Source organism: Cecembia rubra (assembly GCF_003014575.1).
Classification (GTDB): domain Bacteria; phylum Bacteroidota; class Bacteroidia; order Cytophagales; family Cyclobacteriaceae; genus Cecembia_A; species Cecembia_A rubra.
On record NZ_PYGF01000006.1, the window covers coordinates 172,262 to 222,951 of the forward strand.

40 protein-coding genes (1 of these 40 cut by a window edge) are annotated in these 50,690 nt (G+C 40.5%); 20 read left to right on the plus strand and 20 right to left on the minus strand.

Features of this window, described 5'->3' with window-relative positions:
* Positions 1 to 837, minus strand: the 5' portion of a protein-coding gene (locus CLV48_RS12290; RefSeq protein WP_106567582.1) for a sensor histidine kinase. It extends 924 nt beyond the left edge of the window; the window shows 837 of its 1,761 coding nt (coding positions 1-837); the start codon lies at positions 835 to 837; the stop codon falls past the left edge of the window.
* Between the two features lie 112 nt (positions 838 to 949).
* Between CLV48_RS12290 and CLV48_RS12295 the strand changes: the two genes are divergently transcribed.
* The 5 genes from CLV48_RS12295 (at position 950) to CLV48_RS12315 (ending at position 10,141) form a co-directional block, all read left to right on the plus strand.
* Positions 950 to 2,251, plus strand: coding sequence for a short-chain fatty acid transporter (locus CLV48_RS12295; protein ID WP_106567583.1), 1,302 nt, complete (start codon positions 950 to 952; stop codon positions 2,249 to 2,251).
* Positions 2,252 to 2,377: 126 nt separating this feature from the next.
* Positions 2,378 to 4,639 (plus strand): aconitate hydratase, encoded by a 2,262-nt coding sequence (locus CLV48_RS12300; RefSeq protein ID WP_106567584.1) that lies wholly within the window; start codon positions 2,378 to 2,380, stop codon positions 4,637 to 4,639.
* A 132-nt stretch (positions 4,640 to 4,771) separates the two neighbouring features.
* Positions 4,772 to 5,539, plus strand: coding sequence for a hypothetical protein (locus tag CLV48_RS12305; protein WP_106567585.1), 768 nt, complete (start codon positions 4,772 to 4,774; stop codon positions 5,537 to 5,539).
* 157 nt (positions 5,540 to 5,696) lie between these two features.
* The gene (locus CLV48_RS12310; RefSeq protein WP_106567586.1) at positions 5,697 to 6,914 is read left to right on the plus strand and encodes a porin; all 1,218 of its coding nucleotides are present in this window, start codon (positions 5,697 to 5,699) and stop codon (positions 6,912 to 6,914) included.
* Between the two features lie 146 nt (positions 6,915 to 7,060).
* The gene (locus CLV48_RS12315) at positions 7,061 to 10,141 is read left to right on the plus strand and encodes a PAS domain-containing hybrid sensor histidine kinase/response regulator (RefSeq protein ID WP_106567587.1); all 3,081 of its coding nucleotides are present in this window, start codon (positions 7,061 to 7,063) and stop codon (positions 10,139 to 10,141) included.
* Here CLV48_RS12315 and CLV48_RS12320 read toward each other — a convergent pair.
* Positions 10,129 to 11,058, minus strand: coding sequence for a tetratricopeptide repeat protein (locus CLV48_RS12320; protein ID WP_106567670.1), 930 nt, complete (start codon positions 11,056 to 11,058; stop codon positions 10,129 to 10,131). The two genes, CLV48_RS12315 and CLV48_RS12320, sit on opposite strands and share 13 nt — an antisense overlap.
* Positions 11,048 to 12,139: an AI-2E family transporter gene (locus CLV48_RS12325; protein WP_106567588.1), complete on the minus strand. Its 1,092-nt coding sequence runs from the start codon at positions 12,137 to 12,139 to the stop codon at positions 11,048 to 11,050. The genes CLV48_RS12320 and CLV48_RS12325 overlap by 11 nt, the downstream gene beginning before the upstream one ends.
* A gap of 144 nt (positions 12,140 to 12,283) precedes the next feature.
* On the opposite strand from CLV48_RS12325, the gene CLV48_RS12330 reads away from it, so the two are divergent.
* Together CLV48_RS12330 and CLV48_RS12335 are read left to right on the plus strand one after the other, a co-directional pair.
* The gene (locus tag CLV48_RS12330) at positions 12,284 to 13,276 is read left to right on the plus strand and encodes a cation diffusion facilitator family transporter (RefSeq protein ID WP_106567589.1); all 993 of its coding nucleotides are present in this window, start codon (positions 12,284 to 12,286) and stop codon (positions 13,274 to 13,276) included.
* A 414-nt stretch (positions 13,277 to 13,690) separates the two neighbouring features.
* Complete coding sequence (locus CLV48_RS12335) at positions 13,691 to 15,139, plus strand: amidohydrolase (protein ID WP_106567590.1); 1,449 nt, start codon at positions 13,691 to 13,693, stop codon at positions 15,137 to 15,139.
* A 109-nt stretch (positions 15,140 to 15,248) separates the two neighbouring features.
* Here CLV48_RS12335 and CLV48_RS12340 read toward each other — a convergent pair whose 3' ends face one another.
* The 3 genes from CLV48_RS12340 to CLV48_RS12350 all read right to left on the minus strand — a co-directional run bounded on the left by CLV48_RS12340 (position 15,249) and on the right by CLV48_RS12350 (position 20,018).
* Positions 15,249 to 17,279 (minus strand): M3 family metallopeptidase, encoded by a 2,031-nt coding sequence (locus CLV48_RS12340; protein WP_106567591.1) that lies wholly within the window; start codon positions 17,277 to 17,279, stop codon positions 15,249 to 15,251.
* 148 nt (positions 17,280 to 17,427) lie between these two features.
* The gene (locus tag CLV48_RS12345) at positions 17,428 to 19,302 is read right to left on the minus strand and encodes a CocE/NonD family hydrolase (protein WP_106567592.1); all 1,875 of its coding nucleotides are present in this window, start codon (positions 19,300 to 19,302) and stop codon (positions 17,428 to 17,430) included.
* A 68-nt stretch (positions 19,303 to 19,370) separates the two neighbouring features.
* The gene (locus CLV48_RS12350) at positions 19,371 to 20,018 is read right to left on the minus strand and encodes a sulfate ABC transporter permease (RefSeq protein ID WP_106567593.1); all 648 of its coding nucleotides are present in this window, start codon (positions 20,016 to 20,018) and stop codon (positions 19,371 to 19,373) included.
* 77 nt (positions 20,019 to 20,095) lie between these two features.
* On the opposite strand from CLV48_RS12350, the gene CLV48_RS12355 reads away from it, so the two are divergent.
* The 5 genes from CLV48_RS12355 (at position 20,096) to CLV48_RS12375 (ending at position 25,430) form a co-directional block, all read left to right on the plus strand.
* Positions 20,096 to 21,334 (plus strand): tetratricopeptide repeat protein, encoded by a 1,239-nt coding sequence (locus tag CLV48_RS12355; protein WP_245889546.1) that lies wholly within the window; start codon positions 20,096 to 20,098, stop codon positions 21,332 to 21,334.
* 210 nt (positions 21,335 to 21,544) lie between these two features.
* On the plus strand, positions 21,545 to 22,027 hold the full coding sequence (locus CLV48_RS12360; protein ID WP_106567594.1) for an Lrp/AsnC family transcriptional regulator: 483 nt from the start codon (positions 21,545 to 21,547) through the stop codon (positions 22,025 to 22,027).
* Between the two features lie 55 nt (positions 22,028 to 22,082).
* The gene (locus CLV48_RS12365) at positions 22,083 to 22,625 is read left to right on the plus strand and encodes an NUDIX domain-containing protein (RefSeq protein ID WP_106567595.1); all 543 of its coding nucleotides are present in this window, start codon (positions 22,083 to 22,085) and stop codon (positions 22,623 to 22,625) included.
* A 15-nt stretch (positions 22,626 to 22,640) separates the two neighbouring features.
* The gene (locus CLV48_RS12370; protein WP_106567596.1) at positions 22,641 to 24,005 is read left to right on the plus strand and encodes an MATE family efflux transporter; all 1,365 of its coding nucleotides are present in this window, start codon (positions 22,641 to 22,643) and stop codon (positions 24,003 to 24,005) included.
* A gap of 63 nt (positions 24,006 to 24,068) precedes the next feature.
* Positions 24,069 to 25,430 carry a M24 family metallopeptidase gene (locus CLV48_RS12375; RefSeq protein ID WP_106567597.1) on the plus strand — a complete coding sequence of 454 codons (1,362 nt, stop codon included), beginning with the start codon at positions 24,069 to 24,071 and terminating at the stop codon, positions 25,428 to 25,430.
* Positions 25,431 to 25,523: 93 nt separating this feature from the next.
* Here the strand turns inward: CLV48_RS12375 and CLV48_RS12380 are convergent, their stop codons facing one another.
* The 11 genes from CLV48_RS12380 to CLV48_RS12430 form a co-directional block, all read right to left on the minus strand.
* Positions 25,524 to 26,711 (minus strand): MFS transporter, encoded by a 1,188-nt coding sequence (locus tag CLV48_RS12380; RefSeq protein ID WP_106567598.1) that lies wholly within the window; start codon positions 26,709 to 26,711, stop codon positions 25,524 to 25,526.
* 80 nt (positions 26,712 to 26,791) lie between these two features.
* Positions 26,792 to 27,893 (minus strand): peptide chain release factor 2 gene (gene prfB, locus CLV48_RS12385; RefSeq protein WP_106567599.1). Its coding sequence is split into 2 segments (ribosomal slippage): positions 26,792 to 27,832 and positions 27,834 to 27,893, totalling 1,101 coding nucleotides; the frame shifts between segments, so codons are not numbered across the junction.
* Positions 27,894 to 27,954: 61 nt separating this feature from the next.
* Positions 27,955 to 28,470, minus strand: coding sequence for a hypothetical protein (locus CLV48_RS12390; RefSeq protein ID WP_106567600.1), 516 nt, complete (start codon positions 28,468 to 28,470; stop codon positions 27,955 to 27,957).
* A 503-nt stretch (positions 28,471 to 28,973) separates the two neighbouring features.
* Positions 28,974 to 30,041, minus strand: coding sequence for a branched-chain amino acid aminotransferase (locus tag CLV48_RS12395; RefSeq protein WP_106567601.1), 1,068 nt, complete (start codon positions 30,039 to 30,041; stop codon positions 28,974 to 28,976).
* 4 nt (positions 30,042 to 30,045) lie between these two features.
* Positions 30,046 to 30,594: a cob(I)yrinic acid a,c-diamide adenosyltransferase gene (locus tag CLV48_RS12400; RefSeq protein ID WP_106567602.1), complete on the minus strand. Its 549-nt coding sequence runs from the start codon at positions 30,592 to 30,594 to the stop codon at positions 30,046 to 30,048.
* An 84-nt stretch (positions 30,595 to 30,678) separates the two neighbouring features.
* The gene (locus CLV48_RS12405; RefSeq protein ID WP_106567603.1) at positions 30,679 to 31,401 is read right to left on the minus strand and encodes an ABC transporter ATP-binding protein; all 723 of its coding nucleotides are present in this window, start codon (positions 31,399 to 31,401) and stop codon (positions 30,679 to 30,681) included.
* A 72-nt stretch (positions 31,402 to 31,473) separates the two neighbouring features.
* Positions 31,474 to 34,284, minus strand: coding sequence for a tetratricopeptide repeat protein (locus tag CLV48_RS12410; RefSeq protein WP_106567604.1), 2,811 nt, complete (start codon positions 34,282 to 34,284; stop codon positions 31,474 to 31,476).
* Complete coding sequence (gatC, locus tag CLV48_RS12415) at positions 34,284 to 34,571, minus strand: Asp-tRNA(Asn)/Glu-tRNA(Gln) amidotransferase subunit GatC (protein WP_106567605.1); 288 nt, start codon at positions 34,569 to 34,571, stop codon at positions 34,284 to 34,286. The genes CLV48_RS12410 and gatC overlap by 1 nt, the downstream gene beginning before the upstream one ends.
* Entirely contained in the window at positions 34,568 to 35,332 is a 765-nt protein-coding gene (locus CLV48_RS12420; RefSeq protein ID WP_106567606.1) for a lysophospholipid acyltransferase family protein, read from the minus strand. The genes gatC and CLV48_RS12420 overlap by 4 nt, the downstream gene beginning before the upstream one ends.
* A 2-nt stretch (positions 35,333 to 35,334) precedes the next feature.
* Positions 35,335 to 35,709, minus strand: coding sequence for a globin domain-containing protein (locus CLV48_RS12425; RefSeq protein WP_106567607.1), 375 nt, complete (start codon positions 35,707 to 35,709; stop codon positions 35,335 to 35,337).
* A gap of 473 nt (positions 35,710 to 36,182) precedes the next feature.
* Positions 36,183 to 37,550, minus strand: coding sequence for an NfeD family protein (locus tag CLV48_RS12430; protein WP_106567608.1), 1,368 nt, complete (start codon positions 37,548 to 37,550; stop codon positions 36,183 to 36,185).
* Between the two features lie 165 nt (positions 37,551 to 37,715).
* On the opposite strand from CLV48_RS12430, the gene CLV48_RS12435 reads away from it, so the two are divergent.
* From CLV48_RS12435 to tnpA, 4 genes are all read left to right on the plus strand, one after another.
* The gene (locus tag CLV48_RS12435) at positions 37,716 to 38,876 is read left to right on the plus strand and encodes a LysM peptidoglycan-binding domain-containing protein (RefSeq protein WP_106567609.1); all 1,161 of its coding nucleotides are present in this window, start codon (positions 37,716 to 37,718) and stop codon (positions 38,874 to 38,876) included.
* A gap of 253 nt (positions 38,877 to 39,129) precedes the next feature.
* Entirely contained in the window at positions 39,130 to 39,684 is a 555-nt protein-coding gene (locus CLV48_RS12440) for a hypothetical protein (protein ID WP_106567610.1), read from the plus strand.
* Entirely contained in the window at positions 39,685 to 40,455 is a 771-nt protein-coding gene (locus tag CLV48_RS12445; RefSeq protein ID WP_106567611.1) for a TIGR02757 family protein, read from the plus strand.
* 355 nt (positions 40,456 to 40,810) lie between these two features.
* Positions 40,811 to 41,263 (plus strand): IS200/IS605 family transposase, encoded by a 453-nt coding sequence (gene tnpA / locus CLV48_RS12450; RefSeq protein ID WP_106567612.1) that lies wholly within the window; start codon positions 40,811 to 40,813, stop codon positions 41,261 to 41,263.
* Between the two features lie 102 nt (positions 41,264 to 41,365).
* On the opposite strand, the gene CLV48_RS20570 is transcribed toward tnpA, so the two are convergent.
* The 3 genes from CLV48_RS20570 to CLV48_RS12460 all read right to left on the minus strand — a co-directional run bounded on the left by CLV48_RS20570 (position 41,366) and on the right by CLV48_RS12460 (position 45,699).
* A complete protein-coding gene (locus CLV48_RS20570) occupies positions 41,366 to 41,521 on the minus strand; it encodes a hypothetical protein (protein WP_170069022.1) in 156 nt (51 codons plus the stop codon).
* A gap of 92 nt (positions 41,522 to 41,613) precedes the next feature.
* Entirely contained in the window at positions 41,614 to 44,787 is a 3,174-nt protein-coding gene (locus tag CLV48_RS12455) for a VPS10 domain-containing protein (protein ID WP_106567613.1), read from the minus strand.
* A gap of 186 nt (positions 44,788 to 44,973) precedes the next feature.
* Complete coding sequence (locus tag CLV48_RS12460; protein ID WP_106567614.1) at positions 44,974 to 45,699, minus strand: hypothetical protein; 726 nt, start codon at positions 45,697 to 45,699, stop codon at positions 44,974 to 44,976.
* A 628-nt stretch (positions 45,700 to 46,327) separates the two neighbouring features.
* Between CLV48_RS12460 and CLV48_RS12465 the strand changes: the two genes are divergently transcribed.
* The 4 genes from CLV48_RS12465 (at position 46,328) to cysQ (ending at position 50,339) form a co-directional block, all read left to right on the plus strand.
* On the plus strand, positions 46,328 to 47,323 hold the full coding sequence (locus CLV48_RS12465; RefSeq protein ID WP_106567615.1) for a mannose-1-phosphate guanylyltransferase: 996 nt from the start codon (positions 46,328 to 46,330) through the stop codon (positions 47,321 to 47,323).
* Between the two features lie 322 nt (positions 47,324 to 47,645).
* Positions 47,646 to 48,956 (plus strand): nucleotide sugar dehydrogenase, encoded by a 1,311-nt coding sequence (locus CLV48_RS12470; protein ID WP_106567616.1) that lies wholly within the window; start codon positions 47,646 to 47,648, stop codon positions 48,954 to 48,956.
* Between the two features lie 137 nt (positions 48,957 to 49,093).
* Positions 49,094 to 49,444: a four helix bundle protein gene (locus CLV48_RS12475; protein WP_106567617.1), complete on the plus strand. Its 351-nt coding sequence runs from the start codon at positions 49,094 to 49,096 to the stop codon at positions 49,442 to 49,444.
* A 142-nt stretch (positions 49,445 to 49,586) separates the two neighbouring features.
* Entirely contained in the window at positions 49,587 to 50,339 is a 753-nt protein-coding gene (gene cysQ, locus CLV48_RS12480; protein ID WP_106567671.1) for a 3'(2'),5'-bisphosphate nucleotidase CysQ, read from the plus strand.
* The last annotated feature ends 351 nt before the right edge of the window (positions 50,340 to 50,690 follow it).

Consider the following 50,690-nt stretch of genomic DNA (forward strand, 5'->3'; position numbering starts at 1 on the left):
AGAGATTTTTTTACCAATTAGCCTCCATTTTGGAAGCTCAAGTAATTTGAAAATAAATGGGTTGAAATCTATAATCCGGTTTTTGGGATCTACCACCAGGATCCCTTTGTCCAGGGATTCGATAATGGTATCCCTGACAATAGGCTTAAAATCAAATAATTTGTATTTGAGTAAAGCAAAGCCAACAATCAGGTATAGAAACAAAAAAGAAAACGGGGTAAGATCAATGTGGCCAAAAGGTCTTAAGCCAAGCATATAAAATATATTGAAAATCCATGGAAAAAAGCTTGCAAGGATCAAAAGGTAAGTTTGCCTTCTGTAAACAGGATCCAGGTCCTTGAAGCGGATCAGCAGAATGGCATTTCCTGCCAACAGGCATAAATAAAAATACCCCACATGGATGTAATACCATGGACCAACGGTAATAGCTAGCATAGGAAATGGCCCTGAAGTGTCAACAGAAGTCTGTGCATAATAAATGCCATGCCATTCATTTGTCCAGACCAGCAAAAGCGTAATGAGTGGGATAATTAAGATCAAAAGAAAAATAAGTTTATTCGTAAGCTTATCCATTCTGGAATAAGTTATACAAAACCATAAAAAAGTGGCCGGGACAATTGAGATACCCAGATACTCGATTTTGATCCAGAATAGCATTCGGTCAAATTCCAGACTTGCCAACTCAAATCCATAGGCTACTGCCCAGAGGGAAACAGATATCATAGTAATCGCAAACCAGCGAATACTGCCTCTAACCTGGCTTATCAGAACGCTTGAAATCCCTGCTACAGTGAAGCCGGACGCAAGTAGAATTACAGAAAAAACATTTAATTCCAAATCTGTCTTCTTAAGTTTAATTTTGATTTAAAACGTTTTTAATCGCTACTAAGAATTTTAATTTTGGCCTCTTGCCTATAAATAAAGATGACAAATGTAACTTGAGAGCCTGATGAGCAAATTCTTCAAATTTCCTTCCACATTTGAGATAGCCCTTTATCTGAGCCTATTTATCTTCATTTTGGCTTTGATTTTTACCAAGCCCATGGAAGTTAATTCATTCTGGTATGGTTTGGAAATTTTATTTTTCTGGAAATCAGGGTTTTGGCAACTCCTTGAATTTACCATGCAAATGGTGTTGATTTTGGTTTTGGGGCATACATTAGCTTTATCCGAACCAATTGATAGGTTACTTGGAAAATTGGTCAGCATGGTGAAGTCCAATGTGCAGGCAGTATTGCTGACAGGGATTTTAGCATTATTGGGAGGATTCATCAATTGGGGTTTCGGTCTAGTTCTTGGGGCGATTCTTGCTAGAAAAATAGGTGAAACTGCCCAAGAAAAAAAACTTCCAATCAATTATTCTTTAGTAGGTGCTTCTGGATACCTGGGAATGCTGGTTTGGCACGGAGGATTGTCAGGTTCTTCTACCTTAAAAGTTGCAGAAGGGTCTCATTTTTTATCCGGTCTTATAGGGGTTGTTCCCGTGAATCAAACCATATTTTCTGAATTTAATTTAGTTATCAATTTGGTTTTGGTGATTTCTTTAATATTTCTTTTGTTGTTTTTGTCAAGGAAGAAACAGGAGGGGGTGCCTTTTCATTTTGTGGTAAAAGAAATTGAAAAACCGGAAGAAGGTTCCGATAAGTTAGGATGGGTAATTGGTGCTTTGATTTTCTTATCTATTGGTTGGGAATTTATGGCGTCAGAGAGACAAGATTGGTCAATTATTGACCTTAACTTGGTTAATTTCTTCTTGTTGGGGACAGGACTTTTGTTCTTTGGAAGCTTGAAGTCATTTGTACAGACCTTGGCACAAGCCGTAAAGGGAGCTACCGATATTATCATACAGTTTCCATTTTATGCAGGGATTTTGGGGATTTTGAAGTATTCAGGTCTTTTAGTGTTATTGGCAGATGATATGGTTTCCCGTTCGACAGCGGAGACTTTTCCTTTATTTTCTTTCTTCAGTGCTGCTTTGGTTAACTTTTTCATCCCTTCCGGTGGAGGGCAATGGGCCATTCAGGGTCCTGTAATGATGGAAGCTGCCATCAAAATGGGATTGGATATTCCTAAGATGATTTTAGTATTTGCCTATGGGGATCAGGTTTCCAATATGCTCCAACCCTTTTGGGCTTTACCGCTGCTTTCCATTACAGGTATACCTGCTAAAGAAATTTTCAAATACACCGTTTATTTCTTTTTCACTGCATTTACAGTCCTTGGAATTGGAGTATGGATAGCAGTGAGTTAGGTGTTTTTTTAAATTGGATATAAATAACTGCTTATGATGGGATTTCGCTTCCATTTTTGCCGCTAATTTTTATCTTTGCGGACGATTTAAATAACCTAATCCATATATTAATTTTAATTATTTGTAATGGCGTTTGATATAGAAATGATAAAGGCAGTCTATGAAAAATATCCTTCCAGGATAGCGGCTGCCAGAAAAGCTGTGGGGAAACCACTTACATTGACTGAAAAAATTCTGTATGCTCACCTGACACAGGGAGAAGCTACCCAGGTTTTTAAAAGAGGTGCAGATTACGTGGATTTCAACCCTGACAGAGTAGCGATGCAGGATGCAACTGCACAAATGGCATTGTTGCAATTTATGCAAGCTGGTAGAGATAAAGTTGCGGTTCCTTCAACTGTTCATTGTGATCACTTGATCCAGGCAGAAGTCGGAGCAACAGCTGACCTTAACAAAGCGAAAGATAAGAACAGAGAAGTCTACGAATTCCTTTCTTCTGTATCCAACAAATATGGAATTGGTTTCTGGAAGCCTGGAGCAGGTATTATTCATCAGGTAGTTTTGGAGAATTATGCCTTTCCTGGAGGTATGATGATCGGAACGGATTCCCATACACCCAATGCGGGCGGTTTGGGAATGATTGCTATCGGTGTAGGTGGTGCGGATGCCTGTGATGTAATGGCAGGTTTGCCATGGGAACTGAAATTCCCTAAGCTGATCGGTGTAAAATTGACCGGTAAACTTTCAGGTTGGACTTCTGCCAAGGACGTAATTCTAAAAGTAGCAGGAATCCTTACCGTTAAAGGTGGTACGGGTTATATCGTTGAGTATTTTGGAGATGGAGCTAAATCTTTGTCAGCAACGGGTAAAGGAACTATCTGTAACATGGGTGCCGAAATTGGTGCTACTACCTCTATTTTCGGCTATGATGAAAAGTCAGAAGCCTACCTAAGAGGAACAGATAGAAGCGACATTGCTGACATGGCAAATACTATCAAGGAGCACTTGACAGGGGATGCTGAGGTTTATGCCGATCCTAAGCAATACTTCGATCAGGTAATCGAGATCAATCTTTCTGAGTTGGAGCCTCATGTAAATGGTCCATTTACTCCGGATCTGGCTTGGCCGCTTTCCAAATTTGCAGCTGCTGTCAAAGAGAACGGATGGCCAGCAAAATTAGAAGTTGGCCTGATCGGTTCCTGTACCAACTCATCCTATGAGGATATATCCAGAGCAGCTTCTTTGGCACAACAAGCTGTTGACAAAAAGCTGATCGCAAGATCAGAATATACTATCACCCCAGGTTCAGAGCAGGTAAGGTTTACAGTAGAAAGAGATGGTTTCTTGGATGTGTTTGGTAAGATGGGCGGAGTAGTATTGGCCAATGCCTGCGGTCCTTGTATAGGCCAGTGGGCACGCCATGGTGCTGAAAAGCAGGAGAAAAATTCTATCATTACTTCATTCAACAGGAACTTTGCAAAGAGAGCAGATGGTAATCCAAATACCCATGCTTTTGTTGCCTCACCAGAGATTGTGACGGCATTGGCTATTGCCGGTGACCTGACCTTCAATCCTATGACAGACACTTTGACCAATGAAGATGGTCAGCAGGTGAAATTGGATGAGCCAAGAGGTTTGGAGCTACCAAGCAAAGGTTTTGCTGTAGAGGATGCAGGATATCAGGCTCCAGCAGAAGACGGATCTAAGGTAGAAGTAATTGTAGATCCGAAATCTGAGAGATTACAACTCCTAGAGCCTTTCAAAGCTTGGGAAGGAGTTGATTTGAAAGGATTGAAGCTCTTGATCAAAGCAAAAGGTAAATGTACCACAGACCATATTTCTATGGCAGGTCCTTGGTTGAGATTCAGAGGGCACTTGGATAATATCTCCAACAACATGCTGATTGGTGCCGTGAACGCATACAATAATGAAACCAATAAAGTGAAGAACCAGATTTCCGGTGAATATGGTGAAGTTCCAGCTGTACAGAGAAATTATAAGCAGCATGGAATTGGCTCTATTGTAGTCGGAGACGAGAACTATGGTGAAGGTTCTTCCAGAGAGCATGCTGCCATGGAGCCTAGATTCCTTGGAGTAAGGGCTATCCTGGTGAAATCTTTTGCAAGGATCCATGAGACAAACCTTAAAAAACAAGGTATGTTGGCCCTGACATTTGCTAATCCAGCAGATTATGATCTGATTAGGGAAGATGATTCCATTGATATCCTTGGCTTGACAGAGTTTGCACCAGGCAAGCCTCTGACTGTAGTATTAAACCATGCTGATGGTACAAAAGATGAGATTTCAGTAAACCATACTTACAATGAAGGTCAGATTGAATGGTTCAAAGCAGGCTCTGCATTGAACCTTATCAAAGCCAGTGTATAATGATTCATAACACATAATTGAGAAAGAGCCAGATGTACAAGCACTGGCTCTTTTTCTTTTTTATTGAATTTTTTATAAGTGGGGAGCAAGTATCTGCATTTTTTTCTATTTTGATGAAAAAACCATTAAACTATGGAAATGGAGCCCATCATTCAGCAGCATTATCCCAATGCGAAAACAGGTGAAGAGATCACCTTCAATTATTTGAATCTCCTTGCACGGGAATATAAGACCAATCTAAAAAAGATGCTTTTTGCTACCTCATTGTGCTCAGATGATGTCAATGTTTCCACTGATTTTAGAAAAGTACTTAACAGGCCATTTTCAATGGGGGGGTTGGGAGGACTTCCTTATTCTGGGTTGACCGGGATGGTGGCTTTTTCCCACCACATTCCTGATGGGGGTGATGCATTTATTTTTTATGGTCCCCATATTGGAATTACGGATGAGGGGGAACTTGGAAGGATGCGAAGACTGGGTCAGAAAAAGCTCACCAATAGTTGTGGGGCTCTTATGCTGGCTTTGGAAAGATTTCAGCAAGAAGATAAGGGAGAAGAAACCTACGTTCCACATTTAGTGGAATATGATTACCAACAGGTCCTGTTGGAGCAAATGCTGATGCCTTTTAAGGACAGAATTATTCATTCCGAAAATCCCAAAAAGGAAATCACCGAGGTGGCGTACTATAAAATCAATAAACAGATCAATCGCCTGGTAAGGATGAGTATCAAAGAATTCCGTTGCCAAAAAATTTTTTTGTTGGGGGGAATTATCATCAATACTTCCGAGGATTATCATGATTATGTGGACATCAGGAATTTTGAAGTAATCCATACCAAAGAACAAGAGCAATACATACCTAATTCCATTTTAGAGACGGAAGCTTTTAAACATTTATAATGTAATGACGTAAAATTGGATTTTGCGGACTTAAATTTTTTAAATCCGCAAAAATGCATTACAAAAACGTAATTAGTCTTTGTTTAACAAGGCTGTTTTTTATTTGGTAAATTGCTTTATATTTATTCGGTTTTCGTTAAAAATTTATTCAAAACGTATGGGCCATTTGGCTGGTAAAGGACATAAAATTGTATTGATTCTCATTCTTGGATTTTCAATTTTTATGACAGCAGAGGCACAGGTGGTAGAGTCTGATGAAAGGGCTCTTATTAAAGTGCAAAATGGGATCTCTTTTTCAAAGGATACATTGTTTCTACTCAATTTTAGGTTCAGGATGCAAAATAGAGCTGGATTCAATACTTTGGAAGGCGATGATTTTCAGGTAAACCAATTTGAGATGCGGGTGAGACGACTTCGACTGCGTTTTGATGGTCATGTAGGTAATCCTAGGATTCAATATTATATCCAATTGGCATTTTCCCGGGCTGATATGGATCTTGAAAACGCTTTGGTCGCCCAGCCTGTAAGGGATGCAGTGCTCTATTACGTGGTGAATAAAAATTTTTATATGGGTTTTGGACAGTCCAAGCTTCCGGGTAACAGGCAGCGGGTAATCAGTTCTGGAAACTTACAGTTTTCGGACAGGTCAACTGCAAATGCACTGTACACTTTAGACAGGGATTTTGGTTTGTTTTTGTATCAGACTATACCTTTTAAGAGCAGTGCGCAGGTACAATTGAAAGGAGCTTTGACTACAGGTGATGGCAGAAATGCCCCTGCCATAAACAATGGACTGGCCTATACTGGGAGGTTAGAGTTTTTGCCATTTGGTAAATTTCTCAATAACGGGGACTATTCAGAGGGAGATCTCGAGTTTGAAACCAAGCCCAAATTGTCTATAGGCCTAACTTATTCGGCAAACCAAAAAGCCACAAGAACTGGTGGTCAGTTGGGGCCTGAATTATTCGCCCCACGAAACATGAATACATTGATTGTGGATGGTATGTTCAAATATGCAGGTTGGGGGATCTTGGCAGAATATTTTAATAGAACCAGTCCGGATCCAATCACTGTCAATGAGCAAGGTGATGTCCGATTTGTTCAGGAAGGGGTAGGAGTCAATACCCAGATCAGCAGGATGCTGGATAGAAATAAAGAAATTGCATTTCGTTATTCAAAAGCTACACCTGATTTAAGTATTAGACAATTCCAAAATAGAGTAGATGAGGCTTTGTTTGGGTTTACCAAATACGTCAATGGCCATAGGATAAAATTACAGGGAAATATTGGTTATAAGTGGCTGGAAGGCCTATCTAGTTTTGAGAATGCAGGGAATTCTTGGACAGGTATGTTCCAGGTAGAATTTGGGATTTAAGTTCTTAAAGACAAAAATTTGCATTTTAAAAGCAAAAAATTTGTTACAAAAAACAATTTAATGTATGTTTACATCGGCACTTGAAGAGTACCGCAATTGTCACCCGATTACTTAAGTTTTATAGGCAGCGTTATATTGGACTTTCGATGAAAGAAAGAGGTATTAATAACACTTTTAAGAAGATAATTTTTGAATCCAGCGAAATGGTTTTTTTGGCTGATGATTCTTATCCCTATAATATTTTTTATAGTAATCAGGCTTTTGAAAATCAGATAGGTCAATTTCTTGATGAAAGGAGCCTTGTTGGTTTAGGGTTGGACATCAATTCATATATTTTCAATGAGGAATTGATTCTGACTTTTATGGGTGTGGAATACACCTTTTTTCTGGAATTACCTCAGGAAAATGCTTCAAATTATTTCCTCTTTTATAAAGGAAAAGAATTGAGAGGGCAGGGCTTGCCTAATAAAAATGACTCTCAGTATTTCTTCAGAAATTCAATTGACCTGATAGGCATTGGACAGGAATCTTTTCTGACATGGGTAAGTAATTCCGTTAAAACGGTTTTGGGCTACAATCCAGATGAAATTATAAATATCGAGTTGTGCGGCTTTTTCCATCAAGATGATTTAGAGGTGGTAAAATCCCTGCTTTTTGATGTAAGGCAAGAGAGAAAAAACACCCACTTTGAAGCAAGACTTCAGGCCAAAAATGGAGAATACCGTTGGTTCGAATTCAATGTTCATTTTATCGTTGGTAAATTTTATGCTGTTGCCAGGGAAATCACTGATTTTAAATCTAAAATATTACAAGCTGAAAATCTTAACGAACTCTACACACTTGGAGAGAAATTAAGCCAAATTGGTTTTTGGGAAATTGATGCACAGGCCAATTCAGTTTATTTCTCTGATGAACTCTATAAGATTTTTGCTTTAAACAAAAACACCAAGCTGAGTCTGGAAGATACCATTGAATTATTCCAGCCTGCGGATAGGTCTTTGGTAAAAACTTCCCTTTCTTCACTCATATCATCCAGTAAGGAGATTGACTTGGTTTTGCAGGTAAAGGCTGGTGAAGATGGGATGAAATGGATTAGGCTTTCGGGAAGTGCCCACGTACTGACCAATAATGTTTCCAGGATTTTTGGAACCATTCAGGATATAAGCAAAGATCAAGAGTACTTGGGTCAACTTGATTTTTATAAAGAACTTTATACACTTACTCCAGACCCTTCTATTATCCTTGATTTATCAGGAAGGATCCAGTTTTTCAATACAGAGGCACAGAGGAAATTGCTGGCTGACAGTACTCAGCAATTCCCTCAGACCATTGAGCAATTGGATTCACATTTCACAGAAAAGCAGGTTTGGGAAAATCACTTATCGGAACTGGGAACAAATGGACAGAAGTTACATTCTGTCAAGTTGAAAAATGCCAAGGGGGATGATGTGTCCTTTGAGATTATTTCAAAACTTGTTCAGATAAAAGGGGCAAACTATATTATTTCAAATTTCAGGGAAATTTCAGAGAGTCATGTGACTGCTACAGCCCAGGCAGCCCCAGATTTCCTATCCCATCTTACAGAGCATATTCCTGGAGCGCTTTACCAGTTTGTGGTAGACAAGGAGGGAGAAATGAAATTCAATTATTTAAGTCCGGGGATCAAAAGCTTGCTCGACTTGGATGAAAAAGAACTTTCTGATTTTAAAGATGTAGGAAAGGTAATTGCCAAAGTACATCCTGAAGATATTGCAAATGTGCTTACTTCGACTGTTTCTTCAGCCAGAAAACTTACTCCCTGGTCCTGTAAATTCAGGATTGTTGAACCCGAAAGTAAAAATTATAAATGGGTAATGGGTGCCGCCAAGCCTGAGCAACAGGAAAGCGGTGATGTGGTATGGTATGGATATCTGACCGATATCACTGATCAGAAGCGTTTTGAGGAGAAATTAAGGGATGCAAAAGAGGAAGCCCTAAAGACCAGTCAGATCAAATCTGAATTCCTTTCCATTATCAGCCATGAACTGAGGACGCCTCTTAATGCCATTTCGGGTTCTGTTTATTCTTTGCTTCAGGATGATCATACGCCTGTTCAGGCATCAGCATTCAAAACCATTAATTTTGCAGTAGATAACCTTATTACGATGATCAATGATCTCCTCGATTTCCAAAAGATTGAGGCAGGTAAGTTGACATTGGAAATGACTCCGATGAACCTCGAAGAGGTGATCAAAAATGTAATCAGCGGACTGGAATACCATGCCAAAGACAGCGGTAATAAACTGACCCTTCACCTAAAAAATGACTTGAATTTTGAGGTAAAGGGCGATAAGACCCGCTTGGCCCAAGTATTGAATAATTTGATTACTAATGCCCTTAAATTCACAGATAATGGCAATGTGGATGTATTGGTTGAGATTCGGGAAAAGGATGATTCCAAGGTCAGAATATATTTTGAAATTAAGGACAATGGCATAGGTATAGCTGAAGAACATAAGCAGCGTATCTTCAATGAGTTTGATCAGATTCAACACTCTTTCAGCAAGAAATATGGTGGAACAGGTTTAGGTCTGTCTATTACCAAAAAGCTGCTTGGTCTGATGGACAGTCAAATCGACCTGCACTCTGAATTAGGAATTGGTTCTACTTTCTTCTTTGAAATTGTTTTTGAAAAAGTATTTGGCCAACCTTCAATTAAGACAAATATAAACCACAACCCTGTGGTAGAGGTAAAGCCTATCAAACCTGAACTTGCCGATGTAGAAAAAGGTAGTCAATTGACAGGGAAAGAAGAAGTGAGAGCGCTGGAATCACAGATTCCTGCTCAATCCTTTATCAGTCCGAAGACTTTATCAGATGTCAAATTATTGATGGTTGAAGATAACGATGTAAATGCCCTGGTTTTGGGCAAAATCATCAAAAAATGGGGAATCCAATACCATAGGGTAAATAATGGGAAACTTGCTGTAGAAGCCGTTCAGGATGGGGATTATGATTGCGTGCTAATGGATATCCAAATGCCGGTAATGAACGGGTTTGATGCTACAGAAAAAATCAAGCAAATATCCAGCGTACCGGTATTAGCTCTTTCTGCTGCTGATAAGATTGAGGTCATGGACAGAATTGACAAAACAGGTTTTGACGGATATGTTGCCAAACCTATTGATGCATCTGAACTCCTGAGAAAAATCAAAGAAGTACTAAAAATCTCCAGTCAGAGTGTCTGAGCAATTGCCAGGTATTCTTGAACCAGGTCCATTTCCGGGTCCTTCGCTTTGACATCCTCCAAATACCTTAAAGCCAATTCTTTTTGACCTTTTTTGACATAATAGATGCCTTTGTTTCTTAATGCGTATAAATTTTTGGAGTCTTGTTTCAAACTGAAGTTGATGTCCCCAAGTCCACCATCCAAGTCGTCGAGGAATAATTTGTAAAGGCCCCTGTTGTTGTAGAGATAGGGATCCCTCGGATTTAGAATGATTGCCTTTTCCACCCATTCCAAAGCTTTTTCAGGCGCTTTTTGTTCAAAGGCAATCATGGATTTCAAATTAAAAATATTGGGTTCATTAGGGTTTACCACTTCTGCTTTTTGGAGCATTTCTTCAGCTTCCTGGTAAGATTTTTTGTAGAATAGAATGATGGCTTTATTGACCAGTAAGTCTGAATTTTGGGGTTCAATGGAAAGGCCATTTTCAAAAGCATCCAAAGCAGCTTCCCAATTTTTCAACTGTTCAAGTACAAGCCCTTGCAGAAAATAACTTTGCCAGTTTTCAGGAAAAAGTTGCACGGATTTTTCAGCATCTGAAAGGGCTTTGTAAAATTCCCCATTATCCATCAATGCCAGTCCCCTTTGAAATAAAGCCTCTCTATGCGCAGATTGAATGGCAAGGACTGCGCTGAAATCCAAAATTGCTTCTTCAAGGCGGTTTAATCGTTGGAAAACCAGCCCCCTGTTGAATAAAGCATCTATGAACTCAGGGTCTATTTTTAGGGCCTCCGAATAAAAGTCAATGGCAGATTTGGTGTCATTTTCTTTAAGTTTTTCATTTCCTTTTAGTAGGAATCTACCCTTTTTATTTTCCTGAGTGTCGCAGGCACTTAGGCTGATAGCAGCCACAATTATCAAAAGCAATCTAAGTTTCATCAGTTTTCCCAGTCTTATCACCCTTTGGTTCTTCCTCTCCTAACAAAAGGGCATAGGGCTTGGTTGCATCGCTGAGTTCAAAAATTTGTCTCAGGACGGCCAATGTAGGTATAATGATGATCATACCTGCTATCCCCCAAATTGCGGTTCCTATCATCAGGCCCACAAAAGTAACAAAGGCATTAAGGTTAACATTGCTTCCCACGATTTTTGGTGTCAAAAAGTTGCTTTCTATCAATTGTATAACCTGAAATGCTATTACTACTCCCAAAGGATACCATAGACTATCTTTGGTCAAGAAGGCGAAAATGGTGGGTAAGATAGCACCCAAAAAGGGTCCCAGAAATGGTATGATATTCAATATCCCTGCAAAGACACCAAAGAAAACAGCATGTTTGATTCCCAGGCCAAACAATACAGCTGTATTCATCACTGCTAAAATCGCCATTACCTTCAGCACACCGATAATATATTTTTGGATGACTTTTCTGAGGTTTTTGATTTCTCTACTGACATGTTCTGGGTCCTGGTTTTTAAAAACTTGCGAAATGAAAAGTGTCAGGTGATCCCTGTAAAGCAGAAAGAAAAAGATAAAGACAATTAATAAAACAAAAGAGGTCAATGAACCTAAAGTACCAAAAATAAAATCCGCTACACTTTTGCTATTGTCCTGTAGGAGATTGATCAGGTAGTCCTGATCGATCCCTTTGCCAATTCCGGTTTCAATAAATAGCTTTTCCGAGAAGAATTGCTCTGCATCTTGTAAATATTTGTTTAGTTTTTCACCGACATTGCCCAAGTCCTTGCTGAAACTTGCTACTTGAAAAGCAATAAAAGTCAGTAGTGCCAAAATCCCCAATAATCCGGAAAGCAAGGCCAGAAGCGAACTGGAGATTCGGGAAAGCTTTTTGGATTCCAGCCAATTCCCCATTGGAACCAAAAGTGCTGAAATAAATCCTGCCAGGAAAAGTGGGATCAAAAGGCTCTTTCCCAAGATCAAAATAAAGATGATTACAATGATCAAAAGTAAAACAGACAGCGCTTTTAGATAAGCGGGTAAGATTACAGTAGGCTTTTCCATAGAATTTTGAACAATTTGCGAACCTCTAGGATTTAATACATTGTTGACCTAAAAAGACAACCGGATCAAATCCAGCAGTTCAATAAAATAATTGAGAGCATTCCATAAATTTAATCCTATTTTTGCCACTTTAAAAGACCGCCAGTGGAAAGAGAGAAATCATTTTGGATCAGAATTTCATTCATTATCAGTGTGATCCTCCTGATAGTGAAATTCTATTCTTATTATATTACCAATTCGGCAGCAATTTTAACTGATGCGCTGGAAAGTATAGTGAATGTTGTGGCTGCCGGTTTTGCTTCTTACAGTATTTATCTAAGTTCAAGACCCAGAGATGATAACCATCCCTATGGACATGGTAAAATAGAGTTTTTTAGCGCAGGAGTCGAAGGTGTTCTCATTATGCTGGCTGGACTTTTTATCATTTATCAGGCTGTATACAATCTGTTTTTCCCAAGTGGCTTGGAGAAACTCCTTGAGGGGATGATTTTGGTGGCTTTTTCGGGGGCTGTCAATGGGATTTTGGGGGTGTTGCTGCAAAAAAAAGGAAAAAAGCTGAACAGCATTACCCTTGAGGCTAGCGGTAAGCATTTGCTTACAGATACCTTTACTTCATTTCTATTGATTCTGGGTGTCCTGGTTATTTACCTCACCGGTTTAAATTTCCTGGATTCAGTTATAGCCATCTTATTTTCTTTATATATCCTTTATTCTGGATATGGCCTGGTCAGAAAATCTGTTGGAGGGTTAATGGATGAAGCTGATCCTGTGGCTGTAGAATCTACTGTAAGCGCTATTAATAAAAACAGGAAGAATGTTTGGATCGATATCCATAACATGAGGGTGCAGCAATATGGTGGGGACAGGCATGTGGATTTGCATCTTACCTTGCCCTATTATCTGGATTTGGAACAAGTCCATAATGAAGTAGAGGAACTTGAAAAGGTATTAGAAGATGATTGGCCTGGTATTATGGAGGTGTTTGTCCATGCCGATCCCTGCATTCCAGAAAAGTGCTGTCATTATTGCCAGATAGCAGATTGTCCTGTAAGAAAATTTCCTGTGGATACAAAAATTGAATGGAATGCATTGAATATGTCGAAAAATCAGAAACATTACCACGATTTGAGTGATTAAAACCTCTTTTTTCTTTTGTAAAAAGAAAATTTTTCGTTTATTTGAATTGCTACAAAAATATTTGTACATTTAACAAAAAAAAGGCTATGAACGAGGAAAAACAATTCAAGATACTATTGGCGATCTCGTCGATCGTTTGGTTGATCCTTGTTGGGTTGCTCATTGTGGTCTAACAGGATCCAAGGAGTGCAAAGCTACTTACAAAAGACAGCTGCTGCTTTTCAAATGGATTAAAGATTTTGAAAAAGAGGATGTGAAAACGATCCTCTTTTTTTTTGCCATAGCGAATAATTCCGTGGTCCTCAATCGATTTAATTTTTGTCGTTTTTAACTTGCTCAAAATTCTGTTTTGTTTTCAAATTGCTTCAGTTATTTTTATAATCAGGTAATTCAGCGAAATTAAAAATCACCTTTATGAAAAAATCTATACTCAGTTTGATGGGGGTTTTCTTGTCTGTGTTTGTCTTTGCACAAGAGACTTCCCATGATGCATTTATTGTCAGAAATCTCGATAACAATACAGAGAGATTCTCCAAGGTAGCAAGACAGATTTGGGAAAACCCCGAATTAGGTTACCTGGAATTTACAAGTTCCAAGCTCTTGATTGATGAACTGAAAACGGCAGGATTTAAGGTTCAAACAGGACTGGCGGGAATGCCCACTTCCTTTGTAGCAACATATGATAAAGGTGGGCCTGTAATAGGCTTTTTGGCAGAATATGATGCTCTTCCCGGATTGTCCCAAGATGCTGTTCCATTTAGGTCTGTGTTAGTAGATGGAGGTAATGGACATGGATGTGGGCATAATCTTTTTGGTACTGCTGTAGTCGCCTCTGCTGTAGCACTGAAAGAGTGGATAGATGCTAATAACATTCAGGCAACCCTCAAAATATTTGGTACTCCGGCAGAAGAAGGTGGTGCTGGAAAAGTGTATATGGTAAGAGAAGGATTGTTCAAAGGAGTGGATGCAGTGATAAACTGGCATCCCAGCGATAGAAATGCTGCCAATGCCTCAACCTGTACCGCAGTCATGCAGGGCTATTTTAAATTCCATGGACAAACTTCCCATGCTGCCGGTGCTCCACAGCGGGGACGCTCTGCTCTTGACGGAGTGGAAGCAATGAATATGATGGTGAATATGATGCGGGAACACGTTGACCAAGAAAGCAGGATACATTATGTGATCACCAATGGTGGATTGGCAGCCAATGTTGTGCCGGATTATGCAGTGGTAGAATATATGGTCAGACATCCTGATGTGACAGAAGTGAAAGATATATGGCAAAGAGTCATCAAAGCTGCTGAAGGTGCTGCTATGGGAACTGGCACAAGAGTGGAAGTCGAAGTAGTAGCCGGAATTTATGGATTGCTTCCCAATGAAACATTGGCCAAAGCCATGCATAAAAATCTGACTTTGGTTGGCGGAGTGGAATATGACCAACAGGAAACCGAGTTTGCCAAGCAAATCCAGGCAAGTTTCAATACACCAAGAGTCCCTCCTCTATCAGTGGCCAAGCAAATTCAGCCCTACCAGCTAACTCACTTTCCCGCTTCCACAGATGTAGGTGATGTCAGTTACGTGGTCCCTACTGTTGGCCTCGGAACTGCTACTTGGGTACCTGGAACTGCTGCCCATACTTGGCAGGCAGTGGCCGCAGACGGTATGAGTATTGGCTATAAAGGTATGATGGTGGCTGCAAAAACCATGGCCCTAACCGGAAAAGACCTTATCCTCAGCCCACTGTTGATCAAAGAAGCGAAAAAGGAATTTGATGAAAGGTTAGGGGATGTGGTATATGAGCCTTTGATCGGGGATATGGCTCCTCCTTTGCACTTTAGAAAAGATCAAAACAAGGTCAAATAAGTATTGCTCTTAAATAGGTAAATCCCATAAAGTCCAGCGTTATCCAAATAAAGCCAAATAAGGCACACAATGGATTAGGTCTTTATGGGATTATTTTTACAATGAAAGGTTAATTGAGTAAACCAGCTCTTTTTAACAAAGCTTCCGGTTCCGGATCTCTTCCCCTGAACCTTTTGAATAGAATGGAAGGATGCTCACTTCCTCCTGCAGATAAAATATTTTCTTTGAAAGATCTAGCTGTTTCCCTATCAAATATTCCCCTTTCCAAAAAGAGTTCAAATGCATCTGCATCCAGGACTTCTGCCCATTTATAGCTGTAATATCCAGATGCATATCCTCCTTGGAAAATATGGGAAAATGAGGTGCTCATCAATGTTCCTTCTACCTCAGGCAGCAACTGAGTAGGTTTCATAACTTCATTCTCAAAGGTTGGAATGTCAGTTATTTTATTAGGATCAGAACCATGATAAGCCATATCCAAAAGGCCAAAGCTTATCTGTTTCACGGTTTGGTAACCCATGTGGAAATTTGCCGAGTTCTTTATTTTCTGAATCAGTTCGACCGGAATAGGCTCTCCGGATTCATAGTGCCTGGCAAATAGGTCTAAGCATTCTTTTTCATAGCACCAATTTTCGAAAATCTGGGAAGGTAACTCCACAAAATCCCAATGCACACTTGTGCCGGATAAGGATTCATAATTTCCTTTTGCCAATAATCCGTGAAGGGCATGCCCAAATTCATGGAAAAGGGTAGTCACTTCATTAAAAGTCAGTAGCGAAGGTGTTGTTTTAGTAGGTTTGGTGAAATTGCAAATAATGGAAATATGCGGTCTCTGATCAATACCATTGATGATTTTTTGTCCTCTGTAACTAGTCATCCAAGCACCACTTCGTTTTCCTGGCCTAGGGAAAAAGTCTGCATAGAAGACCCCAACATGGCCCCCATCTGTATCCAATACTTCATAAGTAGTAACTTCTGGGTGGTATTTTGGTATTGCCTTGTTTTCTACAAATCTGATACCGTAGAGTTTTTCTGCAGTGGTAAAGACACCTTCGATTACATTTTCCAGCTTAAAATAGGGGCGAAGTAGTTCATTGTCTACCTCATATTTTTTCTTTTTCAGCTTTTCTGCATAAAAAGCAAAATCCCATTTTTCCATTTGCTCCAGGCCATCAAGTTCTTTTGCGAAAGCAGAAAGTTCGTCAATTTCGGCTTTGGCTTTTGGCTTGGCTCTTTCAAGTAAGCCATGAAGGAAATCCATAACGGCTGAAGCGCTTTTTGCCATGCGCTCCTCTAAGACAAAGTCTGCATAAGTTGCATAACCCAGGAGGTTTACCCGCTCGTTTTTCAAGCGCAACATGTCCAATATGATCTGTTGGTTGTCAAGCTCGTCCCCTTTACAGGATTTAGAGTTATAAGCCAGGAATAGCTGCTTCCTTAGGTCCCTGTTTTCAGCATAGGTCATGAAGGGTATATAGCTTGGAAAGGCAAGGGTAAATACCCATTTTCCTGTTTTGCCTTTTTCTTCTGCGGTTTGTGCAGCTGCTTCAATAATAGCCTCTGGGAGACCTTTCAGGTCGGATTTGTTTTCTATTACCAATTCAAATTTATTGGTTTCAGCCAGTACATTTTCCCCGAATTTAAGGCTGAGTTGGGATAATTTACTGTCTATTTCCCTGAGCCTGGCTTTTTTGGCCAGATCCAGTTTTGCACCATTTCTGACAAAAGCCTTATAAGTTTTGTCCAGCAAAGTTTTTTGCTCTTCACTGAGGTGAAGCTTGGCTTTTTCTCCGAAAACGAGTTGAATTCTGGTAAATAGATCTTCGTCCAATAAGATGTCATTGCTATGGGCCGTCAACAAAGGAGAGATTTCTCTGGCCAAAGCCTGAATTTCATCATTGGTTTCGGCACTATTGATGTTAAAAAAAACAGAGGTGATTCTCTGCAGTTTATCACCCGTCCTTTCCAAAGCCACTATGGTATTTTCAAAATCAGGAATAGGTTCCGACTTGATGGCTTCAATTTCTTTTTTTGCCTCAAGTATGGCTTCCTTGACAGCTGGAAGGAAATCCGCGGGTTTTATTAAATGGAAAGGGACAGTTTCAAATGGGGTGTTAAATTTTTCCAGTAATGGATTCATGAAATTTTAAATTTTATCTAGCCAATAAACAGTCCCAAAGGTAAAGAAGTTTGCCAGATGCCGGGAATAAAAAAAGCGAAATGAGAAAGTGAAAAAGGAAAGGGCAAAGGAAAATGAGGTTTTCCTTTGCCCTTTCCTTTTTCTTGGATTATTTCAGCACCTGCACATGGATAGCTGTTGGGGCAGTTTCATCATGATATACTTTATGGGAAGCTTTGATGAAGTCGGTATCATCTGCTTTAAAGATGTTTTCTACATACTTCTGTGGATTCCTATCAATTAATGGGAACCAGGTACTTTGGATCTGAATCTGGATTTTATGCCCTTTTTTGAAAGTATGCATGACATCCTGTAACTGTAAGGGGACTTCAGTTTTTTGGTTTGGTACAAACGGTTTTGGTTCTGAGAAGCTTTCACGATATCTTCCTCTGATAACTTCTGATCTCACCATCATGTGATAATTGCTAAGGTGGGTTCCCTCCTGTACCCTGTTATGGTCAGGTGTATCTCCAGGGAAGACATCCACCAATTTTACAATCCAATCTGCATCGGTCTCTGAAGTAGATACCATCAATTTGGCCAGGATTTCACCAGCCAGGGTTACATCCGAATCCAAAATATCTGTTTCAAATACCAGTACATCTGGTCTTCTGGCTGCAAAGCGCTGATCATCTGCCATATACTTTCTTGGAGTAAAGTTGAATTTGATGTCAGGGCTATATGGCACAGGTTTGGAAGGGTCGGAGATAAAGGATGATACTGCATTTCCTTTTGGCGCTTCTGTGCTCAATTTGCCATTTCCATGTGGGTAATAAACGGTGCTGACTGCTTCTTTTGGAGGCCATGTATCAAAAGTTCTCCATTCATTTGTTCCTGTATCAAAAATGTATGCTTCTGGTAAATTTGTTTTGCCATCCGCAGGACCTTTGAGAAAATGTTCAAAAAATACAGCTTCTACATTTTTTTGATACCAAGTTGAGATAGAATCACCAAAATAAATATTCGAAACCTGTTGGTAGCCCCTTTCCCTGGACCAATCTCCATGAGACCATGGTCCCATTACCAGGGTGTTATAGGTGCCGGGATTATTTTTTTCTATGGTTTTGTAAATGGTCAAGGGGCCATAGAGATCTTCTGCATCAAACCATCCGCCAACAGTCATGACAGCTGGTTTTACCTCATTCAAATGTGGGATAATGCTTCTTTTTTGCCAAAACTCATTGTAATCAGGGTTTTCCTTTAATTGGGTCCAAAAGAAATTATCCTCCCCGTAATATTGATCTGCATTCTTGAGTGAGCCCATGTCCATAAAAAACTGATAGGCATCTTTTGTGCCTGTATTGACCATGGAATACCAGGTTTTATCTGTTGGTCCATCATGTTGGTAGCCAAAAACGGAAGTTGCTAACCAATAACTTAGGAAGTAAGCACCATTATGGTGAAAGTCATCAAAATAAAAATCACCAATTGGGGCCTGAGGGGAAACTGCCTTCAATGCGGGATGTGCAAAAGGTAAAGCTGCAGCTGCATAGAATCCAGGATAGGAAATACCCCATTGCCCAAATTTCCCATTGTGGTTCTGAATATTTTTCAAGAGCCACTCTATAGTGTCATAGGTATCAGTGCTTTCATCGATTTCCTTGCTTCCTTTTTTTCTGTAGGGAACTGTAGGCCGCATATTGTCATATTTACCTTCCGACATCCATCTGCCTCTTACGTCTTGATATACAAAGATGTACCCGTCATGCATCATTTTTTCGGATGGACCCAGCAGGGTTTTCAGATTCCCTTCACCATATGGGCCTGAGCTATAAGGTGTTCTCTGCATGACAAATGGGTATTTTTTACTTTTGTCTTTGGGTGTGTAAACCACTGTATGCAGTTTGGTTCCGTCCCTCATTGGGATTTTGTATTCAGCTTTATCATAATGGGCTTCAGCATAGCTGCCATCCTGTGCCTCTGCGTATAGGCCTGTCAATAAAAAGGCCCATATAAGGAAAATTGATTGGTAGGTTTTCATCATAACGTTTGCATTTGCATTAAATATACCAATCAAAAAAAATAAGGGAATACTTTTTTTGGGGAATGGACTTATTTATATACCAGTATATAAAAAGCCAGCCATAACAGGAAAAAGAACACATAACTGATAAGGATGACCACAAAAGCATTGGAAAAACTTTTCTTGCTGAGGTATTGAAACCCCAAGGTTAACAAATAAATATAAATGACTTCAAAAAGATTGATGGCCCGGAATGGGTAATGAAATTTGGCAGGAAGGGAGTCACTATCTATTAGGGAAAATAAAGAGAGTGGATAATAATCACGGATATCTTGAAAGCTTACTGTATCATCAGGGAGGATGAAGTAAATCATCTTAAAAAGCTCCGGTAGGATAAAAACCACTTCTGCAACCATGACATATTGCCAAAGCAGCTTAAAAGAAATTTTATAACCAAGGGTAAAAGCTCCTGTCCAGATGAGAAAAGAAATAAGCGTGAATTTCCAAAGTAAGGCAAAAGGGGTCCATAAATAATTGAGTGTATTGAAAATATGAAAAATCATAAAAGAGCCCTCTTCGTTCAATTTTTCATATCCTGGTATGGATTGTAAAATAAGGTCATTGGTGATATAGCGGATAGCGATAAAAAATAAGACCAAAATGAAAAAAAATATCCTTTTGTCGAAATCTAAAATCGATTCTATACGTTCTGAGAGAGTGGCTGAGTTGTTGGGCATAAAATAGAAATAAATAACACCAAATCTAAACGATTATTTGGATTACCCTATAATTTTGGGGGATATTTAGAACAAGTATGCAATTGAGTGTAAAAAACGGGGTAAATATGCTGATGTTCATTACCTGCTTTTTGTTAGGTGGAATATCGGTTCGTGGATTTGCTTTCCAGGAGACAAATTCAAATGCGAATTTAGCATTGGATAAAATTGGAGAAAATAGCTCTCCTTACCTTTTGCTGGATAAGGGCCTCCAGTTCAGGATTACAGAGAATGTAAATGCCTTATATAATTTTGATTTTGAGAAAGCAGAAAGGGGTTTCAAGGTAATGCAATATCAATATCCTGATCATCCACTTCCTTATTTTTTGATAGGCTTGAGCACCTGGTGGAAAATAGCCCCAGATGTGGAGAATAAGAAGTATGATGATGTTTTCCTCAAGCAGATGGATTTGGTAATTGATAAGGCCAAGCGTATGCTTGATAAGGATGAAACAAATAAAGAGGCTGCTTTTTTCTTGGCAGGAGCTTATGGTTTCCAGGGTAGACTCCTAAGTGAAAGAAAAAGTTGGACCAAAGCTACTTTTGCAGGGAAAAATGCCCTCAAATACCTGAATATGAGTAAAGGGGAGGAGGAGCTCAATCCTGAATTGTTATTGGGGGATGCCTTGTTCAATTATTTCTCAGTATGGATACCGGAAAATTACCCAATACTTAAACCTGTGGTAGCACTTTTTCCTAAAGGCAATAAAGCCTTGGGATTAAAACAGCTGGAGGATGTGGCACAGAATGCCTTTTATGCCAGGGTGGAGGCCCAATATTTTCTGTTCCGTCTTTATGCCTCTGAAGAAAAGCAGCCTTATAAAGCTTTAGCAATTACGGATTACCTGCATGCTAAATTTCCCAATAACCCCTATTTCCATCGTTCCTATGCGAGACACTTGTACACTGTTGGCAGGATTTCGGAATCCAAAGAGCAGTCAGAAGAGATACTCAAAAGAATTGATGAAAAATGGACTGGGTATGAGGCCAACAGTGGAAGGTATGCAGCATTTTATTTAGCACAGTATTATGATAGGGTCAATGACCGCAATAATGCCAAGAAATATTACCTGCAAACACTTTCCTATGGAGAGGAATCAGAAAGTCAGGAAAGTGGCTATTATCTCTATTCCTTGATAGCATTGGGAAAAATGGCCAATGAGGATAAAAATAAAGCACAGGCAAAAGAATATTTCAACAAAGTGAAGAAATACGCCAAAAGAAAACATCCTGCACACAAAGAAGCGAGAGATTATATAAAAAAGAATAAACTTTAATTTGATTTCCTCGTTATAAGGATTAAAAATCAGGAGATAATTTGAAATTTGCCGATATAGCTAAAATATTTCAAAGGAAAAAATTGTGAAAAACCTCTCTTACCGTAACAATATTTCGAAATGAGCTCCGTTTTTTGTTGACAATTGCTTTAAAATAATATCAAAATATATTACATTTGTACCGCATAAAATTCTGAAAAAATTCTGAATATGGATAATAGCATAAAAGTGAAATTCGATAAGATAGACCGCAAGATACTTGAAATCCTGCAGGCCAACGCCAAAATCACCAACGCTCAACTTTCGAAAGACATTGGATTGTCTCCTGCACCGACTTTGGAGAGAGTAAAAAAATTAGAGCAATCAGGTATAATCAAGAGCTACCATGCAAAATTGGATCCGGAAAAGATCGGTTTGGGTGTAAGCACTTTTGTTTTGGTCAGCCTGATTGGTCATAATAAAGGCAACATCGATGCCTTTATGAAAGAAATCAACCAGATTCCTGAGGTGATCGAGTGTCATCACATAACTGGTACAGGTGATTTTATCCTTAAGATTATTGCTAAAGATATCACAGCCTACCAAAAATTGATGCTTGAGAAGGTAAGTGAAATCAAAGAGGTAGACTCTATGCAATCAATGGTTATTCTTTCTACCTTTAAGGATAGCAAAGTATTGCCTATCCCTGAATAGAAAAATTAGATAAACTCATTTGGAGGGTGGCTTTTAGTCACCCTTTTTTTATGTTATGGAAAACAACCCTTGGACAACAAAAAGTAAGGCTAAAATATTTGAAAACCCCTGGATAATTTTAGAGGAGCATCAGGTGATCAATCCTTCAGGTAATGAGGGAATTTATGGAAAGGTTTCTTTTAAAAATAAGGCATTGGGCATAGTTCCTTTGGATCAGGATGGTTTCACTTGGCTTGTTGGACAGTACCGCTATCCATTAGATGAATACTCTTGGGAAATTCCAATGGGCGGTGGACCGATAGGAAATGACCTTCTGGAATCTGCAAAAAGAGAATTAAAGGAAGAAACTGGGCTTACTGCAGAGAAATGGACAAATATCTTGCGGATACATACTTCCAATTCTGTCACTGATGAGGAAGGTTTTGTTTTCCTTGCAGAAAATCTGATTCAGGGTGAAACTGAATTTGATGAAACAGAGGTTTTAAAGATAATCAGGTTACCTTTGCAGAAAGCTGTAGAGAAAGTTATGAATGGTGAAATAACAGACGCTATCAGCATAGCGGGCTTACTCAAAGTAGCCAGGATGAAAGGATTTTGACACAATAAAATAGCCATGATTGGTAATTTTAAGGACAATTTTTCAAAGACGTTTAACTTAGCTTTTCCCGTAATGCTGAGTCAGCTGGGACAGGTACTCGTAGGTGTGGCAGACAGTATGATGGTAGGTCGCTTGGGTGCCGAACCACTTGCTGCAGCTTCTCTTGCCAATAGTATTTTCTTTGTGGTCCTGATGTTTGGTATTGGTGTCTCCATGGCCATGACTCCTCTGGTAGCTATGGCCGATGGCAAAAACAATCCCAAAAGAATTTCAAGACTTTTTAACCATGGTTTGAGTATCAATTTGGCATCCGGCCTAATGCTGTTTCTATTGATTATCATGGCCTCGCCAATGCTCTATCATCTCAATCAACCAGTAGAGGTGGTCATTTTGGCCATTCCCTATTTAGCTATCATAACTTTTTCATTATTGCCCTTTATGCTATTCCAGACTTTAAAACAGTTTGCTGAAGGACTTTCCCAAACCAAACAGGCCATGTATATTACTCTGATCTGTAATGCGGTCAATGTATTTCTGAATTGGGTCTTGATTTATGGAAACCTGGGCTTTCCGGAAATGGGATTGAATGGTGCTGGTTGGGCGACTTTGATTTCCAGGGTAATGATGGGTTTGTTTATGTGCTATTATGTTTTCAAATCAAAGCGATACCTGCCGTATCAATTGAGTTTTAAACTCAAGAGGCTCAGTTTTCCCATGGTTTCTAAAATGCTTAGGATAGGTGTACCTACAGGGTTTCAGTTCATTTTTGAGGTAGGCGCCTTCAGTTCTGCTGCCATTATGATGGGCTGGATAGGGGTAACAGCCCTAGCTGCCCATCAGATTGCAATCAATTTGGCTTCTATCAGCTATATGATGGCTTCGGGACTTTCCACTGCCGCTATGATCCGTGTTGGTAATCAATTAGGGAAGAATGACATCAAGACCCTTAGAGAAGCAGGTTTTACTGCTTTTGTGATGGTAGCTATATTCATGAGTGCTACTGCAGTCATCTTTATACTGTTTAGGGAATTTTTGCCTGCCCTTTACATAGACGATATTGATGTGATTAAAATGAGCGCTACTTTGTTGATCATTGCAGGATTATTTCAGTTGTCAGATGGCATACAAGTGGTCGGATTAGGGGCCTTAAGGGGCATGGCCGACGTCAGGGTTCCTACGATCGTTACCCTTGTGGCATATTGGGTGATTGGCTTACCATTAGGGTATGTTTTTGGATTTGTATTTAACCTTCAGGAAGTGGGAATTTGGTATGGACTACTTATCGGACTCACCGTGACTGGGGTGATGTTACTCTATAGATTCCATTCCCTAAGTGCCAAATTGATTTATCAAAGTAAGCGTCAGGTATCACTCACATAGTTTTGCTTTTAATTGTTCGATTTCTTTTCTATTTTCCAAAACTTGTTAAAAAAAATAGATTTTATGGACAAAAAACGCCTACTAACGCTCCTCATACTTTTCCTCATGAGTGCTTCAATTGCTTTTTCCCAAAAATTCCACATCCTTTCCCAAAGGGAACAGGCTGCTGTTATTGACAAATGGCTGGAAGAAAGAATTGAAACCCTTTTGCCTTCCCTGATGGATAGGGCCGGAATAGATATGTGGCTGATAATTTCCAGGGAGTACAATGAAGACCCTGTGATCAGGACCTTTTTGCCTGCTACCTGGCATGCGGCAAGGAGAAGAACCATGTTGCTGATCTATAAAGCACCAGGGGCTTCCAATGTTGAAGCTTTGGCTGTAGCCCGATATGATGTGGGGAAATCTTTCAAAAAAGCCTGGGAACCTGAAACTCAGCCGGACCAGTGGAAGCAATTGACGGATCTAATTGTTGAGCGAAATCCCAACAAAATAGGCATCAACATGTCCAAAGATTATGGGCACGCTGACGGTCTCAACCTGACCGAGTACAATACTTTAATGGAATACCTTCCGGAAAATTACCATAGCAAAGTAGTATCTGCACAAAACCTTGCAGTAGGATGGCTGGAAACAAGAACAGATGCTGAAATGGCTACTTACCGACATATTCAGTCCATTGCTAATGATATCATTGCTGATGGACTTTCAGAAAAGGTCATTACTCCAGGTGTTACTACTACAGAAGATGTGCAGTGGTGGTATAGAGAAAGAATCAAGGAATTGAAACTGGATACCTGGTTCCATCCTTCCGTAGATATACAAAGAGCTGATCCTACCAATAAAGAAAGTGAAAGAAACTTTGCAGTAAAAGCAGCATCTGAAGTGATCATGCCCGGAGATATGCTACATATTGATTTTGGGATTACTTACCTGAGATTAAATACTGACACCCAACAGTTGGCTTATGTACTTAAACCAGGTGAAGATGATGTGCCTCAGTATCTCAAAGAGGCTTTCAAAATAGGTAACAGGTTACAGGATATCCTGACTTCTAATTTTGTAAAGGGAAGAACAGGTAATGATATCCTCCGTGAAACCAGAAAACAAATGGATAGAGAGGGAATTAGAGGCAGTATTTACTCCCATCCATTGGGAACACATGGACATGCTTCCGGACCTACCATTGGTATGTGGGACAATCAAGGGGATACTCCTGGTGCTGGAGATTATCCGCTCTACCCCAATACATTGTATGCCATAGAATTGAATGCTGTTGTATTTGTAAAGGAATGGAACAAAGACCTCAGGGTAATGTTGGAAGAAGGGGCTTTCTTTGATGGTCAAAAAGTGACTTATCTGAATGGAAGGCAAAGAGAAATCATGCCTATACCAAGGCCCCAGCCGCATTTGAAAAATAGATAAACATGGTCCAGCGTCCAGTACGCTGGACTTTTTGCTTTTTGGTAATCAGCGCTTTTTTAAGATTAAATCCTTGAACTTATCAATTTTACTCTTCTACTCCTTGTCCTCAGGCACCAAAAACCTTTGCTCTTTGGGGAGAAGAAATAGGTAGAAAAATGCAATAATGGCCGTAATGGCACCAAGGGAAAACACCAATGGGAAATTTTCAGCTTTATTGGCAAATACCCATCCTGAAATCAAAGCTCCAATGCCAATACCTGCTTCCAAAGCAATGTACATTGTCGCCAGGGCCCTTCCCCTATACGCATCCAATGAAAGGTCAATGGTCCAAGCGGAAATGGTCGGGGAGTTCATGCCCACTGAACAGCCAAAGATCACGCCACCTAACATCAGCATGGTTTTACTTTGTGCAAAAGCAATCAGTACCATAGCAATTGCCATTGATAGAGTTGCTACCTTCATCACAGGAATTCGTCCATATTTATCAGATGTTTTTCCGGCAATGATCCTAATACCTAAGGATGAAAGTGTAAAGACCGCAAAAAACAATCCTTTATTTTGGATGCCTAGATATTCGGAGTAATCAGGAATTATCGTCAGAACAGTACCAAAGGAAAATACAGTCAGAAGTAAAACCAATGAGGGTTGGAGTACTCTCTTTTCAATGATTTCATGCCTGTGTAACCGAAGGTGTTTCCTGCTCATTTTCTCAGGATCCTGCATGGTTTCCTTTAAGCGGATGATGACCAGGATGGACAGAATGGCTGTAAAGGCGGATGCATAAAATAATGGCTCAATGCCCCAAATTTGACCGATGTATCCTCCAAGTGCCGGGCCAGCCGCCATACCCATTGACCCAAAGAGCGATTGTAAGCCCATAGCTTCCCCCCTTCGGTTGAAGGGTACAATGTCGGCTACATAGGCTGAAACACCTGTCGGGGTAAAACCGGTTGAAAACCCATGAACAAATCGGAGTAATAGGAAACCTGCCACTGATGTGATTACAGGGTACATCAGGCTCACCACAAAACAGATTCCAGCCCCGAATACCATGACTGGAATTCGCCCAATCTTATCCGCAAGTTTTCCGCTGAATGGTCTGGAAAGTCCAGCAGTCAGCGTAAACAGGGATATGATAAGCCCCTTGTAATCTTCACCCCCTAATGAAGTGAGATAGGCAGGAAGCTCTGGAATGATCATGTTAAAGCTGGCGAAAAATAGAAATGAACTCAGACAGAGCATGAAGAAATTCCAAGTGAAAAAAGGAGGAAGTATTTTCATTTTCTGATCAGTGGAGGAATAGGGATGCTTGGTATATGAAAAAACCTTCCGAAGAAAAGTCCTCCGGAAGGTTTGAAGAATCAGTCTTGTTTGGCTTCTTCCTCACTTTGTGCGAGAAGGTAAGCTTTTATAAATTCATTCAGTCCGCCATCCAAAACATGTTGGACATCTGAAGTTTCATAACTTGTTCTGGCATCTTTTACCAATTTGTAAGGATGAAGAACGTAGTTTCTGATCTGCGAACCAAAATCTATTCTCAACTTGCTGGATTCAATTTTTGCCCTTTCTGCATTTCTTTTTTCCATCTCCATCTGATAGAGTCTGGATTTCAACATCTGCATGGCCCTTTCACGGTTGGCCAACTGGGAACGTTCCACCTGACATACCACTACAATACCTGTAGGCTTGTGTGTCAACTGGACTTTGGTTTCTACTTTGTTGACGTTCTGACCTCCGGCACCACCAGAACGGGAAGTGTGAAATTCAATATCTGATGGATTGATTTCTATGTCAATGGTGTCATCTACCACAGGATATACATACACCGAAGCAAATGAAGTATGCCTCCTTCCATTGGAGTCAAAAGGTGATACCCTTACCAGACGGTGCACCCCGGTCTCTGATTTAAGGAAACCATAGGCCAGAGGTCCGTCAAACTGTAAAGTAACAGACTTGATACCCGCTACTTCACCCTCCTGAAGGTCCACTTCAGTAACTTTGTAGCCGTTTTTCTCTCCCCACATGATGTACATCCTCATCAATATAGAAGCCCAGTCATTACTCTCTGTTCCTCCGGCACCAGGATTGATTTCCAACATGGCAGATAGCTGGTCTTCCTCACTGCTCAACATTTTTTTGAGCTCAAGTTCCTCTATCTCTTTAAGGGATTTCTGGTATTCAGATTTCATCTCCTCTTCAGAGACTTCATCCATTGAATAAAAATCGTATAAAACTTCCAGGTCCTGTAGTAAACCCTCCACTTTTTCAAAAGAAGTGGTCCATCCTTTTCTTGCCTGAATCTGTTTCATCGTTTTTTCTGCCTCCTCCGGATCATTCCAAAAGTCAGGTTGTGAAGAAACAGCCTCTAAATCTTCTATTTCAGCTTTCTTTTTATCGTAGTCAAAGATACCTCCTCAAAGCCGAAACACGGGCTTTCAAGTCTTTCAACTGGTCTGCGGTCATAATTATATTGTTTTTTTGCGGTGCAAAATTCGGTAAAATAATCCTTTAAACCTAAGTCTTTTCAATCCCCGTAGAGAATTACCAATTGAATCTTGTTCTTTCCTTCATGGCGGAACCTTTTGTATTTCAATTTTGAGATTGCAAAACCTGTGGCAAAAAGCCCTACCGGCCAGGCCCATGAATTACTGACATCAGAAAGATCCCCATTTTGGTACAAGCTGTTAATTGTACTTCCCAGGAGAAAAACCAGTCCGCCGCCCATTCCTAGGTATCCCAAATTGCCAATTGTACTGTTGCGGGGATCTTTATGAAGGATGAAAACTTCAGCAATATCACTTGGGAGTAACAGGTTCTCTGTGAGCACTATGGCTTCAGGGGTAATGTCTTTGATCCTTTCATATACAAAGTAATCAGTACCTTTGGTCTTATAAATGAATTCCTCTCCGATTTCATATTTAAGCCTTGATTTTTGATTGGAGCCTCTTTGAAGGAGAATGAATTTTTGGCCAAATACCGGTTCCCAAATACCAGTCAAACAAAAAATCAAAATGAAAATTAAGCTGCTCTTTGGATTCATGGGGATTTGCTTTGTTTGCTCCTGTCCAAACTAAACGTAAAATAAGACCCCGCGTTCTGATATGCAGGATTTCTCTTTGTCTTTCCGCATTTTTCGATGCGGGATTTTTATTGAAAATGTTATAATTGGATTGTAAAGACTTGACAATGGCCTGATAAAGTAAATCTCTTGGAATACAGCTAAGTTCTGAAGGAATTCCTTAAATACCTTAACTCTTTAATATTTCAAAAACCCCTCCTTCCACTTCTGACCACCATCTTTCTAAATCCCATTTGTCCTGTCGGTCCTTCAGACCTCTGTTACACCTTTATCCCATTTAACCAGTGCTTTGCCCCGGGCTGTAACTAAACGGCCTTTCAGGCATTTATTGGCTTTCAATTTCCAAATCAAACATTCAAATCTGCCTTCCGAAATCCTACTTTCATTCGACAACTCGCTCTTCATTCCTCATTTCTCATTCTCCATTCCACATTACTCATTCCACATTCTCCATTCCTCATTCCTCAAACCTTCACAATCCAGCCTCTGCTATCAGGAATCCTTCCGTACTTGATATCATCAAGTTTTTTCAGCACCAGATTGGAAAATGCATATTCCGGTTTTTTAGGAAGTTCATAATCGTTACCATTGACATTGATTTTTGCAATATGTGCAATAGTAGCTGCAGTTCCGGTCCCAAAAGCTTCCTGTAAGCTGCCATTCTTAAGAGCAGCTTCTAATTCTGAGACTTTTAGGAAACGTTCTTCTACCACATAGCCCATTTCCCTGGCCAGTTTTAATACAGAATCTCTGGTAACTCCTTTCAGAATGGTTCCTGTGTGGGTAGGGGCTGTGATCAGTGTGTCATTGATCATGAACATCACATTCATGGTGCCACTCTCCTCAATATGCTCATGTGTTTTGGCATCAGTCCATAGCAATTGGTCATAGCCTTGTTTTTGTGCCAATAGGGCAGGGTAGAGTGAACCTGCATAATTTCCTGCTGCCTTTGCAAATCCAGTTCCTCCTTCAGCGGCTCTTGTGTAATGTTGTTCTACTTTAACACTTACGGGTTTGGAGTAGTAATGGCCTACAGGGCAAGTAAAAATCATAAACTTGTAAGTCTCTGAAGGTTTTACCCCCAAATAATCATCTGTAGCAAAAATAAATGGCCTAATATATAAGGAATAGCCTGGTTTGTTAGGAATCCATTCCCTGTCCAGATCCAATAAAGTCATCAAACCTTCCATAAAAATTTCTTCAGGAAGCTCAGGTATGCACATTCTCACAGCTGATTCATTCAGCCTTTTTTGATTGGCATCTGCCCTGAATATCAATATTTCTCCTGCTTCATTTTTATAGGCTTTCATCCCTTCAAAAATGGATTGACCATAATGTAGTGTAGAATTGGCAGGATTCAGCATCAATGGGGCATATGGCTCTATCCTCAAATCTGACCATTCTCCGTTTTTATAATCGGCCACAAACATATGGTCTGATAAAGACTTTCCGAAAACTAGATTATCAAAATCGGTTTCAGGTAATCGGGATTGTTTGGTTTTGCTGATGTTGATTTGTAAGGTTGTTTTCATCTGGTTACATTCTTGGCTTCCATGTTACTTCTTCTACTTTTAATTCTTGGGCTACTAATCTGCCCAAGACAAAAAGATAATCGGAAAGTCTGTTTAAATATTTGATAATGATTTCATCCACGTGTTCTATTTCTATAAGATCGATCACACACCTTTCTGTGCGGCGACAAACTGTCCTTGCGATATGGCAAAATGATACTACCTGATGCCCTCCAGGAAGGATAAAATGGCGTAATGGTGGCAATTGGGATTCCATGGCATCAATTTCTTTTTCCAACAGCTCCAGATCTTCGTTATGCAGGTCGGGACGCTTTACTTTTTCTTTGCCAGGCTCCGTAGCCAAAGCAGCTCCAATGGTAAACAGCCTGTCCTGGATTTCTTTTAGTAGGCCTTCTCTTTTTTGATTGATTTCTTGGTCCCTGAGTAATCCAATGTAGCTGTTCAATTCATCTACAGTACCGTAAGCATCTATCCTAAGGTCTGCTTTTGAAACCCTACTGCCCCCCAAAAGGGAAGTTTTGCCCGTATCTCCTGTTTTGGTGTAAATTTTCATTCCTGGAAATAAATTCTATAAGGTCCTCTCTCCTTATAATACTACAAAAGTAACAATTGATTTGTAAAAAAACTGAAAACAGGTCTATTCCATGGCCATTACAACTTTTCCCCTGGTAGGATTGGGATTAATTGTATCAGTTTCTACTAAACCATCTCTCAACCTTACAATACGATGGGCATAGTGGGCAATATCATCTTCGTGGGTAACCATGATAATGGTATTTCCTTTTTGATGAAGTTCATGAAATAGCTCCATGATGTCATAGGAAGTTTTTGAATCCAGGTTTCCAGTTGGTTCATCAGCCAATATGATACTCGGATCATTTACCAATGCCCTGGCAATAGCCACCCTTTGACGCTGACCACCGGAAAGTTCATTTGGTTTATGGTTAACACGGTCTCCCAGTCCCACATTTTTCAACGCCTGAAAGGCTTTTTCTTCCCTTTCAGCTTTTCCATAACCTGCATAGATGAGCGGTAATGCTACATTTTCCAGGCAAGAAGCTCTTGGTAATAGGTTAAAAGTCTGAAATACAAATCCAATTTCTTTGTTTCTGATTTCAGCCAATTCATTTTCAGACATGTCACTTACATCTTTTCCGTTTAGGATATAAATCCCACTAGTTGGGGTATCCAAACAGCCGATGATATTCATCAAAGTAGATTTTCCTGAACCGGAAGGTCCCATAAAGGCTACATATTCACCTTTGTTAACTTCAATTGAAACCGATTTGAGTGCCTGTACCTCCTCAGCACCCATGCGGTATGTTTTCTTGATGTCTTTTGTTTCAATAATTTTTTTCATCGGTGAATATTTTTGCTCAATTTAAACCAAAAACTAAAAATGGAAAAATATACTTCTATCAAACGGCACTATTTACCAATAGTTTTCCATTTGAAGTTTTTCAAGTTGGGAAGCATTCAGCCACTGTCCCATTTCAGCTAAGGCTGAACTTGCATAATTTTCCAGTCCCACCTTTCTGCTCTGATTGACATAGGATATCCATAATACAGGATCTCTTGTAAATTGAATGGCTTCCTGAAGCAGCTCATACCTGCTCATCTCATCTTCAGTCTCTCTGAATTTTTTCCATATCAGTGGTGTCCAATAGGCATTTCTGTCCAATCCAAGTTCTGGGCTGAAAATTGGGGAAATTGAAGGATCCATTTTTTCCATAGTCCCATGTACAAATTCATACCATTGATCCAAGGAAGCTTCGGACCAGGCAGTGGAACTTTGTCCCAAAATTTTTTCCTTGATTTTTTTGAATTCATTGACATCGAAAGCATGAAGCTTGTGCCGCATCAAGGCCAGGGCCCATTCAGCCTCTAAAGTTTCCGAATCAAATCCCTCCAAAGCATTTAATAGATCTTCCGGTAGCTGTTCGTGGAACTTGCCCAGGGCAGCCCAGAATTTTACCTGTGGGCTATCTATCAGCTTACCAGCTTCATTCCATTCCATCCAATCAGGGAAATCTACCGCAAATTTATGGTGAATGGAAATCGCTTCTAATGGTTTTCCTCCAAAATAGAGAATGGCCAAGTGTACGGGTTGGAAATTTTCAAATCCTTTTTCAAAAGCAACCATTAAATCTATGGAGGCTTTCACCAAATCCCATTGGCCTGCCAGTATCTTAGCGGCCATGGCATGGTAATAAGCCGCTGAATTAGGGAAGGAAGCAGCTGTCCCATTCAGGTATTTTAGGGTTTCATTGATGTGACTGTCCTGCAATGTTCTCAAAATCCGGGTTTCCCGGTAATTTCTTTCTTCGAAGCTCATCTGTTGCTGACCGATCAGGCTATCTAGCATAAGGATGTCTTCATCATAATTGCTACTGACCTGATTGCTCCATTGATTTCGAAGAATGGCTGTTTTAAGTGTAAAATTTTCAGGTAGGTCTTTGGTGGAGAGGACAAATGGAGCAAAATTCCCCTGTCTGTTGGCATGTGCAAGGAAGTTGATTTGATAAGGTAAGTCTGGATAAATATCCAGTCCCTCTTCGATTTTTGTCTGGTGTTTGACCTTAAGCCCAAGCAAATTGGATTGTCCAATGACCTTCTCCGCCTTCATCTTCTCTAAACGCGCATAAGCGTCTGAAGGTCTGTTCAGTTTGGAATAAAGTAGTGCTAGATTATTGAGCAGAAAGGGATTTTCAGGAAAGATTTCCAAGCCCCTCTCCAGGTAAAAAACAGCATCGAAAATCTTATCCTGCTGGTGTAATTTATCACTTAGCAAAAGGATATTCTGGACAGATGGCACATAGTCAAAATTTTGATACAAGTGCTCCATGGCTTCATTGGCATTTCCTAATTGAAAGCGAAGATGGGCAGCGGCATTTTTAGCCTTGAAATTTTTCCGGTATTGTAGCCAACTGTTTTCATAGAGAATTGCTGCTTCCAGAGGTCTTTTGCTCTGGTAATAATAATCAGCGGTAATATTGGTACTGAAAGATGAAAGCTGCATGCCTACCACCCCATCCGCATAAATCACCAAAATTACCAATGCCATTATGGCTCCGATCCGCATGTGGAAGTAAGCAAAAAACTGGGGTTTGAAAAGGACTTTCTCTATGTCCCTTCCGCTATTGATGATCTCATAAAAGTTGGCCAAAGTGTATAGGAAAAACAACAAACTCAATGCGATCTGTCCATAAATAAAAGCATGGTTTAAAAACTCAAACAAAGGTTGGTTTCCTGTGAAATCTGCTTTGGTCCAAGTAAATACGGTAATGGCAAAGCCCAACCAATAAAAAGATTTCCCGATGAGGGGACTTTCAAAATACTGATCTGTCTGTTCGATCTTTAATTTCAGGATTCCATATCCTAAAAAGCCTGCAACCAACATCAAAACCAATGGGGCTAGGGTAGGGAAAGGTAAATTGACTTCTCCTGTCAAGTGCAATAAGCTGAAAATCAGGAGAAGGAAGTAAATGATAAAAATGACCACCAAATGCCAGAGGATTTTGATTCCTGTTCCTTTGTTCAATCTTATCAGCAGCACGGTAACACTTGAAATTACTGCATGACCAATATGTAGTAAAAACAAAACCGAGATTATCGCAGCAGGGAAAGTGATGTTTTCAGAAAGCCAAAGCCAGGGTTGTTCTATATCCGAAAAACTTACCAAACCCCAGAGGCTAAGAGAAGAAACGGTAAGTAAGATCAAAAACCTTTGATACAATCCCAGTGAATCTGCAAAAAAGGAAATTAAAACCACTGGTAGGATGGTGCCGCTTAATAAAAGGATCAACGCTAAATTGCTTGATACTCCTCCTATATTAAGGCCATTGATACCACTTGAGGTGAACAGAAACATGGTCAGGCCCGTGGCAATGATAAAGTACATCCTTTTCAAGGTGCTGATAAGACTCAATCCTAGAATGAGCAATATCCAGATAATGGCTCCATATAGGATGCTGAGTTGAGGAAATGTTGCTGGGGGAAGGGATTGAAAATTCTGGAAAACAAGGAAATTGTCCATTTCCAATGAGAAAACCTCGGAGCCTATTTTGTAAAAATTTACCGGAATATTTACTGTCTCAGAGAAAATCCCCGGTATGATAGGCATGATTTTTCCATCCCAGATAAAAAAGCTACATAATAGCAAAAGGCCTCCAATAATGCTCAGCATAAAGGGAAGGCCTTTGAATATTAATTTTTCTGCTTGTCTGCCTGCCTGTACCGACATTATTCAAGAACCTTGGGAACCCTGAAATAATCCGAATCCTTCTGAGGGGCATTTTGCAGTGCTCTTTCATGGCTAAGGTGTTCGCCCATCTTGTCTGCCCTAAGCACATTTACTTCTGAGGACATGGTGGTTAGTGGTTCAACGCCCTCAGTATTGATTTCATTAAGTTGCTCCTCCCAATCCAGAATCTGGGTCATGTCTTTCATCATTTTTTCAGCACCTTCTTCGTCGAATTCCAAGCGGGCCAAATGGGCAATTTTTTTAACTGTATTTAAATCTATTTTCATACACTTTTGATAATTGTTTTTTCCGAGTCCAGCAGCTGATTGTCAGTCCAAAGTTGGTTTTGAATGATCTCATAGCATTTGTCCCTAAGACCAGGCAAATCTTTAGAAGTCTTCCCATCTGTGTACAATGGCTGATGGATGACTATTTTTCCCCTTCTGAAATTCAATAGTAGCCTGCCGTCATCAGGCAAAATTAAATGATTAAATGATAAGGTGACAGGAATTAGGGGGATTTGTTTATCTATGGCCAAAGAAAATGCCCCATCCTTAAAGCGGTTCATATGCGGCGGTTCACCGGTAGTGATTCCGCCTTCTGGGAAAATGACAATACTGCTGCCTTGGCTGATTGCCTTTTTTGCCTTGATGAAAACTTCTCCACGACTTCTTAGCGAAGAACGGTTGACGGCGATATGTAGCTTTTTGAAATAATAACCAAAGAGAGGGACTTTTGCAATGGAGCTTTTGCCGACAAATACGACATCTCCAGGCAATAAACCCATAAAAGGGATGTCCAGGTAAGAAAAATGGTTGGCCACAAAAATGTAAGACTGCCCCTTTTGGATATTTTCTTTCCCTTCGACCTGTATAGGCATTCCGATCAGGACAAAGTAAATTTTTGCCCAGAATTGGTTGACCACCCTACCATATTTTTGCCATCCCGGTATCCATGCCGCCAGGCAAAATACCGGAAAAAGGATGATAAATGTGGTCAAAAATACCAGGAGTGCATATATGGAATAAATACTTCTTAAAATAACCATACTTATTGGTTGATCATATGATTGGCCACTTTTATAAAATAATTCATAAGGGCTTCTCTTGTATCTGTTTCTATCTCTATTTTGTCCATGGCCCGAAACATGCAGTCTAACCAAACATTCCTCATGTTGTCGTCTATGGCCCACTGAAAATGCCTTCTTCTGAGCATGGGATGTCCGCGCAGTTCCAGGTAAGTATGCGGACCTCCGAAAACATGGACCAAAAACAAAAATAGCCTTTCTTCTGCAGGTGCCAAATCCTTTTCAGGGTATAGTTTCCTTAATTCAGGGGATTCTTCCACATGGCGGTAAAAATGATGGACAAGGTTTTTGATTTTATCTTCCCCTAATACTTCATAAATGCTATTTCCTGAATCCATGCCGCGAAATTAAAGGATTTTTTGGATCCTTCAAGTCTAAGTTCCATATCCTCAGCCATCCCTACCAATACTCCAATAGAAAAGTAAAAAGCCGTATCGGTGAAAAAGATGAATTTGCTCAGTTCGGTGGTTCGGTAACAACACCTGCCCTACATTCAGGTCACTGGCTTAATACATAGCCACCACTATCTTTGATCTTTCCTTCCATAAGGCCAGTTTCTTAAATGGGGCAATCAATATTTACTCCTTATAAGCTACTTTCTGGTGTTCATGGAAATTCGAAAGCTTATTATCTGATTTTTTCCCTTTGCCGGAAAGAAAGTCGAAAACCCCAAGGACACTAATTTCCTTTAAGCATTGAAAATTAGTAAAATTCGCGTTTCAACTTATTTCCCTTTTTTACATTACCGTTCTACCTGAAATTGCAACTTCAACTTCCCACTTTTTCTCCTTTTTCCTTTAGCTTTAAATCTTCATCCCAGCCTTTTTACTTTCAGACTCGTTCCTTCAGTACTGATGACTTTTACTTTTTCTCCTTTATCTATAAATTCTCCACGCGAATAAGCATCATAAACTTCCTCCTCAATCATGACCTTTCCGCTCGGCATCAAGCGGGTATGGGCTATCCCTTCTTTTCCCATGAGGTTATTGCTGTAAAGCGTAGAGGTGTAGCCCTCTTCCCTTTTTTGGGTGCTTGCCAGTGCAATGCTGCTGAATGCTCTCCATTGGTTGACTTTTGGGGCCATAAAAAAGATCAGTCCTATGGCAGCAATGGCTGCAAGTATTACAGTGACAAGTGCAGCAAAGAGCTCCCCTGAAGGCACAAAAGTGAAGTCAAAGGCATCATTTGGTATCATTCCCAAAGTGAGGCCGACCAATATGCCTATGATGCCTAAAATACCAAAAATGCCAAAACCCGGAATAAGGAAAATTTCCACCAGCAATAAGATTACCCCTACAATAAAGACGGCAATCTCCCAATTTGCAGCCAAACCTGTCAGGTAATATGGGATAAAATAAAGGATAATGGCTGTTATGGAAGCAGCCAATGGAAAACCAACTCCAGGTGTTTGAATTTCAAAATAGATACCTGCGAAAATCACCAAGATCAAAAAGCCGCTTACCACGGGGTTCAAAAAGAAAGCGATCACTTTTTCCACTCCAGATATTTCATAGGCAATGATTTCATATTCCTTGATGCCCAATTTTTCTTCAATTATTTCTTTTTTGGAATCTGCCTGACCTTCACAGAATCCGTTTTCAATCGCTTCTGAAACAGAGAATGTAATCACGGAGCCTTTGGCACTGACGCCTTCTATCTCAATGTTCTGGTCCACCATGGCTTCTGCAATTTTGGGATTTCTTCCCTTGGCTTCAGCTGTGCTGCGCATCATGGAGCGCATATAGGATTGGTATTTGTCAGGAGCCGCATCTCCTCCGCCTCCCATCACCACAGTGGCTGCACCAATGCTGGCACCAGAGGCCATATAAATACTGTCACAGGCAATGGAAATCAAGGCTCCGGCAGAAGCTGCGTCCTTGTTGATCCATACATGGATAGGAATATCAGTTTCAAGAATCATGGTTCTGATATCATCGGCATCATTGACAGCCCCTCCATAGGTGTCCATCTCTATCAATATCAGGTCAGCTTCTTTGTTCTTGGCATCTTCCAGTGCCAGTTGAACCCTGCGGTTCATCCTGGGATCAATATTATCATCGATTAAAAAAGTGTAAATTTTTTTCTTTTCCCCTTTAGACTTTTCCTCCTCCTGTGCCTTAACAACTGAGTGGGCTGTCAAAAAAAGACTCAAAAACACAAATATTCCGAGGTGTTTCATGTTGAATTGGTTTAGTTTTTGAATATACCAATAATCTTGGATATCCGAATTTAAAAATTATCCGTAAAGAATCATGGAGTCATGTAAGGATTACTCCTTTCATAGCTGTCCACTTGGAAATGATAAAATTAATCTGAAATTTGTGCATAAATTATCCAGTAGATTATGAAGAAGTTGATTGTCCTTTGTTTTGGTATTTTGGTATTCTCACAGGTGCAAGCCTTTGGATTCCATCCATTGGATTCAATAGGTGTAGAGCGGGTAGGTGACAAGACATTCATCATCCATCAAGTCGATCCTGGGGAAACACTTTTTGGCATATCTAGGAGGTACCAATCAGCGATAAATGATATTTTACAGGTCAATGACCAATTGAAAGAAGGTTTGAAAGCAGGACAAAGGATACGTATTCCATATATTACCAAATCTGCTGTTCCTTCTGGTTCGAGATTGCACAAAGTATCTCCTGGTGAGACGCTTTTTGGGATTTCAAGGCAATACGGAGTAAAAGTAGATGAACTGATGGCCTGGAATCAATTAAAAGGTAATGATATCAGTGTAGGACAGGCATTGATTATCAAAGGAGTGCCCGAACCAGAACCAAGCCCCGCTGCAGTCCAACAAACAACTCCAGCCCCTGTGACTGTACCTGTGACTGCTTCAAATGAAAAAGCTACCGGCAATAGAGAAAGAGCAGCTTCTGCCAGGGAGGAAGCAAAACCAAAAGAAGAACCAAAATCGGCAGTTTCTCAGCCAATTGGTTCCGACCCAGCTGCCAGACCATTGCCGGGAGATTGGATAACACATACTGTAGCCCAAGGTGAGACGCTTTTTTCCATTGCCAAGGCTTATGATGCTAAGGTAGACAACCTGATTACCTGGAATTCTTTGTCTTCTAATAACCTGACAATAGGACAAAAATTAAAAGTGGGAAGGGAGCCGGATTCCAAAGTGCCCGTGGTAACCTCCTCTGTTCCTATTGTAATCAATAACCAAAGAGCAGAAGGTCAATTGGCCGTTCCAAAACCTGAAATCAGCAATCCAAACGCCAGCACAGCTTATAAAAATATCAAAGAAAGCGGTTTGGCTGAAGTAATTGAAGGAACTGGCAACCATAAAAAATACCTGGTATTGCACCGTAATGCCCCAGTGGGTACAATCATGAGGGTAAGAAATGAAGAAAATGACATCACCATCTTTGCCAGGGTGGTGGGGAAACTCCCTGATACAGGAGATAACAGCAGGCTCGTTATTAAACTCTCAAAAGCGGCTTATGATCAGTTGCGTGCGGTCAATGCCCGATTCCCAGTGGAGATTGCGTATTAATGAGAGAAACAAGAGATAAGAAACAAGAAACAAGAGACAAGAAGCAAGAGATAAGAGGCAAGAAATGAGGTTTCGGAAGTCGGAAGGGGAATTTCGGGACATTTTGCCTAGGGCTTCGGAAATCCGAGTTCTGAACTGCGTCTTTCCAATAGTTCATATTTGACCCTTTTCTTCTTAAAATCCTATTGTAACCGGTAAGCCTTTTGTGAATCCAAAAGCTTAGCAGTAACTTTGCTGATGTATTTCCTGCTTGATGAATAAATTCCAACTGATCATTCATAACATTTTCCGTTTTTTATGGAATGCCATTTTCGTGATTTCATATCCCGTAATGGCTACATTTGGGCTGTTATTTGTAGGTTTGACTTATATTTTTTCAGCACTTTCCCGTTTCTTGGCCAATCTCAGGCCTGATAGAGAAGTACAAGTACCCAAGAAGACAGATTGGGAAGAATTGCCAAACACCAATGGATTATTGGAAGCCAAAGTTTTCAAACAGATCATGTTTGGACCCACTTGCTTTCAATTGAGAAGAAAAGATGGAGTACCTTCAGTGTTGGAAGATTATTACTTTGGGGGTAAAATAAAATTTATCGATGAGGGATTGCTTTTGGAAAAATGGAACACTACCGATCCCAAAAGTTTGCCGGATTTTGATGTTTGTCTGTATGACCCTGATAGGGACAGTCTTACTGCACTTACTAATATGAAATGTTTCGATTGGCATTTGTCCGAAAGAAATGATAATCAGTTGTTATTCAAATGGTTTGATGGTACCCAAGGGGGTGAGGTGAATGTGGCTCTGTAGATGGATTTAAAGGTTTTTTTGGATCAGAAAGTTGCTGAGTTCAACCAGCCGGATTTTATCCCTTTGGATCCTATCTCTGTTCCCCATCGGTATTCCAAAAAGCAGGATATTGAGATTGCGGGTTTTTTTGCGGCAGTATTGGCTTGGGGACAAAGGAAGACCATCATCCATAAATGCCTTGAGCTTTTTGGAATGATGGACAATGCACCACATGATTTTATGTTGCACCATCGAGAAAGTGATCTAAAACCGTTCCTACAATTCAAGCATAGAACTTTCAACGATATTGATACCCTCTATTTTATTGAATTTTTCTCTTGGTTTTACAAGAATCATGAAAGTTTGGAGGAGGCATTTACCATTGGCTGGACTCCGGAAGTAGATGTGATGGAGAGGATTTTGGTCAATTTTCATCATTATTTCTTTCAACTCCCTGCTGCTCCACAGCGGACAAAGAAGCACATTGCAACACCCGAAAGGAAGGCGGCCTGTAAGCGGATCAATATGTTTTTACGTTGGATGGTCCGCGCAGATGATAAGTCTGTTGATTTTGGAATCTGGAAGACCATTAAACCTTATCAGTTGATCTGTCCCTGTGACCTGCATGTGGACAGGGTAGGAAGGAGGCTGGGTCTGATTACCCGAAAGCAGACCGATTGGCAGACGGCAGTGGAACTGACGGAGAGGCTCAGGGAATTCGATCCCGAAGATCCAGTGAAGTATGACTTTGCCCTGTTTGGTATGGGGGTGGAGGAGAGGATGGCTGGCTGAGTCGATTCCCCAATTGAGCATAGTTTTGCTATCACTCCATCTATATCCGGAAAACATTGCTGGATTATCACAGCCTTTTTGGTTGGGGGAATTAGGTTGATATAGGCCTGAAAGGCCGATAAATCATAGGAATGGGCATAGCCCATTCCGAATAAAAACCATCATCCCCTAAGCTCCCACCCGGGCCTGAAGGGCACGGATAATTTGGGACCAATACATTAATCGGATATAATCGGTTAATTGAGCTCCTATTATTTTTTATGTTTTTTAGATCCATTAATTTCAATTGGGTTATTTCATTCTATTGATTAGCTAATGACACTGGAATCATTTTACAATCATAAATTCTTTAGGTATGGGTCAATCATTAGTAAAAAACTACCTCCATGTGGTTTTCAGTACAAAGCACAGACAGCCCCTTATTTTGCCCGAGGTAGAAGATGTTCTTTTTAGATACCTTGGAGGTGTTTGCAGGAATCTTGAATCTCCTTCTCTAGTTGTTGGTGGGTATATGGATCATATCCATATTCTTTGTTTATTGTCAAAGAAGATAACCCTTGTGAAGTTTGTAGAACAACTGAAAACGGAGTCTTCTAAGTGGATGAAAACTCAGTCACCTGAGTTGAGAAATTTTTATTGGCAGGATGGATATGGCGCTTTTTCAGTGAATCCTGCCCAAGTTGATGTTGTCACAAGATATATTTTGAATCAAAAAGAGCATCACCAAAAAAAGGATTTTAAAAAGGAGTATAGGGCCTTTTTGAGAAAGTATAAGGTGGAATATGATGAGAGGTATGTTTGGGATTGATTGTTTATCTCGACCCTTCGGGCCTGGGCCGATGGATTATGACCGTCGGTTGGGTACCGCTCCATCAATGTCCGGAGAACATTGCTGGAATATATCGGCCTTTCAGCAATGTCCTATGAACATTGCTGGAATATCACAGCCTTTCAGGCCTGGTTCTGTGGCTATGTTGGGAGGATTGGTTGGGGGAATTAGGTTGATATAGGCCTGAAAGGCCGATATATCATCGGAATGGGCATAGCCCATTCCGATTAAAACCATTATCCCCTAATCTCCCACCCGGGCCTGAAGGGCACGGATAATTTAGAACCAATAAAAAAAGCCCCGAAACCGGGGCTTTTTAGATCCTGTCTTTATTTTTCAATGACCTGGAAGATATCAATCTGTGTTGCTTTGACCTTTTCTTCAAAAGGCTTCCAGTCATTTTCAAAGAATGCCTTCCAAACCTCCATGGCTTCTTGGGCACTTTCTTTGGCATGCTGCATCAATCGCTGCTCGGTAGCTCCAGGGGCACCGAATGATGAACTTGCATAGCTTCTCGGTGCAAATAACCTGCTCATAGTGGTAGGGAATAGGTTCCTTACGATACCTTGACCTTCTCTGCTCGGTCCATAGAAAGCCTCCCTGGTTTTGTCCACCTTTTTCTTTGTTTCATTTGCCAGTTTCACCAATTCTTTGACTTCATCGGTATTTACATCTTTGGCATAAGCCAATAGTTTGTCGATTACCCTCTTTGCTTCATCCAACTGCCTTGTAGCCTTTGTGACATCGGCAGCAAGCAATTCAGCTTCCTTCAGGAGGTTTTCCCTGGCATGCAGATCTGCTAGAGCTGGTTCGATTCTAGGGTCGGAATAGACTTGGATGCTGGTCTCTGAAGAAGCATCTCCGTAGGTAAATACCACTTTATATTTCCCAGGTAGGGCAGGGCCTCCACTCGGTTCAAAGAATCCTCGAGCTCTTCCTGATTGTGCGCCCCAACCCGCAGGTGTATCCGCTGCTGATTTACGGTCAAGGTTCCAGATAACTTGGTTGACTCCTTGTTGCGGAACTGTTTTTAAAGTCCTGATCTGTTCTCCGGAGGTGTTGAAAATAGACACGGTGACAGTATCCATTTTTTCTTTACCCGGATCATTGATAATGAAATGCAACCTTCCACCAAATGCTCTGTTTTCAGCTGTATATTTGGCATCTGCTGCAAACCGTTCTCCATGAGGTTGGTGGATTTCAGCCTGATAGGCATCAGAAGGTTCCACAGCTGTGATTTTAGATGCGGGAGCCTTGCCCTGATTCTTTGCATAGACCCTCAATGGTCTGATATCATCCAATACATAGATGGATCTTCCAAACGTTCCTATCACCAGGTCTGCCTCTCTCTCCTGAATGACCATATCATAAGTAGATACAGCATTTGGATAGCCATGTCTCCATTGATTCCAGGTTTTGGCATTATCAAAGCTGATGTACAATCCAAATTCTGTTCCTAGGAATACCAAATTTGGTTCTACCGGATCTTGGATAATGGACAAAGTATAACCCCAGACTTTGTTGTCATCAGCAATGCGCTCGTAGCTGTTGCCAAAATTCTTGGTTCGGTAAGCATATGCAGAGAAATCATTGTTTCTGTAATTATTGGCCACAATCCAGGCCTCTGCTGCATCAAACCGGGATGCCTGGATCTGAGGGATCCAGCTGTTTTTAGGAAGACCTGTTAATTTCGTGGCTGTATTGGTCCATGTTTTTCCACCATCTCTGGTTACCTGTACATTGCCATCATCTGTTCCTACCCAAATCACATTAGGGTCAATCGGACTAGGAGCAATTGCAATGATGGTGGTATGGTTTTCAGCACCGGTAATGTCAAAAGTCAAGCCTCCTGTTTCCTGTTGCTTTTGCTTTTCAGGATCATTGGTGGTGAGATCAGGGGAAATGATCTCCCAGGTTTCGCCCCGGTCAGTGCTCTTGTGAAGGAACTGGCTTCCGTAATAGATGGTAGCTGCATCATGTGGACATTGAGCAATGGCCGCATTCCAGTTGAACCTCAGGAACACATCCTTATCCGGATGGGTAGGACGAATGTTTCTTTTATGTCCTGTTTCCTTATCATACCTTGCCAAATTACCCCCTTGGGACATGGCATAGCCATACCTTGAATTTTCAGGGTCAGGTACTACATCAAATCCATCCCCGAACATGATTTCCTGCCAATATGTATTTCGTATGCCATCACGTCTCCAGACATAAGCCGGGCCAACCCAGCTGCCGTTATCCTGGAGACCACCATAAATATTGTATGGCAGTTCATTGTCCACATTGATATGGTACCACTGTCCTAAGGGAAGATTTTCGGCAAAGAACCAGGTCTTGCCACCATCACGGGTGATGTTCAGCCCACCGTCATTACCGTCAATCATGAATGCCGGGTCCTCAGGATGGATGTACCAGGCATGGTGATCCGGGTGAACACCCTCATAAGTTAACAATTGTGAAAAGCTGCGTCCTCCATCCTCTGACATGCCCACTCTTGAATACAATGTATATAGTCTATCGGCATTTTTTGGATCAGCAAATATTTCAAAGTAGTAAAATGGACGGTCGCCAATTTCAGGTTTGTCGTTGACCAATTTGAAATTATCCCCTCCATCTTCAGAAACATACAGGGCATTTTTGGAAGATTCAATTAAGGCATAGACCTTATTGGAATTTGCTTTGGACATGGCCAAACCCATCCTTCCCAGTTCTCCTTTCGGCAAACCGTTTTTCTCATCCAGCTTCTTCCAGTTATCACCACCATCTATGGTCATATATAGGCCAGAGGATGGGCCCCCTGACTTGAAAAACCAAGGATAACGGCGGTGTTCCCACATATTGACAAACAACTTGTTCGGGTTGTTGGGATCCATAATCATTTCTCCAACACCCGTCTTGTTGTCTACATAAAGGATTTTCTTCCATGTCTTTCCGCCGTCAGTAGTCTTATAAACCCCACGCTCTTCTTGTTCTCCCCAAGGAGAACCAATAGCACCCACGTAGACCGTATTTGGGTCATCTGGATGAACTATGATTCTGTGGATGGCACGGGTTTTCTCCAAACCCATCAGCTGCCAGGTTTTACCTGCATCTAGTGAGCGGTAAACTCCATATCCCATGTTAAGTGAATTTCTGGGATTCCCTTCACCGGTCCCTACCCAGATTATATTTGGGTTTTTCTGGTTAATGGATATTGCCCCGATGGAATGTACCCTTTCCTCATCAAAAATCGGGGTCCAGGTTATTCCTCCGGAAGTGGATTTCCATAGACCACCTGAGGCGGAACCTGCATAGATAATGTTAGGATTGGCATGAACTGCATCAATGGCAGTAACCCTACCACTCATGGCTGCAGGCCCCACACTTCTGGTTTTCATGGCCTTGAACTGGCTCATGTCCACCTGTTGGGCAACAGCAGGGCTTATTGGGAAATTGATCGCCAATAGCAAAATCAATCCCAGCAAGCTTATTTGGGTTAATTTTCTGTAAAATTTATGCATGATTGAATAAGTTTTGTGATTTTGATTCAATTAAAACTACTAAATCCAATGAAAATAAAAATTTGATATGGTTGGGAAATTGGGTTGATGAGTGGAATCCCCGGATTAGATGGGTTGGTGAGCCAAAAATGGGTTCATTCAAGGATTCAAAGGTTGAATTTTCCGACTTTTCGTTCTGACTTCTCCTTAAAAATACCTTGTTAGGGTAAAATTCAATTGCATCAAATGGTCATTTCTTTTAGCGTTGATACTATTACCATCCAGTTCATCCGAAAAAGTGTTCATAAATGTGCCTTCCAGCCCAATGTTGTAAAGGTAACTTAGTCCGTAAATTATTCCTGCCCTTACAGGAATATAGGCACTCGTGGTATTTACCTTAGTGGCAATGTCTCCATTGGCACTGTAAACACGCTGTTCCCTGTTGACAAAGACAGCACCGACACCAAGTCCTCCATAAACGTTGAATTGGGACCGGCTACCTAAGTAGCCAGATGGGAAAAGCATAAACTGTGGCATAATATCAATAAAAAAGGCGCTTCCACGGAAAGCGTAAGGTACACCGGATAATGCCCAATTTTCAATGGTGTTCTGTTTGAACCTGTCCCAGCTCTTTATGCCCTGCTGACCCCCTGTAAGTCGTAATTGAAGGTGATCGCTTAAACGTTTGGAGTAGGCCAAAGTAATACTTGGTTTCACAGGAAATTGTAAAGACCGGTAATTTCCTCCGTTTTCACCATAAAATACAGAAGGTCCGAAACCAAGTGCCAGACTATGATTCCTGTCATAAGCCATTTTTTTAAAACTTTGGGCCTCTGCCGATATCCCAAAAAAGCAAAGCACAATTGTGCAAAAGACTGATATTGTCCTCTTAATGGAGATGGGGACAATAAACTCTAAATTGATTTTTTTCATTTTTCTATGATATCGGTAATTAAAGGTCCTTAAAGAATCCGGTAAAAATTTGGGTGAACAGATTTTAATAATTATCCGGAATTACAATTTATATATTTTAACAGAATTATGGGGCAGTATGAAAGAAAAAGTTCAATAAAATTCTGCGGTTGACAGAATTTTCCCAATCTATAATCTCCCCTCTATATATAAATAGTTGCCTTTAGTTGTGTTTTTTTGAAAATTCCATTCCAATACCCGCTTTAGCTAATATATTTGTGGCGTTGAAAATGAAATAGTGAATAGGGAAGAGATTTTTTAGACTGCACCCCACTTTAATTAAAGAACTCTGGCTGCTTCCTTAAAACCATATGCACTTATGCTAAGTGACAATTTCCCTTGCTGATCTAGAAATTGTGACTGAAAGGGCGAAGCTGTATTCTGGTTAAGAGATAAATCTTTAAAACTTTGATAAAAGAAGCAAAAATACACCTAGAAGGACCAGGTATAATCCCATCAGTACTTTAAATTGATAATCTTATTATATTCAATTCCTGAAGTAGCATGAACCTGAAATTCTAAACAAGTAAATTGATTTTAAATAGGAAAGTTTTTGATTAATTTTCCCTGATTTTTAAAAATTGAGAACATGAAAACGATCAACGTTATTTTGAGTGGGGGGGTCGGCTCGCGCCTTTGGCCTTTATCCCGAAAAAGCAGGCCAAAACAATATTTACCGATTTTTGAAGGAGAAACCCTGTTCCAAAAGACAGCAATCCGAAACCTATCATTTTGTGAAGAGCTGCTTGTTGTGGGGAATGTTGACAATTACAACTTATCTAGAAAGGATTTGGAAAAAGTTGGAATTCAATACTATAGAGAAATCATTGAGGCCTGTCCAAGAAATACAGCAGCTGCCATTACTTTTGCTGCACTTGCAAGTCACCCGGAGGATATTTTATTTGTCACTCCATCCGATCAATTGATACAGGAAGGAGAAGCCTATGAAGAAGCGGTTAATCGTGGGATTTTGTTGGCTAAAGAGGGTTTTATTGTCACTTTCGGACTTAAGCCTACACGTCCCGAAACGGGTTATGGCTATATCGAAGCAGCAGGAGAGGATGTGGTAAGTTTCCGGGAAAAGCCAGATCAGGCCACTGCCCAGCGCTTTTTGGACCAAGGGAATTTTTACTGGAATTCTGGAATGTTTTGTTTTCAGGCAGGGGTATTCCTGGATGAATTGGCTAAGTATGAACCTAATGTTTACCTGAAGTCTTTTACAGCATTCAAGCAAATAAATGGTAATTTCCTTAGGGAAGACCTTTCTTTAGAAATTCCATCCATTTCAGTAGATTATGGGGTAATGGAAAAAACCGAAAAAATCAAAGTTGTTCCTTCCCATTTTGTTTGGTCAGATATGGGCTCTTTTGAATCCATTTATGATTACCTGGTAGAAAATGGTTATCCTAAAGATGATTTGGGAAACCTGGTGATCGGAACAGATAAGCATACAGAGTTTACCGGACTGACCAATACTATCCTGATCGAAACAGATGATGCCATTCTTGTCCTAAGAAAAGAAAATTCCCAAGAAGTCAAGAAAATCTACGAAAGGCTGGAAAAGGAAAAGCCTAGCTTGATATAGAAGGGAAAGGTAAAAGGGAAATTAAATAAAGGGAATCAATGGGCCCGATCAAACTTGAAATATAGTACAATGACCCATTGGTAGGGAAATTTATTTTTGTGCCTGAAATTGGAACTTGCTCAGGAATGAACCGGTGCTTCTGAATTTCAAATCATGCATTGTCAAAATTAAAAGCAAATAGACAAGTTAGTGATTAGCATTGGCCCGGGAATTCCTTTTTCAAACCTCTGAAATCATATAGACCATTCAGCCCAAAACCTTATATTTGCCAGCCGAAACATTTCATAAAAGTTAATACTCATATTTTTATCAATTATTCAAAATGTTGACTCCATTACAAGATTCGAAGATTGCCATCATTGGATTAGGGTATGTAGGCCTTCCTTTGGCGGTAGCATTTGCTGAGAAATTCAAAACCGTTGGTTACGACATAGATTCCAAAAGAGTAGATGAGCTACAGAAAGGAACAGACCGCACCCTTGAGGTAGAAGATGAACTGCTGCAATCCGTTTTAGTTCCCAATACCATCGAATTGGAAGCTAAAATGAAAGGATTATTGGTGAGCGATGCAGTATCGACCATCTCCAACTGCAATATCTTTGTGGTCACCGTACCTACGCCAACAGACCGCCATAACCGACCTGTTTTGACACCTATGATCAAGGCTTCAGAAACCATAGGGAAGCTTTTGAAAAAGGGGGATGTGGTCATTTACGAATCTACTGTGTATCCCGGTGTAACCGAAGAAGAAATGGTGCCTGTTTTGGAGAAGTTTTCAGGTTTAAAGTACAATCAGGACTTTTTCTGTGGCTATTCTCCAGAACGTATCAATCCGGGTGATAAAGAACATACGGTTACCAAAATCCTGAAAGTGACTTCCGGTTCCAACCCTGAAGTAGCAGAATATGTGGACCAACTCTATAAGTCAGTCATCACAGCAGGTACACACCTTGCCTCTTCCATCAAGGTCGCCGAAGCCGCCAAAGTGATCGAAAACTCCCAAAGGGACATCAATATTGCTTTTGTCAATGAGCTTTCCAAAATATTCAATCTCTTGGGAATTGATACCCATGAGGTCCTGACTGCTGCAGGAACCAAATGGAATTTTCTTCCCTTCAAACCAGGCTTGGTCGGAGGTCATTGCATTGGCGTCGATCCTTATTACCTGGCGCAAAAGGCGCAGGAAGTAGGATATCATCCTGAGATCATTCTGGCAGGTAGAAGGCTGAATGATTCTATGGGCCGTCATGTGGCCACAGAACTCATTAAGCACATGATGCGCAAAGACTTGAAAGTAATCGATTCTAAAGTGCTGATCTTGGGCATTACCTTCAAGGAAAACTGCCCGGATATCCGCAATACCCGAGTAATTGACATTTACCAGGAGCTGAAATCTTTTGATATGGATGTGGATGTGTATGATCCTTGGGCTTCACCAGAGGAGGTTATGCATGAGTATGGCATATCGATCCTCAATGGAGGGCACCAATTGGACATCAGCCAATATTCAGGTATTGTCCTTGCCGTCTCCCATGACAAATTCAAGGGCATGAACATCCAAAAGTCTGATAATTGTGTGGTGTTTGATGTGAAAGGTTTCTTGCCAAAGGTGGCGGTCGATGCGAGGTTGTAGTGATAAAGAGCCAAGTGGTTGAATCATTGAGAAGAGCCAAGGCAAAAGTTAAAAGAGCCAAGTGAAAATAAAATTTAGATAAGAGCCAAGGCAAAAATAAAATCAGGGGGCAATTAGTTGGAAGTTAAGCTTAAAGGATGAAAGAAAATGATCTTTTAGAAAGGACTTCTAATTTTGGTGTAAGGTGTTTGAAGCTACTCAGAAACCTGCCCAACACCTCTGAATTTCAAATCATTAAATATCAATTAGGAAAATCATCAACATCTGTCGGAGCAAATTATGAGGAAGCCCAGGCAGGTTCTTCTAAAGCTGATTTTAAAAACAAAATTAGAATTGCTCTGAAAGAAGCTAGAGAATCTAGTTATTGGTTACGGGTAATCAAAGCGATAGAAGAAAGGCCCGGTGAGGATTTAAATTTCTTGGTTGCTGAAAGTAAAGAGGTAAAAAATATTTTGGCCAGTATTCTCAAAAAACTGAACCAATCATAATAGACTTGTCTGAAGAATTAAGTGTCACTTTTGCTTTGGCTTTTAATATTTCCGTCAACCATCACTACCCTATAATAATCAAGAACACTCTTTTACCTTTTGCCTTGGCTCATAATACATGGTTCTCTGTGAAATAAAAAAGATGAATCTTCCCCAACTCAGCTCTCTCGCCAAATCCACCGCCCTCGAAGCCGGGCGCATCATTCTCTCCATTTACAATTCTTTCGATCAGGGAGTGGAATTTAAAGAAGACGATTCTCCCCTTACCAAGGCAGATATTGCTGCCCATGAGGTGATTGTCAAGTTGTTGAAGGAAACAAAGCTTCCAATATTGTCCGAAGAAGGTAAGTATACCCCCTTCAATATACGCAAGCATTGGGAATATTACTGGTTGGTAGATCCACTCGACGGGACCAAGGAATTTATCAAAAAAAACGGTGAATTTACCGTGAATATCGCTCTTATTCATCAGCAGCAGGCCATCTTAGGGGTTGTTTATGCACCTGTGTTAGATTGGCTGTTCTGGGGAAACAAAGAAGAAGGTGCTTGGAAGCAGGAAGGAAGTAAGTCTCCGCACAAACTTAAAGCTATCCCAAACGCCACCGTAGAAACCATAGTTGCCAGCCGTTCGCACCGGACTACCGAAACAGAAGAATTTATCTCCCAATACCCGGATGCAGCATGTATCAATATGGGTTCAAGCCTGAAGTTTATGTTGGTAGCGGAAGACAGGGCCCAACTTTACCCGCGCTTTGCGCCGACGATGGAATGGGATACTGCTGCCGCACAGGCCATTGTGGAGGCGGCAGGTAGGGAGGTACTTACCTATCCCAGTCTGGAGCCGATGAAATATAATCGTGAGGACATGCGGAATGGATGGTTTTTGGTTAGGTGAATTCTTGAGATAAATGCCTTAAGGGCCAGGATGTGGGGAGGGAAATGTGGGATTAGGAAGGTAGAATTAAGAATTAAGAATTAGGAATTAAGAATGTAGAATGGGAGTCTTGAGGGGTTGAGGAGTTCGGTTCTTTTGGAGATCATTTTTTTGGAATACACAGAGGTGCCAGACCTGTCTGCTACAGGCAGGAATTTAATTGATTAAATATTTTTGATGTTTTCAGGCACCTTGAAGGTAAGGATGGATTACAAATCCATTGTATCGTGGATCGGGATTGCAAATCCCGATCAGCACCGTGCAGAGTTTGCGAATTTTCACGATAGCCATTAGCTGAATCGGCGATTTTTA

What these genes read in the sequence shown, in the direction of transcription:
- CLV48_RS12295 (WP_106567583.1), top strand. Translation starts at nt 950, where the DNA reads ATGAGCAAATTCTTCAAATTTCCTTCCACATTTGAGATAGCCCTTTAT.
- CLV48_RS12300 (WP_106567584.1), top strand. Translation starts at nt 2,378, where the DNA reads ATGGCGTTTGATATAGAAATGATAAAGGCAGTCTATGAAAAATATCCT.
- CLV48_RS12305 (WP_106567585.1), top strand. Translation starts at nt 4,772, where the DNA reads ATGGAAATGGAGCCCATCATTCAGCAGCATTATCCCAATGCGAAAACA.
- CLV48_RS12310 (WP_106567586.1), top strand. Translation starts at nt 5,697, where the DNA reads ATGGGCCATTTGGCTGGTAAAGGACATAAAATTGTATTGATTCTCATT.
- CLV48_RS12315 (WP_106567587.1), top strand. Translation starts at nt 7,061, where the DNA reads ATGAAAGAAAGAGGTATTAATAACACTTTTAAGAAGATAATTTTTGAA.
- CLV48_RS12320 (WP_106567670.1), bottom strand. Translation starts at nt 11,058, where the DNA reads ATGAAACTTAGATTGCTTTTGATAATTGTGGCTGCTATCAGCCTAAGT.
- CLV48_RS12325 (WP_106567588.1), bottom strand. Translation starts at nt 12,139, where the DNA reads ATGGAAAAGCCTACTGTAATCTTACCCGCTTATCTAAAAGCGCTGTCT.
- CLV48_RS12335 (WP_106567590.1), top strand. Translation starts at nt 13,691, where the DNA reads ATGAAAAAATCTATACTCAGTTTGATGGGGGTTTTCTTGTCTGTGTTT.
- CLV48_RS12340 (WP_106567591.1), bottom strand. Translation starts at nt 17,279, where the DNA reads ATGAATCCATTACTGGAAAAATTTAACACCCCATTTGAAACTGTCCCT.
- CLV48_RS12345 (WP_106567592.1), bottom strand. Translation starts at nt 19,302, where the DNA reads ATGATGAAAACCTACCAATCAATTTTCCTTATATGGGCCTTTTTATTG.
- CLV48_RS12350 (WP_106567593.1), bottom strand. Translation starts at nt 20,018, where the DNA reads ATGCCCAACAACTCAGCCACTCTCTCAGAACGTATAGAATCGATTTTA.
- CLV48_RS12355 (WP_245889546.1), top strand. Translation starts at nt 20,096, where the DNA reads ATGCAATTGAGTGTAAAAAACGGGGTAAATATGCTGATGTTCATTACC.
- CLV48_RS12360 (WP_106567594.1), top strand. Translation starts at nt 21,545, where the DNA reads ATGGATAATAGCATAAAAGTGAAATTCGATAAGATAGACCGCAAGATA.
- CLV48_RS12365 (WP_106567595.1), top strand. Translation starts at nt 22,083, where the DNA reads ATGGAAAACAACCCTTGGACAACAAAAAGTAAGGCTAAAATATTTGAA.
- CLV48_RS12370 (WP_106567596.1), top strand. Translation starts at nt 22,641, where the DNA reads ATGATTGGTAATTTTAAGGACAATTTTTCAAAGACGTTTAACTTAGCT.
- CLV48_RS12375 (WP_106567597.1), top strand. Translation starts at nt 24,069, where the DNA reads ATGGACAAAAAACGCCTACTAACGCTCCTCATACTTTTCCTCATGAGT.
- CLV48_RS12380 (WP_106567598.1), bottom strand. Translation starts at nt 26,711, where the DNA reads ATGAAAATACTTCCTCCTTTTTTCACTTGGAATTTCTTCATGCTCTGT.
- CLV48_RS12390 (WP_106567600.1), bottom strand. Translation starts at nt 28,470, where the DNA reads ATGAATCCAAAGAGCAGCTTAATTTTCATTTTGATTTTTTGTTTGACT.
- CLV48_RS12395 (WP_106567601.1), bottom strand. Translation starts at nt 30,041, where the DNA reads ATGAAAACAACCTTACAAATCAACATCAGCAAAACCAAACAATCCCGA.
- CLV48_RS12400 (WP_106567602.1), bottom strand. Translation starts at nt 30,594, where the DNA reads ATGAAAATTTACACCAAAACAGGAGATACGGGCAAAACTTCCCTTTTG.
- CLV48_RS12405 (WP_106567603.1), bottom strand. Translation starts at nt 31,401, where the DNA reads ATGAAAAAAATTATTGAAACAAAAGACATCAAGAAAACATACCGCATG.
- CLV48_RS12410 (WP_106567604.1), bottom strand. Translation starts at nt 34,284, where the DNA reads ATGTCGGTACAGGCAGGCAGACAAGCAGAAAAATTAATATTCAAAGGC.
- gatC (WP_106567605.1), bottom strand. Translation starts at nt 34,571, where the DNA reads ATGAAAATAGATTTAAATACAGTTAAAAAAATTGCCCATTTGGCCCGC.
- CLV48_RS12420 (WP_106567606.1), bottom strand. Translation starts at nt 35,332, where the DNA reads ATGGTTATTTTAAGAAGTATTTATTCCATATATGCACTCCTGGTATTT.
- CLV48_RS12425 (WP_106567607.1), bottom strand. Translation starts at nt 35,709, where the DNA reads ATGGATTCAGGAAATAGCATTTATGAAGTATTAGGGGAAGATAAAATC.
- CLV48_RS12430 (WP_106567608.1), bottom strand. Translation starts at nt 37,550, where the DNA reads ATGAAACACCTCGGAATATTTGTGTTTTTGAGTCTTTTTTTGACAGCC.
- CLV48_RS12435 (WP_106567609.1), top strand. Translation starts at nt 37,716, where the DNA reads ATGAAGAAGTTGATTGTCCTTTGTTTTGGTATTTTGGTATTCTCACAG.
- CLV48_RS12440 (WP_106567610.1), top strand. Translation starts at nt 39,130, where the DNA reads ATGAATAAATTCCAACTGATCATTCATAACATTTTCCGTTTTTTATGG.
- CLV48_RS12445 (WP_106567611.1), top strand. Translation starts at nt 39,685, where the DNA reads ATGGATTTAAAGGTTTTTTTGGATCAGAAAGTTGCTGAGTTCAACCAG.
- tnpA (WP_106567612.1), top strand. Translation starts at nt 40,811, where the DNA reads ATGGGTCAATCATTAGTAAAAAACTACCTCCATGTGGTTTTCAGTACA.
- CLV48_RS20570 (WP_170069022.1), bottom strand. Translation starts at nt 41,521, where the DNA reads ATGGTTTTAATCGGAATGGGCTATGCCCATTCCGATGATATATCGGCC.
- CLV48_RS12455 (WP_106567613.1), bottom strand. Translation starts at nt 44,787, where the DNA reads ATGCATAAATTTTACAGAAAATTAACCCAAATAAGCTTGCTGGGATTG.
- CLV48_RS12460 (WP_106567614.1), bottom strand. Translation starts at nt 45,699, where the DNA reads ATGAAAAAAATCAATTTAGAGTTTATTGTCCCCATCTCCATTAAGAGG.
- CLV48_RS12465 (WP_106567615.1), top strand. Translation starts at nt 46,328, where the DNA reads ATGAAAACGATCAACGTTATTTTGAGTGGGGGGGTCGGCTCGCGCCTT.
- CLV48_RS12470 (WP_106567616.1), top strand. Translation starts at nt 47,646, where the DNA reads ATGTTGACTCCATTACAAGATTCGAAGATTGCCATCATTGGATTAGGG.
- CLV48_RS12475 (WP_106567617.1), top strand. Translation starts at nt 49,094, where the DNA reads ATGAAAGAAAATGATCTTTTAGAAAGGACTTCTAATTTTGGTGTAAGG.
- cysQ (WP_106567671.1), top strand. Translation starts at nt 49,587, where the DNA reads ATGAATCTTCCCCAACTCAGCTCTCTCGCCAAATCCACCGCCCTCGAA.